At 73.2% G+C, this 56,339-nt stretch carries 54 protein-coding genes and 1 pseudogene (2 of these 55 cut by a window edge); 30 read left to right on the top strand and 25 right to left on the bottom strand.

Features of this window, described 5'->3' with window-relative positions:
• A protein-coding gene (locus ACFQ9Z_RS00830; RefSeq protein WP_383009194.1) for a DUF1360 domain-containing protein crosses the window boundary here: on the bottom strand, nt 1-198 show its start. 294 nt of this gene lie to the left of the window's left edge; only the first 198 of its 492 coding nucleotides appear in the window; it begins with the start codon at nt 196-198; its stop codon lies off the left edge, out of view.
• Nucleotides 199-397: 199 nt separating this feature from the next.
• Here ACFQ9Z_RS00830 and ACFQ9Z_RS00825 point away from each other — a divergent pair, with 199 nt between their 5' ends.
• The 8 genes from ACFQ9Z_RS00825 (at nt 398) to hypE (ending at nt 9,624) form a co-directional block, all read left to right on the top strand.
• A complete protein-coding gene (locus tag ACFQ9Z_RS00825; protein ID WP_383009192.1) occupies nt 398-925 on the top strand; it encodes a hypothetical protein in 528 nt (175 codons plus the stop codon).
• 737 nt (nt 926-1,662) lie between these two features.
• Nucleotides 1,663-3,381 (top strand): hydrogenase maturation protein, encoded by a 1,719-nt coding sequence (locus ACFQ9Z_RS00820; RefSeq protein ID WP_383009189.1) that lies wholly within the window; start codon nt 1,663-1,665, stop codon nt 3,379-3,381.
• Nucleotides 3,378-3,968, top strand: a complete 591-nt coding sequence (locus ACFQ9Z_RS00815) for a hydrogenase maturation protease (protein WP_383009187.1) — start codon at nt 3,378-3,380, stop codon at nt 3,966-3,968. Before ACFQ9Z_RS00820 ends, ACFQ9Z_RS00815 begins: the two co-directional genes overlap by 4 nt.
• 65 nt (nt 3,969-4,033) lie before the next feature.
• Entirely contained in the window at nt 4,034-4,759 is a 726-nt protein-coding gene (hypB, locus tag ACFQ9Z_RS00810) for a hydrogenase nickel incorporation protein HypB (protein WP_383009185.1), read from the top strand.
• Nucleotides 4,756-7,104 carry a carbamoyltransferase HypF gene (hypF, locus tag ACFQ9Z_RS00805; RefSeq protein ID WP_383009183.1) on the top strand — a complete coding sequence of 783 codons (2,349 nt, stop codon included), beginning with the start codon at nt 4,756-4,758 and terminating at the stop codon, nt 7,102-7,104. Before hypB ends, hypF begins: the two co-directional genes overlap by 4 nt.
• 3 nt (nt 7,105-7,107) lie before the next feature.
• Nucleotides 7,108-7,398, top strand: coding sequence for a HypC/HybG/HupF family hydrogenase formation chaperone (locus ACFQ9Z_RS00800; protein WP_383009181.1), 291 nt, complete (start codon nt 7,108-7,110; stop codon nt 7,396-7,398).
• Nucleotides 7,395-8,540 carry a hydrogenase formation protein HypD gene (gene hypD / locus ACFQ9Z_RS00795; RefSeq protein WP_383009179.1) on the top strand — a complete coding sequence of 382 codons (1,146 nt, stop codon included), beginning with the start codon at nt 7,395-7,397 and terminating at the stop codon, nt 8,538-8,540. Before ACFQ9Z_RS00800 ends, hypD begins: the two co-directional genes overlap by 4 nt.
• Complete coding sequence (hypE, locus tag ACFQ9Z_RS00790; protein WP_383009177.1) at nt 8,533-9,624, top strand: hydrogenase expression/formation protein HypE; 1,092 nt, start codon at nt 8,533-8,535, stop codon at nt 9,622-9,624. Before hypD ends, hypE begins: the two co-directional genes overlap by 8 nt.
• Nucleotides 9,625-9,655: 31 nt before the next feature.
• Here the strand turns inward: hypE and hypA are convergent, their stop codons facing one another.
• The 8 genes from hypA to ACFQ9Z_RS00750 form a co-directional block, all read right to left on the bottom strand.
• Nucleotides 9,656-10,012, bottom strand: a complete 357-nt coding sequence (hypA, locus tag ACFQ9Z_RS00785) for a hydrogenase maturation nickel metallochaperone HypA (protein ID WP_383009175.1) — start codon at nt 10,010-10,012, stop codon at nt 9,656-9,658.
• A 9-nt stretch (nt 10,013-10,021) separates the two neighbouring features.
• Nucleotides 10,022-10,174, bottom strand: coding sequence for a hypothetical protein (locus ACFQ9Z_RS00780; protein ID WP_383009173.1), 153 nt, complete (start codon nt 10,172-10,174; stop codon nt 10,022-10,024).
• Nucleotides 10,175-10,224: 50 nt separating this feature from the next.
• Nucleotides 10,225-10,431, bottom strand: a complete 207-nt coding sequence (locus ACFQ9Z_RS00775) for a hypothetical protein (RefSeq protein ID WP_143634219.1) — start codon at nt 10,429-10,431, stop codon at nt 10,225-10,227.
• Nucleotides 10,432-10,451: 20 nt separating this feature from the next.
• Complete coding sequence (locus ACFQ9Z_RS00770) at nt 10,452-11,048, bottom strand: DUF5947 family protein (RefSeq protein WP_383009170.1); 597 nt, start codon at nt 11,046-11,048, stop codon at nt 10,452-10,454.
• Nucleotides 11,045-11,608, bottom strand: a complete 564-nt coding sequence (locus ACFQ9Z_RS00765) for a NifU family protein (protein WP_383009168.1) — start codon at nt 11,606-11,608, stop codon at nt 11,045-11,047. The genes ACFQ9Z_RS00770 and ACFQ9Z_RS00765 overlap by 4 nt, the downstream gene beginning before the upstream one ends.
• The gene (locus tag ACFQ9Z_RS00760; RefSeq protein WP_383009166.1) at nt 11,601-13,394 is read right to left on the bottom strand and encodes a nickel-dependent hydrogenase large subunit; all 1,794 of its coding nucleotides are present in this window, start codon (nt 13,392-13,394) and stop codon (nt 11,601-11,603) included. The genes ACFQ9Z_RS00765 and ACFQ9Z_RS00760 overlap by 8 nt, the downstream gene beginning before the upstream one ends.
• A gap of 77 nt (nt 13,395-13,471) precedes the next feature.
• Nucleotides 13,472-14,560, bottom strand: a complete 1,089-nt coding sequence (locus tag ACFQ9Z_RS00755; protein ID WP_383009164.1) for a hydrogenase expression protein HypE — start codon at nt 14,558-14,560, stop codon at nt 13,472-13,474.
• Nucleotides 14,557-16,173, bottom strand: coding sequence for a hypothetical protein (locus ACFQ9Z_RS00750; protein ID WP_383009162.1), 1,617 nt, complete (start codon nt 16,171-16,173; stop codon nt 14,557-14,559). Before ACFQ9Z_RS00750 ends, ACFQ9Z_RS00755 begins: the two co-directional genes overlap by 4 nt.
• A 421-nt stretch (nt 16,174-16,594) precedes the next feature.
• On the opposite strand from ACFQ9Z_RS00750, the gene ACFQ9Z_RS00745 reads away from it, so the two are divergent.
• Complete coding sequence (locus ACFQ9Z_RS00745) at nt 16,595-17,530, top strand: glycoside hydrolase family 11 protein (protein ID WP_383010271.1); 936 nt, start codon at nt 16,595-16,597, stop codon at nt 17,528-17,530.
• 42 nt (nt 17,531-17,572) lie between these two features.
• A pseudogene (locus ACFQ9Z_RS00740) lies at nt 17,573-18,280 on the top strand (polysaccharide deacetylase family protein); the annotation flags it as partial.
• 184 nt (nt 18,281-18,464) lie between these two features.
• Here the strand turns inward: ACFQ9Z_RS00740 and ACFQ9Z_RS00735 are convergent.
• Nucleotides 18,465-19,115, bottom strand: a complete 651-nt coding sequence (locus ACFQ9Z_RS00735; protein ID WP_383010269.1) for a DedA family protein — start codon at nt 19,113-19,115, stop codon at nt 18,465-18,467.
• Between the two features lie 236 nt (nt 19,116-19,351).
• Between ACFQ9Z_RS00735 and ACFQ9Z_RS00730 the strand changes: the two genes are divergently transcribed.
• The 16 genes from ACFQ9Z_RS00730 to ACFQ9Z_RS00655 all read left to right on the top strand — a co-directional run bounded on the left by ACFQ9Z_RS00730 (nt 19,352) and on the right by ACFQ9Z_RS00655 (nt 39,673).
• A complete protein-coding gene (locus ACFQ9Z_RS00730) occupies nt 19,352-20,533 on the top strand; it encodes an ROK family transcriptional regulator (RefSeq protein WP_143634235.1) in 1,182 nt (393 codons plus the stop codon).
• Nucleotides 20,534-20,830: 297 nt separating this feature from the next.
• The gene (locus ACFQ9Z_RS00725; protein WP_383009159.1) at nt 20,831-22,348 is read left to right on the top strand and encodes a sugar ABC transporter ATP-binding protein; all 1,518 of its coding nucleotides are present in this window, start codon (nt 20,831-20,833) and stop codon (nt 22,346-22,348) included.
• The gene (locus ACFQ9Z_RS00720; RefSeq protein ID WP_383009157.1) at nt 22,345-23,364 is read left to right on the top strand and encodes an ABC transporter permease; all 1,020 of its coding nucleotides are present in this window, start codon (nt 22,345-22,347) and stop codon (nt 23,362-23,364) included. Before ACFQ9Z_RS00725 ends, ACFQ9Z_RS00720 begins: the two co-directional genes overlap by 4 nt.
• Nucleotides 23,365-23,380: 16 nt before the next feature.
• Nucleotides 23,381-24,445: a substrate-binding domain-containing protein gene (locus ACFQ9Z_RS00715; protein ID WP_383009155.1), complete on the top strand. Its 1,065-nt coding sequence runs from the start codon at nt 23,381-23,383 to the stop codon at nt 24,443-24,445.
• A 113-nt stretch (nt 24,446-24,558) separates the two neighbouring features.
• On the top strand, nt 24,559-25,788 hold the full coding sequence (locus ACFQ9Z_RS00710; protein WP_383009153.1) for a Gfo/Idh/MocA family protein: 1,230 nt from the start codon (nt 24,559-24,561) through the stop codon (nt 25,786-25,788).
• Between the two features lie 12 nt (nt 25,789-25,800).
• Entirely contained in the window at nt 25,801-26,799 is a 999-nt protein-coding gene (locus ACFQ9Z_RS00705; protein ID WP_383009151.1) for a sugar phosphate isomerase/epimerase family protein, read from the top strand.
• Nucleotides 26,800-26,895: 96 nt separating this feature from the next.
• Nucleotides 26,896-29,385, top strand: coding sequence for a PQQ-dependent sugar dehydrogenase (locus ACFQ9Z_RS00700; RefSeq protein WP_383009149.1), 2,490 nt, complete (start codon nt 26,896-26,898; stop codon nt 29,383-29,385).
• 14 nt (nt 29,386-29,399) lie between these two features.
• Nucleotides 29,400-30,734, top strand: coding sequence for a ThuA domain-containing protein (locus tag ACFQ9Z_RS00695; RefSeq protein ID WP_383009147.1), 1,335 nt, complete (start codon nt 29,400-29,402; stop codon nt 30,732-30,734).
• 90 nt (nt 30,735-30,824) lie between these two features.
• A complete protein-coding gene (locus ACFQ9Z_RS00690; RefSeq protein WP_383009144.1) occupies nt 30,825-31,949 on the top strand; it encodes an inositol-3-phosphate synthase in 1,125 nt (374 codons plus the stop codon).
• A gap of 572 nt (nt 31,950-32,521) precedes the next feature.
• On the top strand, nt 32,522-33,511 hold the full coding sequence (locus ACFQ9Z_RS00685; RefSeq protein WP_383010267.1) for an SCO3242 family prenyltransferase: 990 nt from the start codon (nt 32,522-32,524) through the stop codon (nt 33,509-33,511).
• A gap of 64 nt (nt 33,512-33,575) precedes the next feature.
• Complete coding sequence (locus ACFQ9Z_RS00680) at nt 33,576-34,463, top strand: sugar phosphate isomerase/epimerase family protein (protein WP_383009142.1); 888 nt, start codon at nt 33,576-33,578, stop codon at nt 34,461-34,463.
• Nucleotides 34,460-35,095 carry an EboA domain-containing protein gene (locus tag ACFQ9Z_RS00675; protein ID WP_383009140.1) on the top strand — a complete coding sequence of 212 codons (636 nt, stop codon included), beginning with the start codon at nt 34,460-34,462 and terminating at the stop codon, nt 35,093-35,095. The genes ACFQ9Z_RS00680 and ACFQ9Z_RS00675 overlap by 4 nt, the downstream gene beginning before the upstream one ends.
• A complete protein-coding gene (locus ACFQ9Z_RS00670) occupies nt 35,095-35,943 on the top strand; it encodes a TatD family hydrolase (RefSeq protein ID WP_383009138.1) in 849 nt (282 codons plus the stop codon). Before ACFQ9Z_RS00675 ends, ACFQ9Z_RS00670 begins: the two co-directional genes overlap by 1 nt.
• A gap of 5 nt (nt 35,944-35,948) precedes the next feature.
• Nucleotides 35,949-37,118: a metabolite traffic protein EboE gene (eboE, locus tag ACFQ9Z_RS00665; RefSeq protein ID WP_383009136.1), complete on the top strand. Its 1,170-nt coding sequence runs from the start codon at nt 35,949-35,951 to the stop codon at nt 37,116-37,118.
• Nucleotides 37,115-38,518 (top strand): alkaline phosphatase family protein, encoded by a 1,404-nt coding sequence (locus tag ACFQ9Z_RS00660; protein WP_383009134.1) that lies wholly within the window; start codon nt 37,115-37,117, stop codon nt 38,516-38,518. The genes eboE and ACFQ9Z_RS00660 overlap by 4 nt, the downstream gene beginning before the upstream one ends.
• Before the next feature lie 12 nt (nt 38,519-38,530).
• Nucleotides 38,531-39,673 (top strand): sugar phosphate isomerase/epimerase family protein, encoded by a 1,143-nt coding sequence (locus ACFQ9Z_RS00655; protein ID WP_383009132.1) that lies wholly within the window; start codon nt 38,531-38,533, stop codon nt 39,671-39,673.
• Between the two features lie 663 nt (nt 39,674-40,336).
• Here the strand turns inward: ACFQ9Z_RS00655 and ACFQ9Z_RS00650 are convergent.
• On the bottom strand, nt 40,337-41,308 hold the full coding sequence (locus ACFQ9Z_RS00650; RefSeq protein WP_383009130.1) for a LysR family transcriptional regulator: 972 nt from the start codon (nt 41,306-41,308) through the stop codon (nt 40,337-40,339).
• A gap of 184 nt (nt 41,309-41,492) precedes the next feature.
• On the opposite strand from ACFQ9Z_RS00650, the gene snpA reads away from it, so the two are divergent.
• Nucleotides 41,493-42,176, top strand: a complete 684-nt coding sequence (gene snpA, locus ACFQ9Z_RS00645; RefSeq protein WP_383009128.1) for a snapalysin — start codon at nt 41,493-41,495, stop codon at nt 42,174-42,176.
• Nucleotides 42,177-42,344: 168 nt separating this feature from the next.
• On the opposite strand, the gene ACFQ9Z_RS00640 is transcribed toward snpA, so the two are convergent.
• From ACFQ9Z_RS00640 to ACFQ9Z_RS00610, 7 genes are all read right to left on the bottom strand, one after another.
• Nucleotides 42,345-43,145 (bottom strand): enoyl-CoA hydratase/isomerase family protein, encoded by an 801-nt coding sequence (locus ACFQ9Z_RS00640; protein ID WP_383009126.1) that lies wholly within the window; start codon nt 43,143-43,145, stop codon nt 42,345-42,347.
• Nucleotides 43,142-44,389, bottom strand: a complete 1,248-nt coding sequence (locus ACFQ9Z_RS00635) for a cytochrome P450 (RefSeq protein ID WP_383009124.1) — start codon at nt 44,387-44,389, stop codon at nt 43,142-43,144. The genes ACFQ9Z_RS00640 and ACFQ9Z_RS00635 overlap by 4 nt, the downstream gene beginning before the upstream one ends.
• Before the next feature lie 97 nt (nt 44,390-44,486).
• The gene (locus tag ACFQ9Z_RS00630; RefSeq protein ID WP_383009122.1) at nt 44,487-45,845 is read right to left on the bottom strand and encodes a cytochrome P450; all 1,359 of its coding nucleotides are present in this window, start codon (nt 45,843-45,845) and stop codon (nt 44,487-44,489) included.
• A gap of 13 nt (nt 45,846-45,858) precedes the next feature.
• A complete protein-coding gene (locus ACFQ9Z_RS00625; protein ID WP_383009120.1) occupies nt 45,859-46,419 on the bottom strand; it encodes an ATP/GTP-binding protein in 561 nt (186 codons plus the stop codon).
• Nucleotides 46,420-46,422: 3 nt separating this feature from the next.
• The gene (locus ACFQ9Z_RS00620) at nt 46,423-46,800 is read right to left on the bottom strand and encodes a DUF742 domain-containing protein (RefSeq protein WP_383009118.1); all 378 of its coding nucleotides are present in this window, start codon (nt 46,798-46,800) and stop codon (nt 46,423-46,425) included.
• Complete coding sequence (locus tag ACFQ9Z_RS00615) at nt 46,797-47,636, bottom strand: roadblock/LC7 domain-containing protein (RefSeq protein WP_383009116.1); 840 nt, start codon at nt 47,634-47,636, stop codon at nt 46,797-46,799. The genes ACFQ9Z_RS00620 and ACFQ9Z_RS00615 overlap by 4 nt, the downstream gene beginning before the upstream one ends.
• Entirely contained in the window at nt 47,633-48,814 is a 1,182-nt protein-coding gene (locus ACFQ9Z_RS00610; protein ID WP_383009114.1) for an ATP-binding protein, read from the bottom strand. The genes ACFQ9Z_RS00615 and ACFQ9Z_RS00610 overlap by 4 nt, the downstream gene beginning before the upstream one ends.
• A 515-nt stretch (nt 48,815-49,329) precedes the next feature.
• Here ACFQ9Z_RS00610 and ACFQ9Z_RS00605 point away from each other — a divergent pair.
• Nucleotides 49,330-49,644, top strand: coding sequence for a MarR family transcriptional regulator (locus ACFQ9Z_RS00605; RefSeq protein ID WP_383009112.1), 315 nt, complete (start codon nt 49,330-49,332; stop codon nt 49,642-49,644).
• A 57-nt stretch (nt 49,645-49,701) separates the two neighbouring features.
• Here the strand turns inward: ACFQ9Z_RS00605 and ACFQ9Z_RS00600 are convergent, their stop codons facing one another.
• The 7 genes from ACFQ9Z_RS00600 to ACFQ9Z_RS00570 all read right to left on the bottom strand — a co-directional run bounded on the left by ACFQ9Z_RS00600 (nt 49,702) and on the right by ACFQ9Z_RS00570 (nt 55,380).
• Nucleotides 49,702-50,382, bottom strand: a complete 681-nt coding sequence (locus tag ACFQ9Z_RS00600; protein WP_383009110.1) for a maleylpyruvate isomerase N-terminal domain-containing protein — start codon at nt 50,380-50,382, stop codon at nt 49,702-49,704.
• Entirely contained in the window at nt 50,379-50,933 is a 555-nt protein-coding gene (locus tag ACFQ9Z_RS00595) for a hypothetical protein (RefSeq protein ID WP_383009108.1), read from the bottom strand. Before ACFQ9Z_RS00595 ends, ACFQ9Z_RS00600 begins: the two co-directional genes overlap by 4 nt.
• Before the next feature lie 14 nt (nt 50,934-50,947).
• A complete protein-coding gene (locus ACFQ9Z_RS00590; protein ID WP_383009106.1) occupies nt 50,948-51,205 on the bottom strand; it encodes a hypothetical protein in 258 nt (85 codons plus the stop codon).
• Nucleotides 51,206-51,340: 135 nt separating this feature from the next.
• A complete protein-coding gene (locus ACFQ9Z_RS00585) occupies nt 51,341-52,156 on the bottom strand; it encodes an ABC transporter permease (RefSeq protein ID WP_383009103.1) in 816 nt (271 codons plus the stop codon).
• Nucleotides 52,157-52,168: 12 nt separating this feature from the next.
• The gene (locus ACFQ9Z_RS00580; RefSeq protein ID WP_383009101.1) at nt 52,169-53,062 is read right to left on the bottom strand and encodes an ABC transporter permease; all 894 of its coding nucleotides are present in this window, start codon (nt 53,060-53,062) and stop codon (nt 52,169-52,171) included.
• Nucleotides 53,063-53,065: 3 nt separating this feature from the next.
• Nucleotides 53,066-54,262 carry an ABC transporter substrate-binding protein gene (locus ACFQ9Z_RS00575; RefSeq protein ID WP_383009099.1) on the bottom strand — a complete coding sequence of 399 codons (1,197 nt, stop codon included), beginning with the start codon at nt 54,260-54,262 and terminating at the stop codon, nt 53,066-53,068.
• A gap of 86 nt (nt 54,263-54,348) precedes the next feature.
• Nucleotides 54,349-55,380 (bottom strand): ABC transporter ATP-binding protein, encoded by a 1,032-nt coding sequence (locus ACFQ9Z_RS00570; RefSeq protein ID WP_383009096.1) that lies wholly within the window; start codon nt 55,378-55,380, stop codon nt 54,349-54,351.
• Nucleotides 55,381-55,523: 143 nt separating this feature from the next.
• On the opposite strand from ACFQ9Z_RS00570, the gene ACFQ9Z_RS00565 reads away from it, so the two are divergent.
• Complete coding sequence (locus ACFQ9Z_RS00565) at nt 55,524-56,231, top strand: FadR/GntR family transcriptional regulator (RefSeq protein ID WP_383010265.1); 708 nt, start codon at nt 55,524-55,526, stop codon at nt 56,229-56,231.
• Between the two features lie 37 nt (nt 56,232-56,268).
• Nucleotides 56,269-56,339, top strand: the beginning of a protein-coding gene (locus tag ACFQ9Z_RS00560; protein WP_383009094.1) for a cache domain-containing protein. It continues 712 nt past the right edge of the window; the window shows 71 of its 783 coding nt (coding positions 1-71); the start codon lies at nt 56,269-56,271; the stop codon falls past the right edge of the window.

Raw genomic sequence — 56,339 nt, 5'->3', positions numbered from 1 at the left:
CAGCCGGGACACCTTGAAGGTCGCCGTGCCCAGCAGGGCGACGTCCCACGGCGGCAGCTCCGGCGGCAGCGTCACGCCCCGGCGCCGGGCCACCGCCGCGTAGACGCCCAGTCCCACGGCGAACGTGCCGGCGAGAGCGGCGTAACCCGCGAGGGGCACCTCGCCCTGGTCGTCGTACCGTGCGTCGTCCGTCGTCATGCGGGCCTCCCGGTGTGCGCGCCGCCCGGTGGCGGGCCCGCCCCGAGTTCCCTGGGCGTCCGGGACCACACGCCGCCGCTGCGCCATGACGTGGCCGAAGCCACATATGACGAAGTTCCCAGCCGCTCCACCGGCGCCGGACCCGGGGCTACCGTGGCGTGGAGCCCCTGTTCCCATACGCATCTCGGACGGCCCGGCTGTGCTCACAGACCTCTCCCACCTCATCGCCGCGACGGCCCGCTGGCTGACCGGCGCCTACCCGGCGTCCGGCGGCGCGCTGGCCACGGCCCGCTGCGAGGCGCAGGCCCGGCAGGCCGTGACCGTCGCCGCGTGGCTGCGGTATCCGACCGAGACCGACGCGGCCCTGGTCACCATGGCCGGGCCCGGCGGCGCGGTGCGCCTTGACTGGGCCACCGGCGCGGACGGGGCCGGAGAGCCGACGGCCGCGGAATGGGCCTGGCGCACCTGGGTCGACGAGGTCGTGGCGAGCTGGGCCGCGGGCCTGCTCGCCGATGCCGCGCTGGCCGGCCGGGCGGTCGGCGCGCTCGCCGGCTCGGAGCACTCCTCCGGCCGGCCGGAGGAGTTCCGGCGGCTCCTCGCCCCCGACGAGGGCGACCGGTGTGCCGCAGCGCTGCTGCGCCACCCCGATCTGCTCGCCCCGGTGACCGCGCTCCACCACGCCGAACTGCTCGACCGCCTCACAGCCGGCCCGGCCCTGGCCGCCTGACGCCGGTTGCCCTGCGAGGCCTGACGCCGGTTGCCATGCGAGGACCTGCCGGCCCCGGCTGCCCGTCGAGGGCCGGCCGCCGCACGACGGGCTCTGGCACTCGGCGGCCTCCGGCGCTCGGCGGGGCCTGTGCCGCCCGGCGGTCTGCCGTCGCTGGTACGGTCGCCTGTCGCCTGTCGCCTGTCGCCTGTCGCCTGTCGCCTGCCGGCCGCGGCCTCCTGTGTCCGGCGGGGCCTCGTGTCGTCCGAGGATCGCTCGCCGCCTCCAGATCTGCCGCCGCCATCCGATCGCTTGCCGCCCGGTGCCCCGGCTGTCCTCTGGCGAGCGGCTTTCGTGCTTGGCGGGCCTCGGGTCGCCGGTCGGTCTGCCTTCGTCGGCCGATCGGCCGCCGGCTGCCGTCCGCGGCCTCCTGTGTCCGGCGGGGCCTCGTGTCGCCCCCGCGATCTCCCGTCGCCTCCCGGTCGCCTCCCCCCCCCGGCGGCGCGGCATCCGCCTGTCGGTCTTCCGTGCTCGGCGGGGCCGTCCGACGCCCTCCCCTCGCCGCACGGCAGGCCGTCCGGTGCCCCGCCGTCTCGTGGCCGGCGCCGCGCGCCGTGGCCGGTCCATGAACGCCGAGCGGAGCGAAATGTTCGAAACCTTGCGATGCGAGCCGGTTGGCGCAAGGTATCCGACCGAGACTGACGAAACGCCGCACCGGTTCTTCACGGCACTCCGGTAAAGGACGAACATGCCGCGTCATGGACATTCTGCTCGTCGCAAGCGCGTTCAACAGCCTCTCCCAACGGGTGTACGCCGAGCTGTCGGACCTGGGCCACCGGGTGGACGTCGTGCTCGCCACGCACGGCGCCGAGCCGGTCCGGGCCGCCGTCCGCGAACTGCGCCCCGACCTGATCCTCGCGCCGATGCTGAAGTCGGCCCTGCCCGAGGACGTCTGGCGGGAGCACACCTGCCTGATCGTGCACCCGGGACCGCCCGGCGACCGCGGCCCGTCCGCCCTGGACTGGGCGATCGCCGAACAGGCACCGCGCTGGGGCGTCACCGTCCTCCAGGCCGAGGCGGCCATGGACGCGGGCGACGTCTGGGCGGCGGAACCTTTCCCCGTGCCCCCCGTCGGCAAGAGCGACCTGTACCGCAACGAGGCCTCCGACGCCGCCATGGCCGCCGTGCTGCTCGCCGTGCGCCGCTACGCCGACGCCTCCTACAAGCCCCGCCCGCAGACCGGCGACCCGGGCATCGCCCCGCACATCGTGTGGCGCGACGCCTTACGGCAGGACCGGCGCCGGATCGACTGGGAGAACGACGGCACCGAGGCCGTGCTGCGCAAGCTGCGCGGCGCCGACTCCCAGCCTGGCGTCCTCGACGAACTCCTCGGCCGGGAGGTGTTCCTGCACGGCGGGCACCCCGAGGACCTGCTCCGCGGCCGCCCCGGCGAACTGCTCGCCACCCGCTCCGGCGCGGTCTGCCGCGCCACGCGCGACGGCGCCGTGTGGATCCCGGAACTGCGCCCGCGCAGGAACTCCGGCGACCCCGCGCCCTTCCGGCGCCCGGCCGCCTCCGTGCTCGCCTCCTTCCCGGACGCGCCCCGCCTGCCCGAGGACCCCGTCCCCCTCGAGCTGCCCCGGGAGCGGCGCACCTGGCGCGACATCCGCTACCGCCGGCACGGCGACACGGGCTACCTGACCTTCGCCTTCCCCGGCGGCGCCATGAGCACCGAGCAGTGCCGCAGACTGCTCACCGCCTACCGGTACGCGCTGGACCGCCCCACCCCCGTGCTGGTGCTCGGCTCGGACCGGGACTTCTTCTCCAACGGCATCCACCTGAACGTCATCGAGGCGGCCGCCGACCCGGCCGAGGAGTCCTGGACCAACCTCAACGCCATGGACGACCTGGTGGAGGCGGTGCTGCGCACCACCGACCGGCTGGTGGTGGCCGCGCTCCCCGGCAACGCGGCCGCCGGCGGCGCCATGCTCGCCCTCGCCGCCGACGAGGTGTGGTGCCGCACCGGCACCGTCCTCAACCCGCACTACCGGCGCATGGGCCTGTACGGCTCCGAGTTCTGGACCTACAGCCTGCCGCGCCGGGTGGGGGACGGCCTCGCCCACCGGCTGACCACCGAGGCGCTGCCGCTCAGCGCCGCCGCGGCGGGCCGCGTCGGACTGGTGGACCGGCTGGTGCCGGCCACGCCGGGGGAGTTCGGCGGCGAGGTCGAACGGCTGGCCGCGGACCTGGCCGCCGCCCCGGACCTCGCCAGCCGGATCGCCGCCAAGGACGCGGCCCGCCGCCTGGACGAGGCGCGGCGGCCGCTGGCGGAACACCGGCGCGACGAACTCGCCCGTATGCGCGCGATCTTCTTCGACCCCGAAGCCCCGTACCACGCGCTGCGCTCCGCGTTCGTCCGCAAGAAGCCCGCCGGTTCCGTCCGGCCGCTGGCGCCGGTCCCCGGGGACCTCGGGTGAGCGCCCCGGCCGGCCGGCTGCTCGTGGCGGGCGTCGGCAACATCTTCCTCGGCGACGACGCCTTCGGCCCCGAGGTGATCGGCGCCCTCGCCCGGCGCCCGCTGCCGCCCGGCGCGACGGTGCGGGACTTCGGCATCCGCGGCATGGACCTCGCCTACGCGCTGCTCGGCGGCTGCGCCACCGCAGTCCTCGTCGACGCGTCCCCGCGCGGCCACCGGCCCGGCACCCTCACCCTGGTCGAGGCCGACCCGCCCGACGGGACGGTCGCCCCCGAGGCGCACGGCCTCGACCCGGAGAAGGTGCTCGCCCTCGCCACCCACCTGGGCGAGGAGCCGCTGCCCCGCGTCCTCGTGCTCGCCTGCGAGCCCGCCGTCCTGCCGGATGGCGACGAGGACATCCTGCCGGGGCTCAGCGCACCGGTGCGGGAGGCTGTCGGCCGGGCCGTCGACGCCCTGCACACGCTCGTGCCCGTCCTGCTGGCCGACCCCGCCGCACCCGCGCCGCCGTTGGGCCGCCCGATGGAATCCGGGCCCCCGCGCACGGCTGCGCTGCCCCGTCTCGCGGCCCGGGCGGCCGAAGATCGGTGAGACCCCGGGCCGCGCGGGACGCGGCCCGGGGTCTCCCCGACCCACGACCGCGAGGAGCTGGGCCCATGTGCCGGTCCGACGTCAAGCAGGCCGTCCTGGCGAAGAACGACGACCTGGCCGCGGGTCTGCGCGAGGACCTGGCCTCGAAGGGAGTGACGGTGGTCAATCTGCTGTCCAGCCCGGGCAGCGGCAAGACGGAACTCCTCGGACGGGTCCTGGCGCGGGCGGTGGAGCGGGGCGTGCCCGTCGCCGCGCTCACCGCCGACCTCGCCACCGAGAACGACGCCGTCCGGCTGGCCCGCTCGGGCGCGCCCGTCCGGCAACTCCTCACCGACGGACTGTGCCACCTGGAGGCCCGGCAGGTGCGCGGGCACCTCGAGGGGTGGCTGCCCGAGGACACCGCCGTGCTCTTCGTGGAGAACGTCGGCAACCTCGTCTGCCCGGCCTCCTACGACCTCGGCGAGACCCTGCGGATCGTGCTGATGGCGGTCACCGAGGGCGAGGACAAACCGCTGAAGTACCCGACCGCCTTCGGCTCCGCCCATCTGGTCGTCGTCACCAAGACCGACCTGGCCGAGGCGGCCGGCTTCGACGAGGCCGCCTTCCGGGCCAACGTCCAGCGCGTCAACCCGGGCGTGGAGGTCGTACGGTCCTGTGCCCGCACCGGCGACGGGTCCGACACCCTCCTGGAACACGCCCTCGCCGCCCGGGCCACCCCGCCGCGGCACCGGCCGCCGCTCGCACCGCACCCGCACGGCCACCACCACGGCGCCGCCACCCCCGTCTCGTGACCGCGCCCGCCACCGGCCGGGTCCGCCGCCGGATCACGGTGTACGGCACCGTGCAGGGCGTCGGCTTCCGGCCGTACGTGCACCGGCTGGCCGCCGAGCTGGGCCTGGCCGGGTTCGTCGGCAACACCGCGAGCGGCGTGCTCATCGAGGTCGAGGGCCGGGCGGAGGACGTGGCTCTCTTCCACGACCGGCTGGTGAAGGAGCCGCCGCCGCTGGCCGTCGTGACCGGCGTCCGCCGCGAGGACGTGCCCGCCACCGGAGCAGCCGAGCCCTTCGCCATCCGCCGCACCGGAGAGTCCACGGGCCGCACCCAGCTCCCGCCCGACACCGCGACCTGCCCGGACTGCCTGCGCGAGCTGGCCGATCCGGCCGATCGCAGGCACCGGCACCCGTTCATCACCTGCACTCACTGCGGCCCCCGTTTCACCATCGCCACCGCGATGCCCTACGACCGCGCGGCCACGACCATGGCCGGCTTCCCGCTGTGTCCGCCCTGCGCCCGCGAGTACGGCGACCCCGCCGACCGGCGCTTCCACGCCCAGCCCGTCGCCTGCCCCGACTGCGGGCCCCGGCTCACCCTGGTCCCGGCCGCCGGCACCGGCGTGCGCCCGGCCCGGGACGCCGACGCCCTGGCCACGGCACGGGCGCTCCTGGCCGCCGGCCGGATCGTCGCCGTCAAGGGCGTCGGCGGCTACCACCTGGCCTGCGACGCCACCGACGAGCGGGCGGTCGCCACCCTGCGCGAGCGCAAGGAGCGCGGCGGCAAGGCCTTCGCGGTGATGTGCGCCGACCTCGCCACCGCACAGGACATCGCGCACCTCACCACCGCAGAACGCGCCGCCCTCACCAGCGCGCGCCGCCCCATCGTGCTGCTGCGCCGCCGCCCGGCCGGCCCCGGACCCGGGCTCGCCGGCCAGGTCTGCCCGGGCAGCCCGCACGTGGGCGTCATGCTGCCCTACGCCCCGCTGCACACCCTGCTCCTCGGACTGCGCGGCGATCCGCCCGGACCCCGCGTCCTGGTCATGACCAGCGGTAACCGCTCCGGCGAACCCATCGTCACCGACGACGGCGAGGCGTTGGAGCGCCTCGCCGGCCTCGCCGACGCCTGGCTCTCCCACGACCGGCCCATCGCCTCACCCTGCGACGACTCCCTGCTGCGAGTGCGCCCCGACGGCACCGAACAGGTACTGCGCCGCTCACGCGGCTACGTCCCCCGTCCGCTGCGCCTGCCGGTCCCGGTCCGCCCCGTGCTCGCCGTCGGCGGCGACCTGAAGAACGCCCTGTGCCTCGGCGACGGCGACCAGGCCTGGTTCGGGCCGCACATCGGCGACATGGGCGACCTCGCCACCCTCGACGCCGCGGCCCGGGCCGAACGCCATGTCGCCGCCCTCACCGGCGTCACCCCCGAACTGCTCGCCGCCGACCGGCACCCCCGCTACCACTCGGCCGGCTGGGCCCGGCGCCTGTCGGGGGAACGCGGCCTGCCGGCGCCCGCGCTGGTCCAGCACCACCATGCCCACATCGCCGCCGCGATGGCCGAACACGGCCTCGACGGCGGCACACCGGTGATCGGCGTCGCCTTCGACGGCACCGGGTACGGCGACGACGGCACCGTGTGGGGCGGCGAGGTGCTGCTCGCCGGCTACTCCGGCTTCCGCCGCTTCGCCCACCTGGCCACGGCCCCGCTGCCCGGCGGGGACGCGGGCGTGGCCAACCCGTGCCGGCTGGCGCTGGCCCGGCTGTGGGCCGCCGGGCTGCCCTGGGAGCCGGACCTGCCGAGCCTCCTCGCCTGCACCGAGGGCGAACTCTTCGTGCTGCGGCAGCAGTTGGAACGCGACGTCGCCTGTGTGCCCACCTCCAGCATGGGCCGCCTCTTCGACGCCGTGTCGTCGCTGGCCGGGGTCTGCCACCGCGCGGCGTACGAGGCGCAGGCCGCGCTGGAGCTCGAGGCCGCGGCGGCCGGGGCCTGGGGGGCGGACACCGCGGCCTACCCCTTCCGCTTCGGGGCCGGCCACCGGATGGATCCCGCGCCGCTGCTGGAGGCGCTTCTCGCGGACCGGCGGCGCGGCACCCCGGCGCCGTTGCTGGCGGCCCGTTTCCACCGCGGGGTCGCACGGGCCGTAGCGGAGGTCTGCCGCCGGGCCCGCCGGTCCGCCGGCCTGAGCACGGTGGCCCTCACCGGTGGCGTCTTCGCCAACGGACTGCTGGAGGAGGAGTGCGCCGCCCTGCTGGCCACGGACGGCTTCACCGTGCTGCGCCACCGCGAAGTGCCGCCGAACGACGGCGGGCTGGCGCTCGGCCAGCTCATGGTCGCGGGAACAGCGAACCACCACGAGACGGAGTGACCCATGTGTCTGGCAGTGCCCGGCAAGGTCGTGTCCATCGACCACCGCGCCGATCCGCTCACCGGGCTGATCGACTTCGGCGGAGTGCAGAAACAGGCGTGCCTCGAGTACCTGCCCGACGTGCGGGTGGGTGAGTACGTCATCGTCCACGTCGGCTTCGCCCTGCAGCGCCTGGACGAGGAGTCGGCCCGGGCCTCCCTGGAGCTGTTCGAGCAACTGGGGCTGCTCGAGGAGGAGTTCGGAGACGCCTGGGAGCAGGCGGCCCGGCAGGAGAGCGGGAGCGAGGTCAAGTGAAGTACATCGACGAGTTCAACGACCCGGCCCTGGCGCGCCGGCTGCTCGACGAGATCCGCGCCACGGCCACCCGCCCCTGGGCGCTGATGGAGGTGTGCGGCGGCCAGACGCACTCCATCATCCGGCACGGCATCGACCAGCTTCTGCCGGAGCAGGTGGAGCTGATCCACGGGCCCGGCTGCCCGGTCTGCGTCACACCGCTCGACGTCATCGACAAGGCACTGGCGATCGCCGCCCGCCCCGAGGTCGTCTTCTGCTCCTTCGGCGACATGCTGCGGGTGCCCGGCACCGACCGCGACCTGTTCCGGGTCAAGAGCGAGGGCGGTGACGTACGGGTGGTGTACTCGCCGCTCGACGCACTGGAACTCGCCCGCAAGAACCCCGACCGGCAGGTCGTGTTCTTCGCCATCGGCTTCGAGACCACCGCCCCGGCCAACGCCATGGCCGTCCACCAGGCCCGCCGGCTGGGCCTGGACAACTTCAGCCTGCTGGTCTCCCACGTCCGGGTCCCCCCGGCCATCGAGGCCATCATGACCGCCCCCGAGTGCCGGGTGCAGGGCTTCCTCGCCGCCGGGCACGTGTGCAGCGTCATGGGCACCGCCGAGTATCCGGCACTGGCCGCGAAGCACCGGGTGCCGATCGTCGTCACCGGCTTCGAGCCGCTCGACATCCTCGAGGGCATCCGCCGCGCCGTCCAGCAGCTCGAACGCGGCGAGCACGGCGTCGACAACGCCTACGAGCGGGCCGTGCGCGACCAGGGCAACCCGGCGGCCCAGCGGATGATCGAGGAGGTGTTCGAGGTCGCCGACCGCAACTGGCGCGGCATCGGCCGCATCCCGGGCAGCGGCTGGCGGCTCGGCGACGCCTTCCGCGAGTACGACGCCGAGCACCGCTTCGACGTCACGGGCATCCGTACCGAGGAACCCGCCGTGTGCCGCGCCGGCGAGGTCCTGCAGGGCCTGATCAAGCCGACCGAGTGCGAGGCGTTCGGCAAGGCCTGCACCCCGCGCACCCCGCTCGGCGCCACCATGGTCTCCAGCGAGGGCGCCTGCGCGGCCTACTACCTGTACCGCCGGATGAGCGGCGCCCCGGCGCCCCGCGGGTCCCGCGCTCCGCAGGAGGAGATGAACCCCGTTGGCTGACCTCGCCACCGAAGCGTCCCCCGGCGCCGAAGCGCCCGTGGACCCCGCGAACTGGACCTGCCCCGCCCCGCTGCGCGACCAGCCGGTCGTGGTCATGGGACACGGCGGGGGCGGCGCGCTCTCCGCCGAGCTGATCGACCAGGTCTTCGCCCGGGCCTACGGCAACCCCACGCTCGCCGCGATGGCCGACTCGGCCGTGTTCGACCTCGGCGGCGCCCGGCTCGCCTTCTCCACCGACTCCTACGTCGTACGGCCGCTGTTCTTCCCCGGCGGCTGCCTCGGCGACCTCGCCGTCAACGGCACCGTCAACGACCTGGCGATGAGCGGCGCCCGGCCGGCGTACCTCTCCACGGCCTTCGTCCTGGAGGAGGGCGTGGAACTGGCCGTCGTCGGGCGGATCGCCCGCGCCATCGGCGCGGCGGCCGAGGCGGCCGGGGTCACCGTCGCCACCGGCGACACCAAGGTGGTGGAGTCCGGACACGGTGACGGCGTCTACGTCACCACCGCCGGTGTGGGCCTCGTCCCCGACGGGGTCGACATCCGCCCGCAGCGCGCCCGGCCCGGCGACGCCGTCATCGTCAGCGGCCCGATCGGACTGCACGGCGTGGCGATCATGAGCGTGCGCGAGGGCCTGGAGTTCGGCGTGGAGATCGCCTCCGACACCGCGCCGCTGGCCGGCCTGGTGGCGGCCATGCTGGCGGTCACCAAGGACATCCACGTCCTGCGCGACCCCACCCGCGGCGGCCTCGGCGCCTCGCTCAACGAGATCGCCCGGGCCTCCGGCACCGGCGTTCGGCTGCGCGAGCGCGCCGTGCCCGTCCCCGACGAGGTCGCGAACGCCTGCGGGTTCCTCGGCCTCGACCCGCTGTACGTCGCGAACGAGGGGCGGCTCGTCGCCTTCGTGCCCCAGGACCGGGCCGAGGCCGTGCTGGCGGCGATGCGGGCCCACCCGCAGGGCGCCGGGGCGGCGGTCGTCGGCGCTTGCGTCGAGGAGCACCCGGGCATGGTCGTCGTCGCCACCGGGCTCGGCGGCACCCGGGTGCTCGACCTGCCGCTGGGGGAGCAGCTCCCGCGCATCTGCTGAGGCGGCCGCCGAGACGGGAACGGCCCCGCGCTCAGCGCGGGGCCGGCACCGCTTCCACCTCCGTGATCTCCAGCTCCCGTCCGCTGCGCAGCTCCTGCGAGGGCCGGTCGCAGCGCGGGCACCAGAAGAACGGCGGCATGCCCACCGCGAACTCCTCGGCGCACCCGCCGCACCACGCCTGTGCCGTCACCTGCTCGACGACGAGCCGGGCGCCGGCCAGCGCCGTGCCGTCCCGGGCCACCTCGAAGGCGAACCGCAGGGCGTCCGGCACCACACCCGCCAGCTCCCCGACCCGGACGGTCACCGCCGACACGCCGTCGGCGCCGTCCGCCCGGGCGATCTCCTCCGCCTGCTCCACGATCGCGGTCGCGATCGACAGCTCGTGCACGCGGCGGACTCAGGGGTAGCGGCGGTGCGCGCGAAGACCACCGCTCATCCGGTAGATCCGCAGCTCACGCAGCAGGCCGGGCAGCTCCTTCAGGAACAGGATCGCCACCACGCCGCCCAGCAGGGCCGCCTGGGCGATCAGCACCTGCCGTCCGGTCGTCACCGATCTCGTCGTCCTCTCGGTTCCACAGCGCTTGGTCACTTTCCGCCCTCTCATCCGGGTGAGATGTTCGGCATGGCGTCGATCAGGGCGTCATGCCGTTTCCAGTGGATCCCGGTCGAGCGGCGGGCGTCGGAGGTGCCGTCCTCGTGGAATCCGGTCTGCCGGTCGCGCGGGCCGATGTTGCCCTGATGCAGGCCGGGCACATGGCTGGGTGTGTCGGGCTTCGCCTGGGGGCGGCCCACTCGGATGCTGCCCATCGTTCACTCCTTCCAGGTCCTCAGCGCCGCTCGGTGAGCTCCGCGAAGAACCGTTCCACGGCCGGCCATACCCGGCCGCCACCGGACAGGCCCCGCCACTCGCGGCGGACCAGGGCGACCATCCGGAAGCAGTCGTCGACCGGCACGATCCAGTGTTGCTCGGAACCGCGCGCCGTGTTGACCAGCAGCGCCTCGACATCGCAGGTCATCCCGGCGAGCGGGGGGCAGGCGGCGGCCAGCCGTTGCCAGGCGGCCGCGTCCACCTCCCAGCGCATGGCCCCGGCCGGGCTCGGTCCCTGCGCGGTGACCGTGCCGTCGGAGCGCGGCACGAAGAACACCAGGCCCACCGGCACGCCCAGCACCGCCGTGTCGACCGGCGGCAGCCGCAGCCTGCGCCGCGGCACCAGCCGGTAGCGGCTCTCGCCCGCCGCGTCCCCGGCGAACAGCACCGAGCAGGGGCCGCACACGCACCGCACGTCCGCGTCCGCGGTGTCGTACAGGTGCGGGTGGGCCTCGGCCACCGGCGCGGCGCACAGCTCGCACGCCTCGGCCTCGGCGGCCGCCGCGCGGACCGGGGCAGAACGGATGAGGCGGGCCAGCGCTCCCTGTGCGGTCACCGCACCTCCTGTGCCGTGACCCGGCGTCCGATGGAGCCCAGCGGCACGAACGCGGGCGCGGCCCGCCGCTCCTCGGCGACCGGTTCCACAGCCGTCAGTTCCGGGGCGGCGGCCAGCACCGCCGCCCGCACCGCCTCGGTGACGTCGGCTGAACCGCCGCCGCACCCGGAGCCGCATCCTGTGCCGCTCAGCCGCACTCGGGCCACCCCGCCCTCGACGCCGGCCCATTCGAGGTCACCGCCGCGCTCGCGCACCGCCGGGCGCAGCTTCTCGACCGCGCGCTCGGCCCGGCGCTCGGCCGGCTCGGGGTGCAGCGAGTGCAGCACCAGCAGGTGTCCGAGCAGCTCGTCAGCGGCGAGCCGTTCGCCCAGCCGCTCGTCCGCCAGGTCCACGATCCGGGCCAGCGCCTCCCCGTAGACCTCGGACAGCAGCAGCACCGGCTCCAGCGCCTCGCGGGCGGCCGGGCCCGGCGCGGACTCCAGCCCGGCCAGCACCTCGTCGAGCCGGGCCAGCCGCGCCTCCACCGCCGGGTCCGTCAGCCGGACGGCGGCGTCAGCCATGGCTCGCCCCGTACGTCGGCGAGTGCACGGTGGTCAGGGTCTTGCCCTTGCCCATGTACATGTGGACGCCGCACGGCAGACAGGGGTCGAAGCTGCGCACGGTGCGCATGATGTCGACGCCCTTGAAGTCGTCCGGCCCGTTCTCCTCGAAGATCGGCTGGCCCTGCACGGCGTCCTCGTACGGCCCGGGGGTGCCGTAGATGTCGCGGGGGCTGGCGTTCCACGGGGTGGGCGGGTACGGGTGGTAGTTGGCGATCTTCTTGTCGCGGATCACCAGGTGGTGCGAGAGGACGCCGCGCACCGCCTCGTGGAAGCCGCAGCCGATCGCGTCGTCCGGCACCTCGAAGTTCTCGAAGACCTTGGTGTCGCCGTTGCGCAGCATGCCCATGGCCTCCTCCAGGAACTGCAGGGCCATGGCGGCGGCGTAGGCGACGAAGTACGGCCGGGCGCGGTCCCGTTCGATGGTGTTGCTCCACTTCGGGATGTGCCACTCCAGCGTGGTCTCCGGCAGCGACTCGCCCTTGGGCAGCGAGATCCGCACGCTGCTGCCGGTGGCCTTCACGTAGGGCGTGTCGACCAGGCCGCTCAGCGCCGTCGACCACAGCCGCGCCAGTGGGCCGCCGCCGGTGTCCAGGGCGAGGTGCTCGCCGCTGTCGCGGTGGTGCCAGCGCGGGCTCATCACCCAGCTGTAGTTGCCGTCGAAGTCGCGCTTCTGCGGCACGGGGACGGTCGTCTGGTTCCACGGGTGGCGCATGTCGACCGGGTTGCCGAGCGGGTCGTGGGTGACGAACGGCTGCTCGTTGACCCAGTCCTCGTAGAACGAGCTGCCCAGCATGATGCGCAGGCCGAGGTTGATGTCGACCAGGTTGTTGGTGACGAGCCTGCCGTCCACCACGATGCCGGGGGTGACGTACATCGCCTTGCCCCAGCGGTCCATGTTCTCGTACCGGTAGTCGACGACGTCCGGGTTCTGCCAGGCGCCCCAGCAGCCCAGCAGGATGCGGCGCCTGCCGACCTCCTCGTAGCCGGGCAGCGCCTCGTAGAAGAAGTCGAAGACGTCGTCGTTCATCGCCACCGCCTTCTTCACGAAGTCGATGACGTGCATGAGCCGGCTGAGGTAGTCGGTGAAGGTGTTCGGCTGCGGCATCGTGCCGACGCCGCCCGGGTACAGCGTGGAGGGGTGCACGTGCCGCCCCTCCATCAGGCAGAACATCTCCCGGGTGACCCGGCTGACCTTCAGCGCCTCCTTGTAGACCTCGCCCTCGAAGGGGTTGAAGGCCTTCATGATGTCGGCGATGGTCCGGTAGCCGTGGATGTCCCCGCGAGGGGCGTCGGTCCGCTCGGCGCGGGCCAGCACACCGGGGTTGGTGGCCTTGACCATCGCCTCGCAGAAGTCCACGAACACCAGGTTGTCCTGGAAGATCGTGTGGTCGAACATGTACTCGGCCGCTTCGCCGAGGTTGGTGATGTGCTCGGCCAGCTTCGGCGGCTTGACGCCGTACGCCATCTGCTGGGCGTAGTTGGAGCACGTGGTGTGGTTGTCGCCGCAGATGCCGCAGATGCGCGAGGTGATGAAGCCCGCGTCGCGGGGATCCTTGCCCTTCATGAACACCGAGTAGCCGCGGAACAGCGACGAGGTGCTGTGGCATTCCACGACTTCCTGGTTCGCGAAGTCGATCTTCGTGTAGATGCCCAGGTTGCCGATGATCCGGGTGATCGGATCCCAGGACATGTCCACGATCTGTGCGGGTTTGCGCTGTTGCGGCCGGGACTCGGTGGTGGTCATCTGCGGTACTGCCCCTCGCTGTTCGGGATCTGCGGTTCGGTCGGGGGATGCGGCGGCGGGCGCGGCGGCGGGCGCGGTCACGGGCGGTAGCGCGGGTCGTAGCCGCTGGTCAGCTTGCGCTTGTTGTGGCGCCACCTGGGCTCGTGGTTCACCATGTCGTTGGTCAGGCCGCGCAACCGGCGCATGACCGCCCCGTAGGGCTTGATGACCATGGACGACAGAGTGCCGCCGGGCGGCTCGTCCATGAACGGCATGAAGGCGTCGGGGAAGCCGGGCATCGTGCACCCGATGCAGATCCCGCCGACGTTGGGGCAGCCGCCGATCCCCGCCATCCAGCCGCGCTTGGGCACGTTGCAGTTGACCACCGGCCCCCAGCATCCCGTCTTCACCAGGCACTTGGGGGAGTTGTAGTCGAGCCCGAAGTCGGCCTGCTCGTAGTACGAGCCCCGGTCGCAGCCCTCGTGCACGGTCTTGCCGAACAGCCACTGCGGACGCAGCATGTGGTCCAGCGGGGGCGGGGGAGCGGAACCGGCCGCGTGCTGGAGCACCCAGATCAGGGTCTCCATGAAGTTCTCCGGCTGGATGGGACAGCCGGGCACGTTGACCACCGGCAGACCGGCCTGCGACTTGAAGTCCCAGCCCAGGTAGTCCGCGAGGCCCATGCAGCCGGTCGGGTTGCCCGCCATGGCGTGGATGCCGCCGTACGTCGCGCAGGTGCCGGCGGCCACCACCGCCCAGGCCTTCGGCGCCAGTTGGTCGATCCACCAGTTCAGGGTCTGCGGCTCGCCGGTGTCCGGGTCGTTGCCGAACGACGTCCAGTAACCGTCGCCGTCGATGATGTTCTGGTTGGGGATCGAGCCCTCGATCACCAGGATGAACGGGGCCAGTTCGCCGCGGGCCGCCGCCCGGTAGGGGGCCAGGAAGTCCTCGCCGCCCAGGCTGGGCGAGAGCACCTTGTTGACCAGGTTGACCTTGGGCAGGCCCGGGATGAGACCGAGGACGACGTCCTCGATCGAGGGCTGGTCGGCGGCCGTCAGGGAGACGGTGTCGCCGTCGCAGCTCATGCCCTCCGAGATCCAGAGGATGTGGATCTCGTCGATGCCCTCGCGCGCCCCGGCCCGGCTGGGCTCGCGGCTGACTTCGGTGGTACCGCTCTGGGTGCTCATGTCGTCGGCCTTTGCTGCAGTCGGTCGGGGAGTCGGCCGGCTCCTTGCGCCGGCGTCTCGGAGGCGTCCGTCGCGCCGTCCATCGAGCCGTCCCTCCTCCGGCCTGCCGGCCGGGCGTCGGGGCCGCGGGGGCCGCGGCCGGGTGGGGCGACCGGCTCGTCGGAGGCGAGTGGTTCGACCTCGTCGGGCCGGAAGTAGTGGAAACGGCCGTACCAGCCGTGCAGTTCGGCCGCAGGATCGTCGTCCACGGAAACCGCGAGATGGATGCTGCCGTCCACGTCGTGGAAGACGGCCGCCACCCGCGCGGTCCGGCCGGCCAGGAACATGTCCTGGGCGTCGGCGCCACGAGCGCGCGGCCGCAGCCGCACCCGGCTGCCGCCGCCGACGTCGGCACCGTCGACCACGACGGTGTCGGTGGCCGGGGACGGTCCGTCGTCGGCGCCCTCCCGCCACCAGGCCGGCCGGGCGGGCGCGCCGGGCGGGGCGGGCCGCGCCGGGGTGAGCGAGCGGATGGCGCCGTGCAGCCGGGCGAAGACCTCCGGGGGCATGTTGTCGACCCGGTCCAGGATCCGCGCCGCCCGCGGGTCGGTGGCCCGGGCCTCGGCCTTCTCCTCGTCGGTCAGCAGCATCGTGCGCAGCGAGAGGATCTCGTCGATCTCCGCCGCGTCGTGCAGGTCGCCGGGACTCTCCGGCGCCACCTGCGGACGGTCGGGCAGGATGATCGGGCAGGACAGCATCACCGGCCCGGTGGACCCCGTGTCCTCGGGCGCGCCGCCCAGGACGGGGTAGGTGAAGGCGTTGACGCAGCCGCGCGCATGCTCCACCAGTCCGGCCGGCGGATCGACGAGCGACACGAACTCCACGCCCTCGCCGCCGATCAGTGTGTGGGCGGCGAGCAGCGCGTGCCGCAGCGCATCGCCGCGCGCGGCCCGCGGGTCCGGTGCCCGCCCGCTGTTCTCGGTGCGCACGCGCAGCCGGTACACGTCCTCGGTGAGCCGCTCGGCCTCCACCGCGGTGCGAGCGAGGATCTCCTCGCGCCGTCGCACCACCCGCCCGGCGCCGCCGGGCAGCGCCTCGGTCTCCTCGGCCGCCGGAGCCCCCGTCGCGGCGCCGCACCCGCCGCGCAGCAGGTCCGCCAGCGGCCAGGCGAGACCGACGTCCTGCGGCACCGCCTCGTCGAAGGTGAGATGGTCCCGGCCGTCGTCCGTGCGCAGCGACTCGACCGGGCGGTGCCGGCCGTCCGCGCCGGCCGCCAGCACCTGCTTGTGCTGCATCTGCAGGTACCGCACGTGCACCCGTACCAGCGCGTCGGGGCGCGGTGCCCGCACCAGGCACTCGGTGCGCTGGTACCAGGAGTCGGCCGAGCCCGCGATGCCCGGCACGACGGGGCCGTCCGCCTCCACCCAGTCACGGGGCAGCAGCACCCCGAACTGCCACCGGACCCGGTTCTTGGCCGAGGAGCGGCGGTACGGGTAGAGCAGGTAGCCCTCGTACAGGACGGCGTCGGCGACCCCGCTCACCCGTGCGAACGCGTCGCCTGACCCGCCGTCCGGCGCGCCGCCGCCCAGCAGGGCGACACCCGCCTCGCCACAAACGCCGCCCGGCTCCGGCATACCGCCTCCTTGTCATGGGTGCACCGGCCCATCTCTTCCACCACGGAAACACCCCTCACCGCACCTCGCCCCTCCGGCGGAGCCACATTGGGCCGGGCAGGTGACGGACTGACTCCCGACGTCTTCGAAACTTTCGCAATGCGGTGACGGAGAATCGATCATGCCGCGTTGTGGGGCGATGGGGACGCTGGCGCGAAGTCCCGGATATGGCTCGTGAGGTGCGCATACGTCACTTGCCCGACAAGGTGATGTGGGCGAATGTTTCGAAACATCTACCGAAACTGTTGACACGACCTGCGGTCGATCCAACACTCTTCGACGTCGGCGGGAGACCCGAGGAGGCTGCATTGACATGCACACGTCCTATGTGAAAAGCCGCGGAGGCGATCGCCTCGTGCCGCTCGTCCGGAGCGCCTGCGCCATGGTGCTGGTCGCCATGGCGGCGCTGCTCCTGCCCGGCACGGCGCGCGCGGACACCGTGATCACGTCCAGCCAGACCGGCACCAACAACGGCTACTACTACTCGTTCTGGACCGACGGCGGCGGTTCGGTCTCCATGAACCTGGGCTCGGGCGGGTCCTACGGCACCTCGTGGAGCAACAGCGGCAACTTCGTCGCGGGGAAGGGCTGGAGCACCGGCGCCCGCCGGAACGTGACCTACTCGGGCAGCTTCAACCCGTCGGGCAACGCCTACCTCGCCCTGTACGGCTGGACCACCAACCCGCTGGTGGAGTACTACGTCGTCGACAACTGGGGCACCTACCGGCCCACGGGGACCTACAAGGGCACCGTCACCAGCGACGGCGGCACGTACGACATCTACGAGACCACCCGGGTCAACGCCCCCTCCATCGAGGGCACCAGGACGTTCAACCAGTACTGGAGCGTCCGCCAGTCGAAGCGGACGGGCGGCACCATCACCGCCGGGAACCACTTCGACGCCTGGGCCCGCAACGGCATGAACCTGGGCACCTTCAACTACCAGATCCTCGCCACCGAGGGCTACCAGAGCAGCGGGAGCTCCAGCATCACGGTGTCCGACTCCGGCTCCTCCGGCGGCGGAACCGGCGGTGGCGGTGGCGGCGGCAGCGGCGGCTGCACGGCGACCCTGTCGGCGGGGCAGCAGTGGAGCGACCGCTACAACCTGAACGTGTCGGTGAGCGGGGCCGCCGACTGGACCGTCACGATGAAGATCCCGTCCCCGGAGAAGGTCCTCGCCACCTGGAACGTCGGCGCCGGTTATCCGGACGCGCAGACCCTGGTCGCGAAACCCAACGGCAACGGGAACAACTGGGGCGTGACCCTGCAGACCAACGGCACCTGGACCTGGCCCACGGTGACGTGCAGTGCGAGCTGAAGTGACCATCGCGACAACGGAGTCGAGAAGGAGCGGATCCCCATGCGAACCAGCACGCGCCTGCCCTTACGGGCCCTCGTCACGACACTCGCCGTGGCGGTGACGGCCGTGGCGGCCAACGTCACCGCGGGCGCCACCGCCTCGCGCGCCGCCGGCTGCGCCGGGTACGTCGGACTCACCTTCGACGACGGCCCGTCCAACGCCCACACCCCGGCCCTGCTGGCCGCCCTGCGGCAGAGCGGGCTCAGGGCCACCATGTTCAACGAGGGCCAGTACGCCGCCGCCTACCCGGCCCAGGTGCGGGCCGAGGCCGACGCCGGCATGTGGATCGGCAACCACAGCTACAGCCACCCGCATCTGACCCAGCTCGGCCAGGCGCAGATGGACTCGGAGGTCGCCCGCACCCAGCAGGCGATCGCGGGCGCGGGCGGCGGCACTCCGCGGCTGTTCCGCCCGCCCTACGGCGAGACCAACGGCACGCTGCAGGCGGTCGAGGCCAAGTACGGCCTGCGGCAGGTCATCTGGGACGTCGACTCGCAGGACTGGAACGGCGCGAGCACCGACGCGATCGTCCAGGCGGTCTCCCGGCTGACCAACGGCCAGGTCATCCTGATGCACGAGTGGCCGGCCAACACCCTCGCCGCCGTTCCGCGCATCGCCCAGGTGCTGGCCTCCCGCGGCCTGTGCGCGGGGATGATCTCCCCGCAGACCGGCCGCGCGGTCGCACCCGGCAGCGCCGTCACCGGCGGACGCTGAGCGCACCGGCCACGATCGCCGCACCCCGGGACGCGCCTCGGACCCGGCCGGCGATCGTGGCCCAGTCGCACGGGGACCGGACCGCCGCCGGCGTGCCCGGCGCTCCCCGTCACGGTCTGGCCGGCCGGGCTCCGGCGGGGCCAGGCGCGGGGGCCCGGCCACGGACGCTCGGCCGCGCTCAGCCGCCTCGCGGACGCTCCCTGTCCCGCCGTTCGCGCCGTCTCTGGCGGGCCTCCGCCAGCAGCGGCAGCAGCGAGAGCGCGACGATCACGGCGACCAGCGGCAGCAGGTAGTCGTCGACGTGGGAGACCGACGAGCCGAGGAGGTAACCGGCGAGCACCAGGCTCTGCGACCAGAGCAGCCCGCCCACCGTCTGCCAGAGCGTGAACGCCCGGGCCGGCACCCCCAGCGCGCCGGCCGCCGGATGCAGCACGGTGCGCAGCACCGGGATGAAGCGGCCGATCACCAGCGCCTTGCCGTATCCGTACCGGGACAGGAGCTGCTCCGCCCGTGCCGTGCCCTCCTTCACCCGCCGGCTCGACGAGCGTTCCAGCAGGGGCCGCCCGCCGTGCCGCCCGAGCAGATAGCCCACCTGGCCGCCCAGCACGGAGCCGACGGCCGCGCACAGCATCACCTGCCACAACTGCAGCCGCGGCGCCTGCCCGTCGGCCGCCGCGCAGAGGACACCTGCGGGGAACAGCAGCGTGTCGCCGGGCAGGAAGAACCCGACGACGAGCAGGCCCGACTCCGCGAAGATCACCGCGAGCACGCCCAGCGCCCCGAAGGCGGCGAGCAGTGAGGCGCTGTCCGTCGGATCGACGGCGATCACCACGCTCACCTCCGCTCGCCGGCCGCTTTCCCCCAGTGTCCCGTGCCCGGCGCTCCACGCCGGTTCGACGGCCCCGCGAGACCCGCAACCGCTCCGAGGGTCTTTGTCCTCTGAGTGGAAAAAGTGCGCGGGAATCCGTGCACACCTTCTTCCCAGGCTCGGCAGCCACTGCTACTTTCCTCTCGAAAGCCCGGCACTGGCGGCCGAATACTGGCGGGGAGGGGCACGTGAGACGCATGACGGCACGACCGGCGAACACGCACCAGGCCCGCCTGCTGAAGCTGCTTCGTGACGGTGGCCCCAACTCCCGCGCCCAGCTCGGCGACCAGGTCGACCTGTCCCGGTCCAAGCTGGCCGTGGAGGTGGACCGGCTGATGGAGACCGGCCTGGTCGTGGCCGACGGACTCGCCGCCTCGCGCGGCGGCCGCCGCTCCCACAACGTCCGGCTCCACCCGGACCTCAGGTTCCTCGGCGTCGACATCGGCGCTACCTCGGTCGACGTCGCCGTCACCAACGCCGAGCTGGAGATCCTCGGGCACCTCAACCAGCCGATGGACGTCCGTGAGGGCCCCGTCGCCGTCTTCGAGCAAGTCCTGGACATGGCCGGAAAGCTGAAGGCCACCGGGCTCGCCGAGGGCTTCGACGGCGCCGGCATCGGCGTCCCCGGGCCGGTCCGGTTCCCGGAGGGCGTCCCGGTCGCGCCGCCGATCATGCCCGGCTGGGACGGCTTCCCCGTGCGGGAGGCGCTCAGCCAGGAACTCGGCTGCCCGGTCATGGTCGACAACGACGTGAACCTCATGGCCATGGGCGAGCAGCACGCCGGAGTCGCCCGCACCGTCGCGGACTTCCTCTGCGTCAAGATCGGCACCGGCATCGGCTGCGGCATCGTCGTGGGCGGCAATGTGCACCGGGGCACCACCGGCAGCGCGGGCGACATCGGCCACATCCAGGCCGTGCCCGACGGCCGCCCGTGCGCCTGCGGCAACCGGGGCTGCCTGGAGGCCCACTTCAGCGGCGCGGCGCTGGCCCGGGACGCCGTGCAGGCGGCCGGCCAGGGCCTGTCCGCCGAACTGGCGGCGCGGCTCGCGGCCAACGGCACCCTCTCCGCCGTCGACGTGGCCGCCGCGGCCGCGGCGGGCGACGCCACCGCGCTCGACCTGATCCGCGAGGGCGGCACCCACGTCGGCCAGGTCATCGCAGGCCTCGTCTCCTTCTTCAACCCCGGCCTGGTGGTGATCGGCGGCGGGGTGACCGGCCTCGGCCACACCCTGCTCGCCGCGATCCGCACCCAGGTCTACCGCCAGTCGCTGCCCCTGGCGACCGGCAACCTGCCCATCGTCCTGGGGGAACTGGGACCCACCGCCGGTGTGACCGGCGCGGCCCGGCTGATCAGCGACCACTTGTTCTCACCCGCGTGACGCACTTGTTCTCACCCGCGTAACGAGCGACCGCCCACCCGTCCGAGCAGCCCTCACCGCCCGCACTGACTCGTGTAACAGCGCCACCCGCACCCCGTCCGCTCCACCGAGCACACCTCACCGCGTGACCGCACGGCAGCCGCCGCGGCCGGCCCTGCCCTGATCCCGCCCGCCCTGCCGCCTTCACCCACACCCACAGCGCTCAACCCTGCCCGAAACGACGCCTGCCCGGCACCGAGCCCGGCCGCGGCGCAGCACGCCCTGACACCGGCCCGCACGTCCGCCGAGGGGAATCCGATGGCACCAGAAGCACCACTGCTCAGCATGTCCGGCATCACCAAGTCGTTCCCCGGCGTCCGCGCCCTCGACGGCGTCGACCTCGACGTCCAGGCGGGTGAAGTGCACTGCCTCCTCGGCCAGAACGGCGCCGGGAAGTCCACCCTCATCAAGGTCCTGGCCGGCGCCCACCAGCCGGACGGCGGCACCATCCACTGGCGCGGCGAGGCCGTCACCCTGCGCTCGCCGATCGCCGCCATGCGCCTCGGCATCGCCACCATCTACCAGGAACTCGACCTGGTGGAGCACATGTCGGTGGCCGAGAACGTCCACCTCGGCCACGAGCCCACCTCCGCCGGGTTCGTCGTACGCGGGAAGGCCGCCCGCACCTCCACGGGCGCGCTGCTCAGGCGGCTCGGGCATCCCGAGATCGATCCGGGCCGCCTGGTCGGGGACCTGTCCGCGGCCCAGCAGCAGATCGTCTCCATGGCCCGGGCGCTCTCCCACGACGTGCGTCTGATCGTGATGGACGAGCCGTCCGCCGCGCTCGACCCCGACGAGGTCGACAACCTCTTCCGCATCGTCGGGACCCTCACCGCGGAGGGCGTCGCGGTCGTCTACATCTCGCACCGGCTGGAGGAGATCCGGCGCATCGGCGACCGGGTGACCGTGCTCAAGGACGGCCGTGCCGTCGCCCGCGGACTGCCCGCCAAGACCACGCCGACCAAGGACGTCGTCGCCCTGATGACCGGACGCGACGTCGAGTACGTGTTCCCCGCCCGCCCCCCGGCGCCGCCCGCGGGCGAGCCCGTGCTGCGGATCCGCCGGCTGGCCCGGGACGGCGAGTTCGCGCCGCTCGACCTCGACGTGCGGCCGGGGGAGATCGTCGGCCTGGCCGGGCTCGTGGGGTCCGGGCGCTCCGAGATCCTGGAAACGGTCTACGGGGCGCGCCGGCCCAGCGCCGGCCAGGTCCTGGTCGACGGCAGGCCGCTGCGGCCCGGCAGCGTGCGCGCCGCCGTGCGGGCCGGGATCGGGCTCGCGCCCGAGGAACGCAAGGCGCAGGCCCTGCTGATGCTGGAGTCCGTCACCCGCAACGTGTCCGTCTCCACCCTCTCCCGCTTCTCCCGGGCCGGCTGGGTCGACCGGGGCGCCGAGCGGGGCGCGGCCCGCGCCGCGACCCGCGAGCTGTCACTGCGGCCGGACAACCCGGACGTGCCCGTGCGCACCCTGTCCGGCGGAAACCAGCAGAAGGCCGTCCTCGCCCGCTGGCTGCTGCGCGGCTGCCGGGTGCTGCTGCTGGACGAACCCACCCGAGGCGTCGACGTGGGCGCCCGGGCCGAACTGTACGCGGTCGTCCGCCGCCTGGCCGACGAAGGCCTCGCCGTGCTCCTCGTCTCCAGCGAGGTGCCCGAGGTCCTCGGCCTCGCCGACCGCGTCCTGGTGCTCCGCGAGGGCCGGGTCGTGCACACGGCACCCGCCCAGGAACTCGACGAACACCGAGTCCTCGACCTCGTCATGGAAGGAAGCCCGGCGTCATGACACAGCCCGTCTCCCCGCCCCGGGACGCCGCCGGCGAGCCGCCGCCGGCCGGCCGGCTGCCCGCCTGGCGCGGCCTGCCGGCCCGTGCCGACGTCCGCACCCTGTCCCTGCTCGGCGTGCTCGCCGCCCTCGTCGTCATCGGCGGCGTCACCAGACCCGACGAGTTCCTGGACACCCGCAACCTCCAACTCGTCCTCACCCAGGCCTCGGTGATCGGCGTGGTCACCGTCGGCATGACCTTCGTGATCACCGCCGGCGGCATCGACCTCTCCGTCGGCGCGATCGTCGCCCTCGCCTCCGTGTGGGCCACCACCGTCGCCACCCAGGAGTACGGCTTCGCCGGCATCCTCTTCACCGCGCTGGTCGTGGGCCTGGGCTGCGGGCTGGTCAACGGACTGCTGGTCGCCTACGGCGGCATGGTCCCGTTCATCGCCACCCTCGCCATGCTTGCCTCGGCGCGCGGCCTCGCGCTGCAGATCACCGACGGCCGCACCCAGGTCGTCACCGTCGACAGCGTCCTCAAGCTCGGCGAGCGCGACTCCTACGTCCTGGGCATCCCGCCGCTCGTGCTGGTCTTCGCGCTGGTCACGGTGGCTGGGTGGCTGCTGCTGAACCGCACCACCTTCGGCCGCCGCACCGTCGCCGTCGGCGGCAACGCCGAGGCCGCCCGGCTCGCCGGCATCGACGTCCGCCGGCAGCGCCTCTACCTGTACCTGCTGTCCGGACTGTGCTGCGGCATCGCCGCCTTCCTGCTGATCGTGCTCTCCGGCTCAGGCCAGAACACCAACGGCAACCTCTACGAACTCGACGCCATCGCCGCCGCGATCATCGGCGGCACCCTGCTCAGCGGCGGCCGCGGCACCATCACCGGCTCCGTGCTCGGCGTCCTGATCTTCACCACGATCACCAACATCTTCGCCCTGAACAACCTGCAGAGCGACGTCCAGCAGATCGCCAAGGGCGCGATCATCGTCGCCGCCGTCCTGGTCCAGCGCCGCACCGCGAGAACGAGCTGAGGAAGGGTCCACCGCCATGCCAGAGCACACCAGCCGCCCCACGAACGGCCTCACCAGCCGCAGAGGACTCCTCTTCGGGACCGCCGCGGTCTCCGCCGGCACCTTCCTCACGGCCTGCACCAGCAACGACACCAAGGACCAGGGCGCGGCCGCCGACACCCGCCCGGCCGCCGACGACAGGCCCGGCAAGCACGTCACCATCGGCTTCGCCGGCCCCCAGGCCGACCACGGCTGGCTCAACGCCATCAACGACAACGCCAAGAGCCGGGCGAAGAAGTACTCCGACGTCACCCTGGAGATCACCGAGGGCTCCAACGACACCGCCCAGCAGATCGGCCAGATCGAGACCCTCATCAACAAGAAGGTCGACGTCCTGGTCGTGCTGCCCGCCGACGGCAAGGCCCTCACCCAGGTCGGCCTGAAGGCGATGCGCGCCGGCATCCCCGTCGTCAACCTCGACCGCATCTTCAACTCCGCCCAGGCCTACCGCTGCTGGATCGGCGGCGACAACTACGGCATGGGTCTGAGCGCCGGGCGCTACATCGGCGAGAAGCTCAAGGACAAGCCGAACGCCCGGGTGATCGAACTGGCCGGCCTGGACAACCTGGAGCTGACCAAGCAGCGCACCCAGGGATTCGACGACGCCCTGAAGAACTATCCCAACATCAAGAAGGTGGCCCGGCAGGCGGCCGACTTCACCGTGGAGTCCGGACAGGCCAAGATGGCCCAGCTGCTGCAGGCCCAGTCCAAGTTCGACGCCCTGTGGAACCACGACGACGACCAGGGCGTGGGCGCGCTGCGCGCCATCGAGCAGGCCGGCCGGGACGACTTCCTGATGGTCGGCGGGGCCGGCGCGCTCTCCGCCTTCCAGGCCATCAAGCAGGACAACGGCGTTCTGAAGGCCACCGTCCTCTACCCGCCCACCATGGCCGCCTCCGCGATCGACCTCGCCAGGGCCCTCGGCCAGGGCAAGGGCGTCGGCGGCCTCGCCGAGTACGAGATCCCCGCGTCGATCACGCTCTACTCGGCCGTCGTGGACAAGGACAACGTCGACCAGTACATGCCCACCGGCTTCCGGTGAGCCAGAGGCCTTCCGTCCGGCCCGGGCCGGGCTCGCGGGGCCCGGCCCGGGCCGGACCGGAAGGCACTCGCCCGCACCCCCCACCGCGCCACGACGAAGAGGAGGACGAGCGCATGGAACAGCCGCAGCAGTCGACGGAGCCGGCGGCCCCCGCCGGGGAGCCGCCGGAGGGGAGACCCCCGCTGCGCGTCGGCATGGTGGGCTACGCCTTCATGGGCGCCGCCCACTCCCAGGGCTGGCGCACCGCGGGCCGGGTCTTCGACCTGCCCCTGAGTCCCGTGCAGGCCGTGATCTGCGGCCGTGACGAGACCGCGGCCCGCGTGGCGGCCGGCCGGCACGGCTGGGCGGACGTGGAGACCGACTGGCGTGCGCTCATCGCCCGGGACGACGTCGACCTGATCGACATCTGCACGCCCGGCGACAGCCACGCCGAGATCGCGCTGGCCGCGCTCGCCGCCGGCAAGCACGTGCTGTGCGAGAAGCCACTCGCCAACACCGTGACGGAGGCCGAGACCATGACGGCCGCGGCCGAGGAGGCCGAGGCCCGCGGCCGGCTGGCGATGGTCGGCTTCAACTACCGCCGCGTGCCGGCCACCGCGCTCGCCCGGCGCATGGTCGCGGGCGGCCGGCTCGGCACCCTGCGCCACGTGCGGGTGAGCTACCTCCAGGACTGGCTGGTGGACCCCGCCTTCCCGCTGACCTGGCGGCTGCGCAGGGAACTGGCCGGCTCCGGCTCGCTCGGCGACCTCGGCGCGCACATCGTGGACCTCGCCCAGTACCTCGCGGGGGAGCGGCTCGCCGGGGTGTCCGCCCTCACCGAGACCTTCGTACGGGAGCGTCCGCTGCCCGGCGGTGCGGGCAGCGGTCTGACGGCGATGCCGGCGGCCGGCACCGGCACGGTCACCGTGGACGACGCCGCCCTGTTCACCGGCCGGTTCACCTCAGGCGCCCTCGCCTCCTTCGAGGCCACCCGCTACGCCACCGGCCGCAAGAACGCCCTGCGCATCGAACTCAACGGCGAGCGCGGCTCGCTCGCCTTCGACCTGGAACGCCTCAACGAGCTGTGGTTCCACGACGCCACCGAACCGGGCCCCGAGGCCGGCTTCCGCCGCATCCTCGTCACCGAACCCGAACACCCGTACCTGGAGGCCTGGTGGCCGCCCGGCCACGGACTCGGCTACGAGCACACCTTCGTCCACCAGGTCCGCGACCTCGTCCACGCCATAGCCGAGGGCCGCCGTCCCGAGCCCTCCTTCGCCGACGGACTCCAGGTGCAGCGCGTGCTGGCCGCGGTCGAGGAAAGCGCCGAGAAGAACTCCGTCTACACGCCCGTCGCGCTCTGAGGAGGCCCGTCCATGCCGCGCCCGTTCACCCTGTTCACCGGCCAGTGGGCCGACCTGCCCCTGGAGGAGGTCTGCCGGCTCGCCCGCGACTTCGGCTACGACGGCCTCGAACTCGCCTGCTGGGGGGATCACTTCGAGGTGGACAAGGCCCTGTCCGACCCCGCCTACCTCGCCTCCCGCCACCAGCTCCTCGACAAGTACGGCCTGAGGTGCTGGGCCGTGTCCAACCACCTCGTCGGCCAGGCCGTCTGCGACGCCATCATCGACGAGCGCCACCGGGCCATCCTGCCCGCCGCGGTGTGGGGCGACGGCGACCCCGAGGGGGTGCGGCGGCGGGCGGCCGACCGGATGAGGGACACCGCCCGTGCCGCGGCCGCCTTCGGCGTCGACACCGTCATCGGCTTCACCGGCTCCGCCATCTGGCACCTCGTCGCGATGTTCCCGCCCGCCCCCGAGTCGATGATCGAGCGGGGCTACGAGGACTTCGCGACGCGCTGGAACCCCATCCTCGACGTCTTCGACGCCGAGGGCGTGCGGTTCGCCCACGAGGTCCACCCCAGCGAGATCGCCTACGACTACTGGACCACCCACCGCGCGCTCGACGCGATCGGCCACCGCCCCGCGTTCGGGCTGAACTTCGACCCCTCCCACTTCGTCTGGCAGGACCTCGACCCGGTCGGCTTCCTGTGGGACTTCCGCGACCGCATCTACCACGTGGACTGCAAGGAGGCCCGCAAGCGGCTCGACGGCCGCAACGGCCGGCTCGGCTCCCACCTGCCCTGGGGCGACCCGCGCCGCGGCTGGGACTTCGTGTCCGCCGGGCACGGCGACGTCCCCTGGGAGGACGTCTTCCGCATGCTGCGCTCCATCGACTACCGGGGCCCCGTCTCCGTCGAGTGGGAGGACGCCGGCATGGACCGGCTGCAGGGCGCCCCCGAGGCCCTGGCCCGCCTCAGGGCCCACGACTACGAGCCGCCGTCGGCGTCCTTCGACGCGGCCTTCTCCAGCTGACCGTCAGAGCGAGGTCAGTCGCCCCGTCTCCGGGATGACGGCGCATCCCGGCGCTTGCACCCGCCCGTACAACCAGCCCCGCACTGGAGGCATTTCGTGCACGGGAACGATCGCACCAACCGCACCGGAACCCACAGAACCCGTATGCGCAAGGCGGTCGCGCTGCTCAGCGGCGCGCTGCTGGCCGGCGCCACCCTCACCCTGACCACCCCGCAGGCCGGCGCAGCCGTCACCGGCCAGGACGCGACCGCCGCGGCGGCCGAGGACTTCCAGCAGGTCACCCTCGCCAAGGGCGAGGCGGAGGTCGGCGAGCCCATGTCGCTCGCCGTCCTCCCCGACCGCTCCGTCCTGCACACCTCCCGCGACGGCGAGCTGCGCCTCACCGACGCGGCCGGCAACACCAAGCTCGCCGGCAAGCTCGACGTCTACTCCCACGACGAGGAGGGCCTCCAAGGCGTCGGCGTCGACCCGGACTTCACCGACAACCGCTTCATCTACCTCTACTACGCGCCCCCGCTCGACACCCCGGCCGGCGACGCCCCCGAGACCGGCACCGCGGCCGACTTCGCGCCCTTCGACGGCGTCAACCGCCTCTCCCGCTTCGTGCTGAAGAGTGACGGCACGCTCGACACCGCCAGCGAGAAGCAGATCCTCGACGTCAGGACCACCCGCGGCCTGTGCTGCCACGTCGGCGGTGACATCGACTTCGACGCGGCGGGCAACCTGTACCTGTCGACCGGCGACGACTCCAACCCCTTCCAGTCCGACGGCTACAGCCCGCTGGACGAGCGCGCCGACCGCAACCCGGGCTTCGACGCCCAGCGCACCGCGGGCAACACCAACGACCTGCGCGGCAAGATCCTGCGCATCAAGGTCAACGCCGACGGCTCCTACTCCATCCCCGACGGCAACCTGTTCCCGCCCGGCACGGACAAGACGCGGCCCGAGATCTACGCGATGGGCTTCCGCAACCCGTTCCGGTTCAGCGTCGACAAGAAGACCGGCATCCTCTACGTCGGCGACTACGGCCCCGACGCCGGCGCCGCCGACCCCAAGCGCGGCCCGGCCGGCCAGGTCGAGTTCGCCCGCGTGACCAAGCCGGGCAACTTCGGCTGGCCGTACTGCACCGGCGCCAACGACCCGTACGTGGACTACGACTTCGCGACGAAGACCTCCGGCGCCACGTTCGACTGCTCCGCGCCGAAGAACGACTCGCCGCACAACACCGGCCTCACCGACCTGCCCCCGGCGCAGCCGGCCTGGATCCCCTACGACGGCCCGTCCGTACCGGAGTTCGGCACCGGCTCCGAGTCCCCGATGGGCGGCCCCGTCTACCACTACGACGCCACGCTCGACTCGCCCGTGAAGTTCCCCGAGGCCTACGACGGCGACTTCTTCGCCGGTGAGTTCGGCCGCCGCTGGATCAAGCGCATCACCAGCGACGCCGACGGCAAGGTCCAGTCGATCAAGGACGTCCCCTGGAGCGGCACCCAGGTGATGGACATGGCCTTCGGCCCCGACGGCGCCCTCTACGTGCTGGACTACGGCCTCTCCTGGTTCGGCGGCGACGACAACTCGGGCCTCTTCCGCATCGAGAACGCCACCGACGGCCACTCACCGGTGGCCCAGGCCGCGGCCGACCGCACCTCGGGGCAGGCGCCGCTGAAGGTGGCCTTCTCCTCGGCCGGCTCCAGCGACCAGGACGGTGACGCGCTCACCTACAGCTGGGACTTCGGCGACGGCGCGACCGCGACCGGAGCCGTCCCCACGCACAAGTACAAGAAGAACGGCACCTACACCGCCACGGTGACCGCGAAGGACACCACCGGCCGCACCGGCAGCGCCGGCGTCCAGGTGGTCGTCGGCAACACCGCGCCCGACGTCACCCTGGAACTCCCGCAGAACGGACAGCTGTTCAGTTTCGGTGACGCGGTGCCGTTCAAGGTGAAGGTCACCGACCCCGAGGACGGCAAGGCCGTCGACTGCTCGAAGGTCACCGTCAACTTCATCCTCGGCCACGACACCCACGGCCACCCGCTGACCTCCGCGCAGGGCTGCTCCGGCACCATCCAGACCAGCGCCGACGGCGGCCACGACCAGGACGCCAACATCTTCGGTGTCCTCGACGCCCAGTACACCGACGGCGGAGGCGGCGGCCAGGACGCGCTCACCACGCACGCCCGCAGCGTCCTGCAGCCCCGGCACCGCCAGGCCGAGCACTTCAGCACCTCCTCCGGCGTCACGGTGACCGCACGAAGCGCCGCTCACGGCGCCAAGGCCGTCGGCGACATCCACGACGGCGACTGGATCGCCTTCACCCCGTACGTCCTGAGCGACGCCAAGAAGATCACCGCCCGGGTCGCCTCCGCCGGCGCCGGCGGCACCCTCGAGGTCCGCGCCGGTTCCGCGACCGGCACCCTGCTGGGCAAGGCCACCGTGCCCGTGACCGGCGGCTGGGACACCTTCCAGGACGTCTCCGCGGCGCTGTCCCGCGCACCGCGCGGCACCACCACCCTGTACCTCGTCTTCAAGGGCGGCAGCGGCGCCCTGTTCGACGTCGACGACTTCACCTTCACCACCGGCTGAGAGGAGGACACACCGTGCGATCAAAGGGAAGGATCACCACCGCGGCGCTCGGCGCCGCCCTGCTCCTGGGCTGCGTGACCGCACCCGCCGTGTCGGACCCGGCCCACGCCAAGCGTGTCCTGGTCTTCTCCAAGACGGCCGGCTTCCGGCACGACTCGATCCCCGCGGGTGTCACGGCCGTCCAGCAGCTCGGCGAGGCGAACGGCTTCACCGTCGACGCCACCGAGGACGCCGGCGCCTTCACCGGCAAGAACCTGCGCCGCTACGACGCCGTGGTGTTCATGTCGACCACCGGTGACGTCCTCGACACCGCTCAGCAGGACGCGTTCGAGGGGTACATCCGCGACGGCGGCGGCTACGTCGGCGTCCACGCGGCCGCCGACACCGAGTACGACTGGCCGTTCTACGGCGGTCTCGCGGGCGCCTGGTTCCAGAACCACCCGGCGATCCAGCCAGCCGCCGTGAACGTCGAGGACCGCGCCCACCCGGCGACGGCGCACCTCGGGCGGACCTGGGAACGCACCGACGAGTGGTACAACTACCGCTCCAACCCCCGCGAGCGGGCGCACGTCCTAGCCTCGCTCGACGAGACCTCGTACTCCGGCGGCACCATGGCGGGGGACCACCCCATCGCCTGGTGCCAGGAGTACCGGGGCGGCCGCGCCTTCTACACCGGGGGCGGCCACACGAAGGAGTCGTACACCGACCCGGCGTTCCGCGCCCACCTTCTGGGCGGCCTGCGGTACGCCATCGGTGACGTGCGGGCGGACTGCCGTCCGGAGAACGGATACAGCCGGCTGTTCGACGGCACCTCCGCCTCCCTGGACGGCTGGAAACAGGCCGGTCCCGGCTCCTTCACCCGCTCCGCCGACGGCACGCTCACCTCGACCGGCGGGATGGGCCTGCTCTGGTACGCGGACCGCAGCTTCGGCTCGTACTCGCTGAAGCTCGACTGGAAGGTGGCCGGCGACGACAACTCCGGTGTGTTCGTGGGCTTCCCGCCCTCGGACGACCCGTGGTCGGCCGTGGACAACGGTTACGAGATCCAGATCGACGCCACCGACGTGCCGGAGAAGACCACGGGGTCCGTCTACGGCTTCAAGTCCGCCGATCTGAAGAAGCGCGACCGCGCGCTGAACCCGCCGGGGGAGTGGAACACGTACGAGATCCGGGTCCAGGGCGAACGCCTGCGGATCTGGCTCAACGGCGTGAAGATCAACGACTTCACCAACACCGACCCGGCCCGGAGCCTCACCGACGGACACATCGGCCTGCAGAACCACGGGGCCGGCGACCAGGTGTCCTTCCGTGACGTCCGGATCAAGGAACTGCCCGGCAAGGGCCACTGAACGGCGGCGGGCGGGGGACGCCGGACCCCCGCCCGCCGTCACCACCCCCATCCCCTCGGGGAGTTCGTGCCCTGGACAAGGAGGCTGCTCATGTCCGCGTCCCTCTCCCGTCCCCCTCGCACCGGCGTCTGGCTCGTCGGGGCCCGTGGCTCGGTCGCCACCACCGTCGTCGCCGGATGCGCCGCCGTGACGGCCGGTCTGCGCCCGCCCACCGGCCTGGTCACCGAGACGCCCGCCTTCGCCGGCAGCGGCCTGCCCGCCCTGCCGTCCCTGGTCTTCGGCGGGCACGACACCACGGCCTGCCCGCTGCCCAAGCGCGCCGAGGAGCTGGCCGCCGGCGGTGTCCTGCCGCCCGGGCTGCCCGCCGCCGTGGCGGCCGAACTCGCCGACGCCGAACGGGAGATCAGGCCCGGCGGCCCGCTGCCCGGCGACACCCGGGAGGCGGACGCGCTGATCGCCGCCTTCGCCGCCGACATCCAGGACTTCGTAGGACGGCGCGGACTGGCCCGCGCGGTCGTCGTGAACGTCGCCTCCACCGAACCCGCACCGGCCGGACAGCAGCTGCCGCCCAGCTCCCTGTACGCGGCGGCCGCCCTCCGCGCCGGCTGCCCCTACGTCAACTTCACCCCGTCCACGGGTCTGCACCACCCGGCCCTCGCCCCGCTCGCCGCGTCGAGCGCGGTGCCGTACGCCGGCCGTGACGGCAAGACCGGCCAGACCCTGCTGCGCTCCGTCCTCGGCCCCATGTTCGCCCAGCGGGCGCTGGACGTCCGGGCCTGGTCCGGCGCCAACCTGCTCGGCGGCGGCGACGGCGCCAGTCTGGCCGACCCGGCCGCGGCCGCCGCCAAGAACGCCGGCAAGGAACGCGTCCTCACCGACACCCTGGGCGGCACGCCCGAGGGCGAGGTCCACATCGACGACGTACCGGCGCTCGGTGACTGGAAGACCGCCTGGGACCACATCGCCTTCGACGGCTTCCTCGGCACCCGCATGATCCTGCAGACGATCTGGCAGGGCTGCGACTCGGCCCTCGCCGCCCCCCTCGTCCTGGACCTGGCCCGGCTCACCGCCCGCGCCCACGAACGCGGTCTCACCGGCCCCCTCGCCGAACTGGCCTTCTTCTTCAAGGACCCGGTCGGCGACGCCCCGGCGGCGCTGGCGGAGCAGTACGCGGCCCTGGTGCGGTTCGCCGGGCGGCTGGGGGAGACGGAGTGAGCCGGCTGCGCACGCTGGCCGCCGCACTGGGCCTGCCGCTCCTGTCCGCGGCGGTCCGGGCCGGTGAGCCCGCCGGCCCGGCCCGCCGGGCCGGCGGCGCACCGGCCGTCCGGCAGACGACACCGCCCCTCCGGGGGCCGGCGCCGGCCACCTGGACCACCTCGACCACCCCGCTCACCCCGACCACCTCGACCACCCCGGCTGTCCCGACCACCCCGGCTGTCCCGGCGGTCCCGATCACACCGACCACCCCGAATGTCCCGGCTACCCCCGCCGTCCCGCCCACCCCAACCCCGGTTGTCCCGGCGGTCCCGGCCACCCCGGCCCCGGTTGTCCCGGCGGTCCCGACGACCCCGGCCGTCCCGGCCGCGGGGCCACCGCCACCCGGAACCGTCCTATCGGGCGGGGGTACCGGCTCCGCAAGCGGGGCTGACCCGTCCGGCGTGACCGGCTCCGCAATCGGGGCTGACCCGTCCGGCGTGACCGGCTCGGCAAGTGGGGCTGATCTGCGGGCCGGTACCGGCTCGGCCGAGCGGACCGGCCTGGTGACGAGCCCGTACGGTTCGGCGACGGTGGCCGGCACGGCCGGGCTCACCGCGACGTCCGAGCGGCCCGGGCATCACCGTCCTGGGGCCGCCGGATCGGCCCCGGCTCGTCCTGGGGTCGCCGGTCCGGCCGCGGCTAGCCGCGCCACCACCGGGCCCGCCGCCCCCGCCCGTCTGCGCGCCTGGGCCGAACTGCTCCGGCTGCCCGCGCTGTTCACCGTCCCCGGGGACGCGCTCGCCGGAGTGGCCGCCGGTGCCGGGCGGCCCGGACCGCGCGCCTTGCTCGCCGTCGGCTGCTCGCTGTGTCTGTACGAGGCGGGGATGGCGCTCAACGACTGGGCGGACCGGGCGGAGGACGCGGTCGAACGCCCGCACCGGCCCATTCCGTCGGGCCGGGTCCGCCCCGCCGCCGCCCTCGCCGCGGCCTGCGCGTTCACGGCCGCCGGTCTCGCGCTGGCCGCCCGCGCGGGACGCCCCGCGCTGGCGGTCGCCGTGCCGCTCGCGGCCGCCGTCTGGTCGTACGACCTCGGCCTGAAGCGCACGCCCGCAGGGCCGGTCGCGATGGCCGCGGCCCGCGGCCTCGACCTGCTGCTCGGCGCCGCGGCCGGCACCGGACGCGTTCGCCCGGCACTCGTCCCGGCCGCACTGCTCGGCACCCACACCCTCGCCGTCACCGCCGTCTCCCGCCAGGAGACCCGCACCGGCTCCCCGCTCGCCCCGCTCGCCGCCCTCACCACCACCGCCCTGCTGGCCCGGGCGCTGCCGCCGCGCCCGCCCACGCTCCTCGGCACCGCCCTCGCCGTCGGCTACGCCGGGACCGCCGTCCGTCCCTACCTGCACGCCGCGCTCAACCCGTCACCGCCGCTCACCCAGCGCGCGGTCGGCGCGGGCATCCGCGCCACCATCCCGCTGCAGGCCGCCCTCGCGGCCCGTGCCGGAGCCACCGCGACCGCGCTCGCCACCGTGGCCCTCGGGCCGCCGGCCCGGTGGCTCGCGAGGCGGGTGAACGTCACATGACGCCCGGGCGGCCGGCGTCCTCACCCCGCACGTCCCAGTGGTCCGGAAGGAAGGTGATCCCCGCATGACCCCTCGGCCATCCGCCCTGCGTTTCGGCTACGGCACCAACGGCCTGACCGACCTGCGGCTCGGCGACGCGCTCGCCCTGCTCGCCGATCTCGGCTATGACGGCGTCGGGCTGACCCTCGACCACATGCACCTCGACCCGCTCGCCCCCGGCCTCGCCGGCCGCACCCGGCGGGTCGCCCGCCGCCTCGCCGAACTGGGGCTCACGGTCACCGTGGAGACCGGCGCCCGCTACGTCCTCGACCCGCGCCGCAAGCACGGCCCCTCGCTGCTGGACGCGGACCCGCGGGACCGCGTGCGGCGCGTGGACCTGCTGCTGCGCGCGGTACGGGTGGCGGCCGACCTCGGCGCGCACGCGGTGCACTGCTTCAGCGGAATCGTTCCGCCGGGCACTGACCGCGCCACGGCCTGGCCCCGGCTCGCCGCTGCCCTCGCCCCGGTCCTGGAGGCGGCCGGCGCCGCCGGCGTCCCGCTCGCCGTCGAACCCGAACCCGGCCACCTGCTGGCCACCCTCGCCGACTTCCACCACCTGCGCGGCCTGCTCGGCGACCCGCCCGCCCTCGGCCTCACCCTCGACATCGGCCACTGCCAGTGCCTGGAGCCCCTGCCGCCCGCGGACTGCGTGCGCGCCGCGGCGCCCTGGCTGCGGCACGTCCAGATCGAGGACATGCGGCGCCCGGTCCACGAGCACCTGCCGTTCGGCCAGGGAGAGATCGACTTCCCGCCCGTCCTCGCCGCCCTGGAGGCGGCCGGCTACCGCGGGCTGACCGTGGTGGAGCTGCCCCGCCACTCCCACGCCGGACCCCGGTACGCCGAGGAGTCCCTGCCGTTCCTGCGCGCGGCCGCCGCCGGCACCGCGGCCGTGCCAGAAGGGAGCACCGCATGAACACCTCACCCCTCGCGGACACCGGCGCCGAAGCCCTCCGCGACCACCTGGAGACCCACCTCGGCCCGGAGGCCCGCGCCTGGCTCCACCAGGCTCTGGAGGAGGCCGCCGCCCGCCCGGGCGGGCACGGCCCGATCTCCGCGTGGGAGCTGCGGCTCGCCGAGGCCGGCCGCCGCTGCGGCAACGGGCACGCAGACGCCGTCCGCGTGCTGATCCTGCGCGCCGCCCGGGCCGACGCGGCCGTGCTCAGCCGTGTCTACCACCAGGGCACCGCCGCCGAACGGCGTGCCGTCCTGCAGGCCCTGCCGCACCTCGTTGCCGGCCCCGACGCCCTCGCGCTGGTCGAGGACGCCCTGCGCACCAACGACACCCGGCTGGTCGCCGCCGCCCTCGGTCCCTACGGGGCCCGTCACCTCGAACCCCACGCCTGGCGGCACGCCGTTCTCAAGTGCCTGTTCACCGGAGTCCCCGTCGACGCGGTCGCCGGCCTCGCCGAACGGGCCCGCGGCGACGCCGAACTGGCCCGCATGCTCGCCGACTTCGCGGCCGAGCGCACCGCCGCGGGCCGGCCCGTGCCCAACGGCCTCCACCACGTCCTGGCCCTGGCCGCCACGTCCAGCGAGGAGTCCTGATGCGCCTGTTCGACCCCCACATCCACATGACCTCCCGCACCACCGACGACTACGAGGCCATGCGCGCCGCGGGCGTCCGCGCCGTGGTCGAGCCGTCATTCTGGCTCGGCCAGCCCCGCACCTCGCCCGCCTCCTTCCTGGACTACTTCGACTCACTGCTCGGCTGGGAGCCGTTCCGCGCCGCCCAGTACGGCATCGCCCACCACTGCACGCTCGCCCTCAACCCCAAGGAGGCGAACGACCCGCGCTGTCTGCCCGTCCTCGACGAACTGCCCCGCTACCTCGTCAAGGACCACGTCGTCGCCGTCGGCGAGATCGGCTACGACTCCATGACCCCCGCCGAGGACAAGGCCCTGGCCGCCCAGCTCCAGCTCGCCGCCGACCACGGTCTGCCCGCACTGGTGCACACCCCGCACCGCGACAAGCTCGCCGGGCTGCGCCGCACCCTCGACGTCGTCCGCGAGTCCGCGCTGCCCCTCGACCGGGTGCTGGTCGACCACCTCAACGAGACGACCGTCGCGCAGGCCAGGGAAAGCGGCTGCTGGCTCGGTTTCTCGGTCTACCCGGACACCAAGATGGACGAGCACCGGATGGTGTCGATCCTGCGGGAGTACGGCCCCGAGCGGGTCCTGGTCAACTCCGCGGCCGACTGGGGCAGGAGCGACCCGCTGAAGACCCGCCGGGTCGCCGACCTCATGCTCGCCGAGGGGTTCACCGAGGACGACGTCGACCGGGTGCTGTGGCGCAACCCCGTCGCCTTCTACGGACTCAGCGGCCGCCTCGACCTGGGGACCGGAACGCCGGAGGCCACCCACGAGGGCAACTCCCTGCTGCGCGGCGGGGAGTGACCGCGATGCGGCTGCGCCACCCCGACGGCACCACCGTCCACCTCGCCTACTGCACCAACGTCCACCCCGCCGAGACCCTGGACGGCGTCCTCGCCCAGCTCCGCGACCACTGCGAGCCCGTGCGCCGCCGTCTGGGCCGCGACCGCCTCGGCATCGGCCTCTGGCTCGCCCGGGACGCCGCCCGCACCCTGGACGGCGACCCCGCCGCGCTGCGCGCGCTCCGCCGCGAACTGCGCCGGCGCGGCCTCGAGGTCGTCACGCTCAACGGCTTCCCGTACGAGGGGTTCGGCTCCGCCGAGGTCAAGTACCGCGTCTACCGGCCCGACTGGGCCGACCCCGAGCGCCTCGCGCACACCATGGCCCTGGCCCGGATCCTCACCGCACTGCTGCCCGACGACGTCACCGAGGGCAGCATCTCCACGCTGCCGCTCGGCTGGCGCACCGCCTGGAGCGCCGACCGGGCCCGCGCGGGGCACCGGGCCCTGCTCACCCTGGCCGAGCGCCTGGACGCCCTGGCCGAGCTGACCGGCCGCTCCATCCGGATCGGCCTGGAACCCGAGCCCGGCTGCACGGTGGAGACCACCGGCGACGCCCTCGCCCCGCTCACCGCCGTGGGACACCCGCGCATCGGCGTCTGCGTGGACACCTGCCACCTCGCCACCTCCTTCGAGGAGCCGGGCACGGCACTGGACGCGCTCGCCGCCGCCGGCGTACCCGTCGTCAAGTCCCAGCTGTCCGCCGCCCTGCACGCCGAACACCCCGGCCGGCCGGAGGTCCGCGAAGCCCTCGCCGCCTTCGCCGAGCCTCGGTTCCTGCACCAGACCCGCACCGTCACCGAGACCGGGCTGCACGGCACCGACGACCTCGGCCAGGCCCTCGGCGGCGGCGCCCTGCCCTCCGGCGCCCCCTGGCGGGCTCACTTCCACGTGCCGCTGCACGCGTCCCCGGAGGCACCCCTGACCGCCACCCTGCCCGTGCTGCGGGACGCGCTCGCCCGGCTGGTGGGCGGCCCCCGCCCGCTCACCCGGCACCTGGAGGTCGAGACCTACACCTGGCAGGCGCTCCCGCCCGAGCTGCGCCCTCGCACACGCGACCGCCTCACCGACGGCATCGCCGCCGAACTCGCCCTCGCCCGCGACCTGCTGACCGACCTCGGCCTCAAGGAGCTGCCATGACCGCGCCCGTCCGGCCCACCCCGCTGCTGGTCCTCGACGTGGTCGGCCTCACCCCGAAACTGCTCCGCCACATGCCGCACCTCCAGGCGCTCGCCGCGGCCGGCTCCCGGGCCCACCTGGGCACCGTCCTGCCCGCCGTCACCTGCGCCGCCCAGTCCACCTTCCTCACCGGCGCCCTGCCCGCCGAGCACGGCGTCGTCGGCAACGGCTGGTACTTCCGCGAACTCGGCGACGTACTGCTGTGGCGCCAGCACAACGGCCTGGTCGCCGGGGACAAGCTGTGGGACGCCGCCCGCCGCGCCCACCCCGGCTACACGGTGGCCAACATCTGCTGGTGGTACGCCATGGGCGCGGACACCGACATCACCGTCACACCCCGCCCGGTCTACTACGCCGACGGCCGCAAGGAACCCGACTGCTACACCCGGCCGCCCGCGCTCCACGACGAACTCACCGAGCGGTTCGGCACGTTCCCGCTCTTCCGCTTCTGGGGACCCGGCGCCGACCTGGCCTCCAGCCGGTGGATCATCGACGCCACCCGGCACGTCGTCCGCACCCGCCGGCCCGACCTGGCGCTCTGCTACCTCCCGCACCTCGACTACGACCTGCAGCGCTTCGGCCCCGACGACCCCCGCGCCCTGCGGGCGGCCGCAGACCTCGACGCGGCCACGGCCCCGCTGCTCGACGACGCCCGGACGGAGGGACGCACGGTCGTCGTGCTCTCCGAGTACGGCATCACCCCGGTGAGCCGGCCCGTCGACATCAACCGGGTCCTGCGCCGCGCCGGTCTGCTGGAGGTGCACACCCAGGACGGCATGGAGTACCTGGACCCGATGGCCTCACGTGCCTTCGCCGTCGCCGACCACCAGATCGCCCACGTCTACGTCCGCCGCCCCGAGGACCTCGCCGCCACCCGGGCCGCCCTCGACGGGCTCCCCGGCATCGGCGAACTCCTCGACGACGAGGGCAAGAAGGCCCACCACCTGGACCATCCGAGGGCCGGCGAACTCGTCGCCGTCGCGGAACCGGACTCCTGGTTCACGTACTACTACTGGCTGGACGACGACCGGGCCCCCGACTTCGCGCGGCTCGTCGAGATCCACCGCAAACCCGGCTACGACCCGGTCGAGCTGTTCATGGACCCGCTCGACCCCTACGTCAAGCTCAGGGCCGCCACCGCCCTCGCCCGCAAGAAGCTCGGGCTGCGCTACCGCATGGCGGTCGTCCCGCTGGACCCCTCGCCCATCCGCGGCAGCCACGGCCGGCTGCCCACGAGCGACGACGACGGTCCGCTCCTCCTGTGCTCCACCCCCCGCGCCGTCGGCGACCGCATCGCGGCCACCGACGTGAAGTCACTCCTGCTCGAACTCGCCGGCCTCGGCACCGGCGACCCGTCCTGAGGGAAGGCACCCGTGAACAACACCCACGACACTGCTGACCAGTTGCGCCGCAGCCTCGGCATCGGCCGCCGCGGCTTCCTGAGCACCTGCACGGCCGTCGCGGCGGGCGCGATCGCCGCGCCCGTCCTCGGCGCGGCTCCGGTGCACGCCGCCCCCAAGGCGGCGGCCGCCACCGGTGAAGGCCACACGCTGGTGCCCGCGGACAAGCGCGGCATCATCCTCTACACCGTGCGCGACGCGATCGGCCGCGACCCGCTGGCCAGCACCCTCCCGTCCGGGTTCCGGGCCGTGTTCGAGCAACTGGCACGCTACGGCTACCGCCAGGTCGAGTTCGCCGGCTACGGCCAGCACGCCAACGCGCCCGGCGGCGCGAACCTGGAGTCCGTCGAGGGCGCCAGGCTGCTGCGCCGCTGGCTGGACGACAACGGTCTGCGCGCCCAGGGCAACCACGGCTTCATCCCGGGTTCCTGGCCGCTGAGCAGCGCCGACCTGGACACCTTCAAGAAGCACCTGGAGATCGCCAACATCCTGGGCATGGCCCACGTGGGCACCGGCGGCGACCCCACCAGCAGCTCCTACAAGGCCGACTGGGACGTGGCCGCCGACAAGTGGCACGCGCTCGGCGCCCTCGCCCGCCGCGAAGGACTCAAGCTCTACACCCACAACCACGACGCGGCCTACGGCTTCCTGCTGGACGGCGGCCCGCTGGACGCGCAGGGCCGCCCCACCCGCAGTTCCGGCATCCGCAAGCTGGAGTACTTCCTGTCCATCACCGACCCGAAGCTGGTCTGGCTGGAGATGGACGTCTTCTGGGCGCACGTGGCCCAGTACAAGTTCCGTACCTACACCGCCCACGACGGCTCCGCGCTGACCGACGTCTTCGACCCGGCCGGCCTGGTCGAACGCAACGACAAGCGGTACCCCCTGTTCCACGCCAAGGACGGCGTCGTCAACAACACCAACGGGATGGGCTACGACATGGTCCCGTTCGGCACCGGCGTCATCGACTACACGACGTTCTTCTCCCGTGTCGGCCACCGCAACTACCACAACCCGATGGTCGAGCAGGACAACGCCCCGAGCGGCACCAACCCGGGCCAGTCCCTGGAGCACGCCGCGATCGGCTACCGCAACATGGCCGCCCTGCGCCGCTAGGAGCGGGCCGTGGCCGAGTGCCGCGCCGCCGAGGGCCGTGCGGGCCGCCGAGGTCCGTGCCGCACCCCGGCACGGCCCTCGGCCCGCGGTCGGCCACCGTCCCGGAGACGCCCTGCCCGCCGGCCCGGACCCGGGGTGCCTCCCGCCTGCCCGGACCGGGGTGCCTCCCACCGGCCACTCCGGCGAGCCGGCCCGCCCCGCGTCCGCCCGGTGCCGTCAGCGCCGCCGGGCGGCGCTGACGGCGGACCACCACCACCGCGCTCCCGCCGAGGACGACGACGGCCCCGGCCGCCGCGCCCGCCGGCGGCAGGGCGAGGCCGGAGCCGGTGCCCGCCAGTCCGCCGTCCGCGGAGCCGGCGCCTGGGCGGGTTCAGGATCCGCCGCGCCGGCGGGGCCGCGCCGAGGGCGATCAGGGCCACGGCCCGGACGGCGCGGGCGCCACGGCGCGGCACACGGGGACCGGACGGCTTGGGGGGCATGGAATCCGCGTGGGTGGAGCGGCTGTTGCGGACGGGTGAACCCCGGGGGAACGCGCGTTCCCCGAGGAAGACCTCCATGACCGTCCGTGGGGTGCGCTCGACGTGCGCGTACCCCCGGGATCCGGTGCCCCTCCGGGCGGCGCGGACGCGGGCGGCGTACCGGCCGCCCGTGACGCACCGCTGCTCAGGCGCCCACCGCGCGCAGCGGATGCGCGGACCTCCCGGCGGCCCCGCGTGCCAGCCACTCCTGGTACGCCGGGGCCTGACGCGCGGCCTCCCAGTAGGCCTCCTCCAACTCCCGGAAGCCGGTGCGCAGTTCTTCCGCCGTCCGGGCCGCGAGCAGCAGCCGCACCCCTATCGGGTCGCCCTGGAGGGGCCGGATGACCAGGTCGGAGCGGGGCGGCAGCGCGGTGGGCTGGCTGACCGTGACCACCTCGCCGATGGCGGCCAGGAAGTAGGCGGTGAGGTAGTCGCCGTGCAGCAGTTCGGGCTCGATCCCGGCGGCGCGCAGCACCCGGCACACTCCGTCCCATTCGCCGTCGACCGTGGCGTCCACCATCCAGCGGTCGTGCGCCAGGTCCGCCAGCCGCACCTCGCGGCGGGCGGCCGCGGGATGCGCGGCGGCCATGGTGACGAACTGCGGCTCGCGTTCCACCAGGACCCGCAGGCACAGCCCGTCCGGCACGCGCAGCGGACTGCCCTCGACCTCGTGCACGAACGCCAGGTCCAGTCCGCCCTCGGCGACCTGCCGCAGCAGGGAGTTCGCGGACACGTCCATCTGCAGGCCGGGCTCGACCGCCGGCATGCGGGTGCGCAGCCGGCTCAGCCAGCCCGGTATCGCCCGGCTGGCCGTGGCGCCGATGCGCAGCCGGGGGCCGCAGGCCGCGCGGGCGGCCGCGGCCCGGGCCTCCGTCACGATCGCGGAGAGTTCGGCGACCAGCGGCCGGGCGCGGCTCACCACGATGCGACCCAGCGGCGTGGGGCGGCTGCCCGTGCGGTCGCGGGTGAAGAGCCGGCCGCCCAGCGACTGCTCGATGCGGCGCAGCTGCGTGCTCAACGTGGGCTGGGCCATGCCCAGTTCCCGGGCCGCCTTGTGCAGGCTGCCGGCGTCGGCGATGGCGCACAGCACGCGTAAGTGCCTCACCTCGAGCTCCATGCGCGGAGCGTAAGGGCTGGGTCTGACGAGGCGCCAGATGTTCAAACGCCCACGGAACAGCACGAGTCGCCCTGATAGCCGTGCGCTATCCCCGGTTGCCATCATCCGCCGGGCCGCCGGGCTGACCCACACTCTTGGCGACCGATCGTTCACCACCCCACACGAACGAGTAGGAGCCCCCCACATGACGTCGACCCGTGCGTCCTCCACGTCCGCGAAGGCCTCCAGGAGACTGCTTGCGCTCGGCCTGGGCGTGACCCTCGCGGCCCTGGGCAGCGCGATCCCGGCGAGCGCCCACACCGCCGGCTCCACCGCCACCGTCCGGGCCGGGTACACCGGCTCGGCCCAGGAGGCGGCGAACAACAAGGCGTTCTTCGAGGCCGTGCTCAACTCGGTCGCCAGGAAGCAGGCGGCCAACCCCGGCCTGCAGTCGGTGACCGTCTACTACAACGCCTCCCAGGCGCCGACGTTCCGCTCCCAGATATCGAGCGCCGCCTCGATCTGGAACAGCTCCGTGACCAACGTCAAGCTCGCGTCGACCTCGGGCAGCGCCGACTTCTCGTACTACGAGGGCAACGACTCCCGGGGCTCGTACGCCTCCACCAACGGCCACGGCAGCGGCTACATCTTCCTCGACTACGCGCAGAACCGGCAGTACGACTCGATCCGCGTCACCGCGCACGAGACCGGCCACGTGCTCGGGCTGCCGGACCACTACAGCGGCCCGTGCAGCGAGCTGATGTCGGGCGGCGGCCCCGGCACGTCCTGCACCAACCGCTACCCCAACGCCACGGAGCGGTCCCGGGTGAACCAGCTCTGGGCCAACGGCCTGGCGAAGGCCCTGGACAAGCTGAACAAGGTGCGCTGACGCCCCAAGGACGCGCCACCCCCCGCTCGAAGCGGGCCGTGCCACCGGCGGCACGGCCCGCTTCGCCGTGCCACGCCACCGACCGTCCGGTGGTGGTGGCGGTGGCCTCCGGCGGGCCCCGGGGCCTGTTGCGAAGGCGGCCCCGGCCGCGCGGTCCGGCGGCAAACCCTAGGCGTGCTCACCCGCCCGCCGCGGGCGCGGCCGGCTCAGCTCCGCGGTCAGCAGGTGCGCGTCGAGCAGCGCGACGTCCGCGGTGCGGGCGGCCCGCGAGTGGCCCGCGAGCATGCGCTTGGTGAGGGTCACGGCCTCCGCCGAGCGACGCACCAGCGGCCGCACCCAGGCCTGGACGGCCGCGTCCAGTTCCCCGGCCGGCACGACCTTGTGCAGCAGACCGAGCCGGTGGGCGGTGGCCGCGTCGAAGGCGTCACAGGTGAGCATGAGTTCACGGATGCGCGCGGCGCCGCCCTCGACGATCAGCCGGCCCATCGCGCCGCCCCAGGCCGGCGGCAGCCCCACGCCGATCTCAGGCATGCGGAAGCTGCAGGTGTCGGCGCCCGCGCGCAGGTCGCAGAACGAGGCGAGCGCGAGGCCCGCGCCGATGACCCTGCCGTGCAGCCGGGCGACGGTGACCGCGTGGGTGTTCTCCAGTGCCTCGCACACCCGGTGGGCCTTGTCCGCGATCCGGCGCATGACGGCCCCCGTGGGGTCCTCCGCCAGCGCGGCCCGGTACTCGTCGCGGTCGGCCCCGAGACAGAAGTCCTCGCCCGCGGCCGACAGCACCAGCACCCGGACGTCAGGGCGGTCGTGGAGGCCGTGGAGCAGGTCGGCCAGACCGTCGAGGGCGGCCACGGTCAGGGTGCTGTCCTGCCCGGAGGGGTTGAGGCGGACCCGCAGGACCGGCCCGTCCTGTTCGGCGTCCAGCGCCTCGCCGTGGGACGCGGCGGGGGAGGAGGTGAGGGTCTCGGTCATGACAGGGCGACGTCCAGGTTCAGCAGGCGCCGGAAGGCCACGCGCGGTGCCCAGGACGGCCGGCGTACGAGGGTGAGGTGCGGGAAGCGCCGCACGAGCTGGTGGAGCAGGGTCTGGGCCTCGAGGCGGGCCAGCGGCGCGCCGAGGCAGTAGTGGATGCCTCCGCTGAAGGACAGGTGGCCCGGCTTGCGGTGCAGGTTGAACAGTTCCGGGTCCGGGTGCCGGGCCGGGTCGCGGTTGGCCGCGCCCACCATGAGGTGGACCATGTCGTCCGCGCGCACCTCGGTGCCGCCGAGCACGCAGTCCCGGGAGGCGACGCGGCTGATGACGTGCGTGGGCGGGTCGTAGCGCAGCGACTCCTCGACGGCCGCGGGGACGAGGTCGGGGCTGACGGCGAGCCGGGCCCACTGCCTGGGGTGCTCCAGCAGCAACAGGGCCGTCGTCGACAGCAGTGTGGAGGTGGTCTCCAGCGCCGCCAGCAGCACGAACAGCGCCAGGTAGTAGACCGCTTCGTCGGCCTTGTCGCGATCGCTCTCCATGCTGTCCCACACCGCGATCCAGCGGGACACGGGGTCTTCACCGGGATGCGCCCGCCGGTCGCGGACCAGCTCGGTGAAGTAGGCGCGCAGCTCGGCCGTGGCCGCGTCGGACAGAGCGAGCTGGCTGGCCGACGGCAGCAGTTCCTGGGTGAAGACCTGGTCGTGGGTCAGGTCCCGCAGGCGGGGGAAGTCGGCGGCCGGCAGCCCCAGCCAGTGGCCGACGGTGGCCACCGGCAGCTCCTCGCTCACCAGCGCGTTGAAGTCAGCCTCGCCGTCGCGCAGCCGCTCGGCGAGGGTGTCGAGGAGCCCGCCGGTGATCTGCTCGACCGTCCCGCGCAGTTCCTCCAGGGAGGTGCGGTCGAACACGCCGGCCGACCGGCGCACCCAGGTGTGGTCCGGGGGGTTGAGCGCGGGCAGCGTCCTGCTCATCTCCCGTGAGGAGGGCGCAGTCCAGCGCGTCCCGTCCCCCTGCTGCTCCCGCCAGCGTGTGTCGGGTTCCAGCCACTCGCGGCCCCGCAGGACCTGGTCGCACAGATCGAAGCCGGTGACGAGATGGCCTCCCCACGGTGCCGCGACCACTCCGCCCCGCGACCGGAGCTCCGCATAGATCGGAAAGGGGTTGGCCTGTCCTTTCGCCGTCCGCAGGCGGGAGAAGAGCGAGACGGCGAAGCGTCTGTCGGCGGGCGGAGTTGTCGCGATCTCCACGACGGTCCCTTCTTGATCGTCAGCATCGGCGCGCCATGCATACCCAACCGATGGCTGATACATACAAGATGACTATGCGCGGGGCGAGTTGCCTACATCACTCTCCTCTGGTCCATGCCAGGAACCGGCTGAACAGACCGGGCCTCGCCTTGGGCGCTGCCGGAGCCGCGGCGTGCGGCGCGGGGTTCGGGACCCGGTGCGCGGCGCCCGCGGCGGGCTGCGGCGCGGGCGCCTGCGCGGGCGTGACGCTGCGGGGCGTGAACCGGACCGGGAGGGTCACCAGGGACCGGCTCCAGGGGGCGGGAACCCAGTTCAGGTCCTTGAACGGAACCCGGACCTCGACGTCGGGCAGCCGGTTGAGCAGCGACTCGACGGCGGTGACCGCGATCACGAAAGCCGGGTCCTTGGCCGGGCAGGCGTGCGGCCCGGCGCCGAACGCCAGGTGCGCCTTGGCGCTGAGCTGTTCACGGTGCTCGGCCAGCCGGGGGTCGGTGTTGGCCGCGGCGAAGGAGATCAGCACCGGGTCGTTGGCCCGCACGGTCCGCGCGCCCAGCTCCACGTCGTGAGTGGGGTAGTGGGCGGCGTAGTTGGCGATCGGGGCGTAGTTCCACAGCACCTGGGTGACCGCGTCCTCGACCGGCAGTCCGGCCTGCCAGTCCTCCCCTAGGATCAGGGCGCCGGCGCTGCCTATGGTCGCCGACAGGGGGGCCGTGCCACCGGAGAGCAGCGTCACCAGCTGGTGCAGCACCTCCTCGTCGGTGAGCTGTGCGGAGTGCTCCATCAGACGGGTCGTCAGGTCGCTGCCGGGGCGACGCCGCTTCAGCGCGATCAGCTCGCCGAGCGCCTCGCCCAGCACCTGGTCCGCGCCCGCCGTGCCGTCGAAGATGCCGCTGATGCCCACGATGACGCGGTCGCCGATCTCGGGCGGGCACCCGAACAGGTCGCTGAAGACCAGCAGCGGCAGCGGCTGGGCGTACTCGGCCATCAGCTCGGCCTGCCCGAGCCGGTCGGAACTGAACCGGCTGATCAGGTAGTCGGCCGACTGCTGGGTCTGCCGCACGAGCTGCATCTCGTTGACGCCGGCCAGACTGTCGGTGACCGCCTGCCGCAGCCGGGCGTGGGCCGCCCCGTCGCTGAACAGCGCGTTGGGCCGGTAACCCATCATCGGCAGGGCGGGGCTGTCCGCGGGCACGCGCCCCTCGTTCAGCGCCCGCCAGCGCCGCGAGTCGCGGACGAACGAGGCCGGGTTCTGCAGGATGTACAGGGCGGCGTCGTAGCTGGTGACCAGCTCGACCTCGACTCCCGGCGCGATGTCCACCGGTGCGCTCGGGCCGAGGCGGCGCAGCTGGTCGTAGTGGGCGTCCGGATCGGAACCGAACTCGGGCCCGTAGAGCGGGACGTTGCCGTGCGCGGGGCAGCCGGGCGGGGGCCCCTGGATGCCGGGAGGCTGCTGCATGTGGGAGTGGCTCCTAGTCGAGAAGGGAAAGAAGGTGGTGGACGAGGGTGATCAGAGCCTGTGCCGACGACTGCTGGTCGCGTACGTCGCAGGCGACCACGGGGGTCCGCTCGGACAGGTTGAGCGCCTCGCGGATCTCCGCGAGCGGGTAGTCGGTCGTGCCCTCGAAGCGGTTGACGCCGATGGCGTACGTCAGGCCGAACCGCTCGACGAGGTCGAGGACCGGGAAGGAGTCCGACAGCCGCTCGGGGTCGACGAGGACCAGCGCGCCGAGTGCGCCCCGGGACAGCTCCTCCCACATCTCCTTGAAGCGCTCCTGACCGGGCGTGCCGAAGAGGTAGAGCACCACCTCGTCGCTGATGGTCAGGCGGCCGAAGTCCATGGCGACCGTCGTGGTGGTCTTGTCCGGGGTTCCGGACAGATCGTCGAAGCCCACGCTGGCCTCGGTGATCTCCTCCTCGGTCCGCAAGGGCTCGATCTCGGAGATGCTCCCGATGCACGTGGTCTTCCCGACCCCGAAGTGCCCCACCACGAGGATCTTGACCGCGGTGAGAACACCTGAATCCAGGTACACGAATCACGCTCCGAATCGGGCTTTGAGGCCGTCGAGTACGGCGTTGAGCACTTCCCGGTCGACGCGTTCGGCGGGCGGAACCGGCTTACGCGCGACGATGTGACCGCTCTCCTCCATCTGCGCCAGGAGAATCCGCACGATCCCCAGCGGCAGATGCGTGTGCGCGGCCACTTCGGCCACGGAGAGAAAGCCCTCCGCCACCAGTTCCAGAACCCGGCGCGCCTCCGGGGAAAGCGTGCGCGCCGAGGCTCCCGCACCTTCTTGCGCGGACACCAGCGTCGTGCGCTCGTAGGTATTGTCCGGTGGCAGCGACCGGCCGTTCGTGATCACGAAGAGCGGGACTAATGCCGACGTCAGCTCGAGTTCCGGCTCGTCATTCACGTGCGGCTCGCCTCCCCGCGCGGTGCGAGATATCCGTTCAGCCGGGGCACCACCTGGTGCAGGCGGGTGGTGAACAGCTCGATATCGGCGTCGTGTTCGGCGGCCGCCGCCAGGAAGGCGCCCGGCCCGGCGGAGATCAGGAAGATCCAGCCGTGCTGGAACTCGATGACCGTCTGCCGCCACTGCGCTGCCGCGTCCGGCCCGGCGAACTGCGAAGTGGCCCTGCTGTAGGCGTGGATGCCGGTCATCGCGGCGGAGATGGTGTCCGCCAGGTCCTGGCTCATGCCGGTGGTGGCGCCGCGCGGCAGGCCGTCGTGGCCCAACAGGACGGCGTGCCGCGCGCCTTGCACCTCGGCCACCGCGGCGTCGAGGTCGGCGATCTGGATGCCTGTGCCTCCGACGGGCGTCTGCTGGGCGCCGCCCGACGGGCCGTCGGCGCCGTCGGCGTGCACGCGCGGCGGCGAGGTGAGGTTGTTGCCGAGCCGGGCGACGAGCCGGTGCATGCGGAAGGAGATCTGCTGCATGTCGACGTCGGGAGCCGCGGCGGCGGCCAGGTAGGCGCCCTGGCCGGCGCCGATCAGGAAGATCCAGCCGTGCGAGAACTCGATGATCGTCTGGTTCCACTGCCTGTCCGCCCCGGGACCGGCGAAGTGGGAGGTCGCCCGGCTGAGCGACTGCATGCCCGCCATGGCGGCGGAGATGGTCCGCACGTCCTTCTGGTCCATGCCGTCGGTCGCGCCGCGGGGCAGGCCGTCCGCGGACAGCAGGACGGCGTGACGCGCCTTCGGCACGTTGTGCACGATGTCCTCGAGCATCCACGACAGGTCGGTGGTCATGCGTCATCGGACCCTTCGGACGGCGCCGAGGCGAGATTGCGGCCCGAGAGCGTGCCGCGCTGGAAGGCTCCCAGGCTCCGGCCGACGGCCCGGCTGGCCTCCTCCGAGGCCGCCGCGGGCGACGTGGCGGCGTCCTGGTCGGGAACGCTGGCGATGGGCACCTGACGGGCGCCCCGGCGGGGCAGACCGTGTGCGGTGCGGGACACCGGCTCGGGCCGGCCCACGCTGCCGCGGATACCGCTGACCTGGGGCTCCTCGGGCACCGCCGGCTCCTCCTCGGTCCACAGTTCCTCAGGCAGCAGGACGACCGCCCGCACACCGCCGTAGCGGGAGACGCCGGTGACGTCCACCCGGAATCCATACTGCCGGGCGAGCAGGCCGATGACCGGGAAACCGAACTTCGGCTGGTTGCCGAGGTGCGAGAGGCGGGGGCTGTACTCACCGGAGAGCAGCGCGGAGGCCTTCTGCCGGTCCTCGTCGTTCATGCCGACACCGGCGTCGTCGATGACGATGCACAGGTTCTTCTGCACCCGCTGGAAATTCACCTCGATCGGCGAACCCTGCTGGGAAAAGCTGGCAGCGTTGTCAAGAAGTTCGGCGACCGCGAGGGCGACCGGGGAAACAGCGGACGCCTTGAGCGCGAAACCGGTCTGCTGCATGATTTCGACGCGCCGGAAATTGCGAATCTGGCCCTGTGCGCTGCGCACCACGTCGTAAACGCTCGCCGGCCTATTGCGGCGGCCCAGCGGAGCACCGCACATCACCGCAATGCCTTGTGCCTTGCGCGCCATCTGGGCATTGGCGTGGCTAACCTCCAGAAGATCGCCCAGCACGGAATGGCCGCCGTATTTGCGCTGAATTTCCTCGAGCAGTGCGAGCTGTTCCGCGGCAAGACTCTGGAGAAAGCGCGCCGATCCCTTGAGGACGGCCTTCGTGCTTTCCTCGGCGGCCTCTTCGGCCTCCGCGATGGTCTTGTCGTGCTCGGCTCTGTGTTGCTGCAACTCTGCGCTTAAAGCAGCAAGTTGGCTGTCGGCCACGCTCAGCTGCCGGGTGAGTTCGGCCTCGGCCAGGCGCTTCTTTGCGGCAATGGCCTTGTTGCGACGACTGAGCGCGAGTGCCGCGACGACGGCGATGAACGCCACCGCGACCAGGCACCAAACGAGTGCGTCTCGAAACATGGATACCTTTCCTATGTGTAGCCTGCAGCCACCGGTGGACGGACTTCGGGGGAATCCGTTGCACAACCGCTCGGAACGACTCGGCCGACTTCCGGTCGAGAAGCCGTTCCGAGTGCGGCGCCCGAGCCGAGTGGACCAAGGTCGCAGACGCGGGGATGCTATCACCGACTTGGCGAAACGTTTGCCGCCAGCCCTGCCCGTATCGGGCCCTGCGGACATATTGGTTCCGCCTGTTTTGCGGACGTACCGGCTGACGCGCGCATCCCGGTAACCACCGGTTGTTCACCGGGTCGCCCGTTGAATGCGCGGCGGTCGTCATTTTCCCGACACACCGCCGGACTCATTGCCCTTTGTCGGACTTGGCGTCCCGTGCGCGCTTATGTGCAATGAGCCGTCGCGCCCCAACCTGCCCCAGTTGCTGTCCGAGGCCCGACGCGGATTCGAGGAAGCCCTGTTCGCCGGCATGGAGGCCGCGGGCGAGCAGCCGGACGACGGCCCAGGCGTCCGTCTTCGCCGTGCTCGACGCCGACGGCACGACCGTCTCCGAGCCGGCCCGCCGTACCGGCGTCACCCGGCAGAGCGCGCACCAGGCGGTGCCCGGCCGGATCGGCGCGGGTCTGCCGGAGCAGGACCCCGACCCGGCTTCCGCGCACCGGCGCCTGATCCGCGTCACAGCCGAAGGGCAGCGGGTCCACGCGCCTGCGCAGGCCACCGTCCAGGTGATCGAGACGGTCCTGGTGGACCGGATCGGCCCCCGTCGCCGGTGCGTGCCCCGCGCGCGGCGCTCACCGCCGACCGGGGGGGAGCCGCCCCTGGTCGGCGCGCCGTGACGCGCGCACGGCAGGGCCCGTCCCGCGCCGGGACGCGGTGGACGCGGACGGGCGCCGTCAGCCGAACAGCGGGAAGCGGTGCGCCGCCGCGCCCAGCGCGCCGCGATCGGTGTCGGTGAGCGCGGCCCGTCCCGTGCCCACGCGCGCGTAGTGGCTGTCGCTCCACCAGGGCGGCGCGGGGCGGCCGAGCAGGCCGTCGAGGGTGGCGCGGACCGCGGCGAGTCCCTCGGCGGACGGGCCGGGGGCCAGTGGGAGCCGGACGACCATGTCGAGATGGTGGACGGTCGCCTCGACCGCGAGGGTGGTCATCAGATCGCCCGCCGTCAGGACGTGCCCCTGGGTCGCCACCCGCGCGGCGGGGTCGGCGCAGGCCGCCGCGTGCCCGGCCGCGGTCACGGTCTGCGTGTAGAGGTCGCGCAGTTGGCCGAAGTCCAGGAACATGCTCGCGCTCACCCGCGCCCAGCGCCGGCCGTTCGCCGCCCCCGGGGCATCCGGCCGCCAGTCCGTCCAGTAGGTCACCGCGTCGCGGTCCGCCGGCTCCTCGCACGGAGTGTGCAGGGCGACCAGGCCGCGCCGGGCGTCCTCCAGGCAGTGCAGGACGAGATCGCGGACCGCCCAGCCGGTGCAGCCCGTGGGCAGCCACGACTCCTCGTCGCCCAGTTCCGCCACGACCGCCGATGCGGTCTCGTAGGCCGCGCGCAGCGTCAGCGCCGGGTCCGTGGTGAGGCCACCGGTCATGCGGACCGAGGGGTGCCGCCGGCGGCGCCGGGCTCGCGCCGGTGACCGGCCAGTGCCGACCGCATCCGGCACAGCCTCCGGTGCTGGAGGTTGCCGTAGGGGATGGACCAGCCGAGGAAGACCGCGGTGAGCAGCGCGAGGCCCAGGGTCTGGCGCGGTCCGGCGGTCAGCGCGGTCAGTACCGTCACCGCGCAGAAGAGCAGAGCGAGTCCGGTCTGGGCCGGGACGCGGTGCCGGGTGCGGTGCAGGCGCTGCTCCACCAGGGCGCGCATCGCCTCGCGCTCCGCCGGGTCGGTGGGGGCCTCGCCCCGGCGCAGCCTGCCGTCCAGCGCGACGAGCCGGTCCGTGGAACCGCCGGCCGCACGCTTCTCCCGGCGGCGTGCCGTCACCACCACGGCGATGGCCCCCAGCGAGCACAGCACCGTACGCACCAGGATCGAGACCACCGAACGCGACGGGTACAGACACCAGATCAGGGCGGTGGTGAGCAGGGTGGACACGGCGATCTGCAGCCACAGGTGCCGGCCCATGAAGTCGTTCAGACGCTCCACGGCCCCTCCCGCCCTCAGCGGCGCGGCCGGCGGCGGCCGGCCGCCCGGGCGGTCAGCGCCACGGCCAGCAGGACCCCGGCCACGGCGCTGTACGCCCAGGCCGTCGTCCCGCGCACCGCGCCGACCACGCTCCACACCGCCCAGAGGGCGAGGACGGCACATCCGGCCGTCCAGGCGATGTCGGTGATCCGGGCGCGTAACTGCGCACGTTGCGCGGTGCCCGGTTCGAGGTCACCGAGGCCCCGGTCCTGTGCTGTCCCATGCGGTGTCACGGCCAGTCTCCTCCCGTGCCGGCGTCCTGGACCGGTCGCGTACCCGGCGGCGGTGCGAGCATGTCGCCGAACGCCGGGCCCGATACGGAGGTTGGTGATCCGCTTCACGGCGGCGCCAACGGGTCGCGCCGCCCGTCACACCCGGCTCGACGTGGCCGTGTCCGCGGACAGCCGCTGGGCGGCGTAGATCGGGACGACCGAGAGCAGGACGAGGACGGCGGCCACGACGTTCACCACGGGCGCCTGCTGCGGGCGGGTCATGTTGTCGAAGATCCAGATGGGCAGGGTCTCGACGCCGGGCCCCGCGGTGAAGGTCGTGACCACGATCTCGTCGAAGGACAGGGCGAATGCGAGCAGACCGCCGGCCAGCAGCGCCGAGCGCACCAGCGGGAAGGTGACGTCGGCGAAGGCACGGAAGGAGCTCGCGCCGAGGTCCATCGCCGCCTCCTCGTACGAGGCCGCCGTCCGGCGCAGCCGGGCCACGACGTTGTTGAAGACCACGACGATGCAGAAGGTCGCGTGACCGACGATCACGGTGAACAGGCCGAGGCCCACGCCGAGCGGCTTCAGCACGGTGCCGAACGCCGAGTTCAGGGCGATGCCCGTGACGATGCCGGGCAGGGCGATCGGCAGCACCACCACGAAGGACACCGTGCCGCGGCCGAAGAAGCGGTGCCGGGCCACCGCGAAGGCGATCAGCGTGCCGAGTGCCAGCGCGATGGCCGTGGCCCCCAGGCCCGCCTTCACCGACACCCACAGCGCGGCGCGCGCACCGGAGTTGTCCGCGGCCACCGACCACCAGTGCAGGGTGAGTCCGGGCGGCGGCCAGCTCGCGCTGCGGTCGGGGCTCAGGGAGTTGACGAGGACGAGCAGCAGCGGGACGTAGATCACCGCGAAGCCGAGTGCGGCGCCCAGGCGCAGGGCGATCCGCGCGGTGCGGCCGAGATGCATGGCGCTCCTCCTCTAGAGGTTGTTCAGGGCGCCCGTGCGGCGGATCGCCAGCAGGTACAGGACGATCACGACGACGGGGACGGTGCCGAGCGCGGCGGCCATGGGCAGGTTGAGTTCGACGTTGGAGTACACGAGGTTGCCGATCAGCTGGGTCTTGCCGCCGACGATCTGCACGGTGATGTAGTCGCCGAGGCTCAGCGAGAAGGTGAAGACCGAACCGGCGGCGACCGAGGGCAGCACCATGGGCAGGACCACCGAGCGGAACGTGCGGCCGGCCCGCGCGCCGAGGTCGGCGGAGGCGTCGAGCAGGTTGTCCGGCAACTGCTCCAGGGCCGTGTGGACCGGCAGGATCATGTACGGCAGCCACAGATAGGTCAGGGTGAGCACGGTGGCGGGCAGCCCGAAGCCCGGACCGTTCAGCCCGAACGGGCGGAGCATCCAGTCGGCCAGACCGCCCTCGGCGAGGATGAGCCGCCAGGCGTACACCTTGACGAGGTAGCTCGCCCACAGCGGCGTCAGGATGGCCACCACGAGCAGCGGACGCCATCCGGGCCGGGCCACCCGCGCGGTGTAGAAGGCGACCGGGAAGGCGATCACCGCGCACAGCACGGTCACCGCCAGGGCCACGCCGACGCTGCGCAGCACCACCTGCCGGAACACCGGTGTGGTGAACAGCGCGTGGAAGTTGTCCGTCGACCAGACCTTCACCACCTCGGAGGTGAAGGAGTCCGTCGTCCAGAACGCCGAGACGAACAGGACCGCCAGCGAGCCGAGGTAGAGGACGGTGAGCCACAGCAGCGGGGCGGTGAGCAGGAGGGTCAGGCGCAGCCGGGGCCTGCGGTGCAGCGTCCCGGCGAGCCGCCGGACGGTGCCCCGTCCGGCGGCCGTCGTCACATCGGTCGTCACCGCTCAGCCCTTGATCTCGGTCCAGGCCTGGACCCACTTGGCGTACGGAACGCAGCGGACGCCGGTGCGGCCGTCCAGGCACTGCTCGATGGGCGTGTTCCAGAAGGCGATGTTCTTCCAGTAGCCCTCGTCGGAGGCGTGGTAAGTGGTGCAGAAGTTCTTGTCACTGGTCTCGGCGCACGCCTTGGAGTTGGCCGGCGCCTCCCCGAAGTACTCGGCGACCTGGGCGTTGACCTTGGGCGAGATGATCCAGTCGAGCCACTTGTAGGCGCAGTTGGGGTGCTTGGCCTTCGCGGAGACCATCCAGGTGTCGGACCAGCCGGTCGAACCCTCCTTGGGCACGAACGCCTTGACCTTGGCGCCCTCGTCGGCGGCGAGGCTGGCGATGACCTGCCAGGTGGTGCCGACCACGGAGTCCCCGCTCTTGAAGGCGGAGACCTCCTTGAGGTAGTCGCCCCAGTACTCGCCGATGTCGCCGTTCTGCTTCTTCAGCAGCGCCACGGCGGCGTCGAACTGCTTCTGGTCGAGCGCGTAGGGGTCCTTGATCTTCAGCTCGGGCCTGGCGGCCTTGAGGTAGAGGGCCGCGTCGGCGATGTAGATCGGCGAGTCGTAGGCGGTGACGTGCCCCTTGTACCGGGCGGCGTCGTCGAACACGGCCGACCAGGAGGTGGGCGCCGGGTTCACCTTGGCGGTGTTGTACATCAGCAGGTTGGCGCCCCGGCCGTGCGGGATGCCGTACATCCGGCCCTTCACGGAGTTCCAGGCGCCGTTCTTCAGCCCGCTGAAGACGTCCTTGTAGTTGGGGACCAGCGAGGTGTTGACCGGGGCCGCGTCACCGGAGGCGATCAGGCGCAGGGAGGCGTCGCCGGAGGCGGAGACGGCGTCGTACTCCCCGGTCTTCATCAGCTTGACCATCTCGTCCGAGCTGGCGGCGACCTTGGAGTGGACCTGACAGCCGGTCTGCTTCTCGAAGCCGCTGACCCAGTCGGCCTTGGGGTCGTTGGAGCCGTCCTCGACGTATCCGGCCCAGGCGATCAGATTGACCTGGCCCTCGGTCCGGCCCAGTTTCGTGGGCGCCTTGAGGTCGGGCGGGTTGAGGCCGGAGGCGGCGGAGCCGCCCGAGCCGGAGGAGTCGCAGGCGGCGGCCAGCAGCAGTGCGGCGGCGCCGGCCGCGGCCTTCAGAGTACGGGTGAGACGCACGACGTTCTCCAGGGGTGAGGGAGCCTTGCGCGGAGCGGGACGGCGGTAGGGAAGTGGAGGAGGGGCCCGGAGGCCGGGCGGGAGGGTCAGGAGGGCAGTGGGACGGCGTGTCCGCGGTGCCAGCGCAGACGGACCCGGGACCCGCGGAACGCGGCGACGTCCTCGGAGGAGGTCTCCAGGTTCTGCTGCAGGGCGGTGAGCCGGCCGCCGCCGTCGAGGTCGACCAGGAAGCGGGTGGCGTCGCCGAGGTAGACGACCTCGGCCACGGTGCCGGTCGCGGTGGCGTGCCCGGGCTCGTCGGCCTCGGCGGACTCCTTCAGTACGCGGATCTTCTCCGGGCGGATGTTGTACGTGCCCGCCGCGCCGACGACCCGCCGGGCCGTCTCGCCCTCCAGCAGGTTGGAGGTGCCGACGAAGGAGGCGACGAACGCGGTGGCGGGCCGCTCGTATATCTCCGCAGGCGTGCCGACCTGGGCGATGCGGCCCTGGTCGAAGACGGCGATGCGGTCGCTCATCGTCAGGGCCTCCTCCTGGTCGTGGGTGACGAACACGAAGGTGATGCCCACCTCCCGCTGCAGCGCCTTGAGTTCGACCTGCATCTGCTCGCGCAGCTTCAGGTCGAGGGCGCCGAGCGGCTCGTCGAGCAGCAGGACCCGGGGGCGGCCGACGAGGGCGCGGGCGAGGGCGACGCGCTGGCGCTGGCCGCCGGACAACTGGGAGGGGCGGCGCCGGCCGTAGCCCTCGAGGCGGACCTCCGCCAGTGCCTTGCGGGCGCGCACCAGGCGTTCGGCCTTCGGCACCTTGCGGATCCGCAGCCCGTAGGCGACGTTCTGCTCGACCGTCATGTGCGGGAACAGGGCGTAGTCCTGGAAGACGGTGTGCACGTCCCGTTCGAAGGGGGCGAGGCCGGTGACGTCCTGCCCGGCGAGTTCGACACTGCCCCCGGTCGGGGTCTCGAACCCGGCGATGAGCCGGAGGACCGTCGTCTTCCCGGAACCGGACGGGCCGAGCATGGAGAAGAACTCCCCGTCCCGGACGTCCAGGTCGACTCCGGCCACGGCGGTCGTCTCACCGAAAGACTTGCGCAGATCCTGCAGCCGGATCGCAATTCCCTCCATGCGGGAACCTTTCTGGGGCGCTCAACGTTGACCGCAAACATATGAAGTCATAGTTCTGAACTCAAGAGCCCCTTAAGGTAAAGCTTGAGTCAATGCACGAGGTGGTGGACGTGAGGCAGCACGAGAGAGAAGGCGGCGCGCGCATGGCCGTCTTCGCCCCGGTGGACGGCCGGGCGCGCGTGGACGCCGTCGTCCGCCGCATAGGGGACGCCATCGAACTCGGCCTGCTCGCCGACGGCGAGCAACTGCCCGGCGAGAGCGACCTGGCCGGGCGGCTCGGCGTCTCCACCGTGACCCTGCGCGAGGCGCTCATGGCGTTGCGGCAGCAGGGCCTGGTCACCACCCGCCGGGGCCGCGGCGGCGGCAGCTTCGTCTCCCTGCCCGAGGTCCCCGCAGCCGGCCGGCTGGAGGCCCGGCTGCGCGGCTGGAGCACCGACGAACTGCGCGACCTGGGCGACCACTGGGCCGCCCTGTCCGGCGCCGCCGCCCGCCTCGCCGCCCGGCGCACCGAGCCCGGCGACCTGGACCCGCTGCGCCGCACCGTTGAGCAACTGGCGCTGGCGCGGGAGGCGTCCGCGCGCAGCCGCCTGTACGGCCGCTTCCACGTCGAACTCGCGGCCGCCGCCCAGTCCGCCCGGCTCACCCGTGAACAGGTGGCCCTGCAGAGCGAGGTGGGGGCGCTGCTGTGCCTGGTCCTCGGCAGCGACGAATATCGTGAAGAAGTGGCGGAGCGTCACCGGTCCGTAATCTCCGCCGTGCAGGATGGGGCGGACCAAACGGCCGGCACGCTGGCCGAGCGGTGCGTCAGGGACGCCACGGCACGGCTCGTCGCCGTACGCCTCACGCTCTGAACGCGCCGCGCCCGGTTCCCGTCCGATGGAGGACACCATGGGCTGGAGCCCAGGGCGGGCCGTCTCGGCGGCCGCCACGCTGGACACGGACGTCGCGGCCTGGGTGGC

The organism is Streptomyces sp. NPDC056580 (genome assembly GCF_042793175.1).
In the GTDB taxonomy this organism is placed as follows: Bacteria; Actinomycetota; Actinomycetes; order Streptomycetales; family Streptomycetaceae; genus Streptomyces.
The sequence above is the reverse complement of the archived record's forward strand: the minus strand, read 5'-3'. Positions and strand labels throughout refer to the sequence as shown.

Excerpts from the sequence above, each read along its gene's own strand:
- ACFQ9Z_RS00675 (WP_383009140.1), top strand. The coding sequence starts at position 34,460 with ATGAACACCTCACCCCTCGCGGACACCGGCGCCGAAGCCCTCCGCGAC.
- ACFQ9Z_RS00705 (WP_383009151.1), top strand. The coding sequence starts at position 25,801 with ATGCCGCGCCCGTTCACCCTGTTCACCGGCCAGTGGGCCGACCTGCCC.
- ACFQ9Z_RS00720 (WP_383009157.1), top strand. The coding sequence starts at position 22,345 with ATGACACAGCCCGTCTCCCCGCCCCGGGACGCCGCCGGCGAGCCGCCG.
- ACFQ9Z_RS00765 (WP_383009168.1), bottom strand. The coding sequence starts at position 11,608 with ATGGCTGACGCCGCCGTCCGGCTGACGGACCCGGCGGTGGAGGCGCGG.
- ACFQ9Z_RS00660 (WP_383009134.1), top strand. The coding sequence starts at position 37,115 with ATGACCGCGCCCGTCCGGCCCACCCCGCTGCTGGTCCTCGACGTGGTC.
- ACFQ9Z_RS00760 (WP_383009166.1), bottom strand. The coding sequence starts at position 13,394 with ATGACCACCACCGAGTCCCGGCCGCAACAGCGCAAACCCGCACAGATC.
- eboE (WP_383009136.1), top strand. The coding sequence starts at position 35,949 with ATGCGGCTGCGCCACCCCGACGGCACCACCGTCCACCTCGCCTACTGC.
- ACFQ9Z_RS00600 (WP_383009110.1), bottom strand. The coding sequence starts at position 50,382 with ATGACCGGTGGCCTCACCACGGACCCGGCGCTGACGCTGCGCGCGGCC.
- ACFQ9Z_RS00715 (WP_383009155.1), top strand. The coding sequence starts at position 23,381 with ATGCCAGAGCACACCAGCCGCCCCACGAACGGCCTCACCAGCCGCAGA.
- ACFQ9Z_RS00640 (WP_383009126.1), bottom strand. The coding sequence starts at position 43,145 with ATGACCGAGACCCTCACCTCCTCCCCCGCCGCGTCCCACGGCGAGGCG.
- ACFQ9Z_RS00710 (WP_383009153.1), top strand. The coding sequence starts at position 24,559 with ATGGAACAGCCGCAGCAGTCGACGGAGCCGGCGGCCCCCGCCGGGGAG.
- ACFQ9Z_RS00755 (WP_383009164.1), bottom strand. The coding sequence starts at position 14,560 with ATGAGCACCCAGAGCGGTACCACCGAAGTCAGCCGCGAGCCCAGCCGG.
- hypB (WP_383009185.1), top strand. The coding sequence starts at position 4,034 with ATGTGCCGGTCCGACGTCAAGCAGGCCGTCCTGGCGAAGAACGACGAC.
- ACFQ9Z_RS00800 (WP_383009181.1), top strand. The coding sequence starts at position 7,108 with ATGTGTCTGGCAGTGCCCGGCAAGGTCGTGTCCATCGACCACCGCGCC.
- ACFQ9Z_RS00610 (WP_383009114.1), bottom strand. The coding sequence starts at position 48,814 with ATGTTTCGAGACGCACTCGTTTGGTGCCTGGTCGCGGTGGCGTTCATC.
- ACFQ9Z_RS00585 (WP_383009103.1), bottom strand. The coding sequence starts at position 52,156 with ATGCATCTCGGCCGCACCGCGCGGATCGCCCTGCGCCTGGGCGCCGCA.
- ACFQ9Z_RS00690 (WP_383009144.1), top strand. The coding sequence starts at position 30,825 with ATGTCCGCGTCCCTCTCCCGTCCCCCTCGCACCGGCGTCTGGCTCGTC.
- ACFQ9Z_RS00570 (WP_383009096.1), bottom strand. The coding sequence starts at position 55,380 with ATGGAGGGAATTGCGATCCGGCTGCAGGATCTGCGCAAGTCTTTCGGT.
- ACFQ9Z_RS00615 (WP_383009116.1), bottom strand. The coding sequence starts at position 47,636 with ATGACCACCGACCTGTCGTGGATGCTCGAGGACATCGTGCACAACGTG.
- ACFQ9Z_RS00745 (WP_383010271.1), top strand. The coding sequence starts at position 16,595 with ATGGTGCTGGTCGCCATGGCGGCGCTGCTCCTGCCCGGCACGGCGCGC.
- ACFQ9Z_RS00820 (WP_383009189.1), top strand. The coding sequence starts at position 1,663 with ATGGACATTCTGCTCGTCGCAAGCGCGTTCAACAGCCTCTCCCAACGG.
- ACFQ9Z_RS00680 (WP_383009142.1), top strand. The coding sequence starts at position 33,576 with ATGACCCCTCGGCCATCCGCCCTGCGTTTCGGCTACGGCACCAACGGC.
- snpA (WP_383009128.1), top strand. The coding sequence starts at position 41,493 with ATGACGTCGACCCGTGCGTCCTCCACGTCCGCGAAGGCCTCCAGGAGA.
- ACFQ9Z_RS00650 (WP_383009130.1), bottom strand. The coding sequence starts at position 41,308 with ATGGAGCTCGAGGTGAGGCACTTACGCGTGCTGTGCGCCATCGCCGAC.
- ACFQ9Z_RS00630 (WP_383009122.1), bottom strand. The coding sequence starts at position 45,845 with ATGCAGCAGCCTCCCGGCATCCAGGGGCCCCCGCCCGGCTGCCCCGCG.
- ACFQ9Z_RS00730 (WP_143634235.1), top strand. The coding sequence starts at position 19,352 with ATGACGGCACGACCGGCGAACACGCACCAGGCCCGCCTGCTGAAGCTG.
- ACFQ9Z_RS00565 (WP_383010265.1), top strand. The coding sequence starts at position 55,524 with ATGGCCGTCTTCGCCCCGGTGGACGGCCGGGCGCGCGTGGACGCCGTC.
- ACFQ9Z_RS00725 (WP_383009159.1), top strand. The coding sequence starts at position 20,831 with ATGGCACCAGAAGCACCACTGCTCAGCATGTCCGGCATCACCAAGTCG.
- ACFQ9Z_RS00670 (WP_383009138.1), top strand. The coding sequence starts at position 35,095 with ATGCGCCTGTTCGACCCCCACATCCACATGACCTCCCGCACCACCGAC.
- ACFQ9Z_RS00750 (WP_383009162.1), bottom strand. The coding sequence starts at position 16,173 with ATGCCGGAGCCGGGCGGCGTTTGTGGCGAGGCGGGTGTCGCCCTGCTG.
- ACFQ9Z_RS00775 (WP_143634219.1), bottom strand. The coding sequence starts at position 10,431 with ATGGGCAGCATCCGAGTGGGCCGCCCCCAGGCGAAGCCCGACACACCC.